The organism is uncultured Allofournierella sp. (genome assembly GCA_944382705.1).
Taxonomy (GTDB): domain Bacteria; phylum Bacillota; class Clostridia; order Oscillospirales; family Ruminococcaceae; genus Allofournierella.
Window position 1 is genome coordinate 1 of the sequence record CALWNE010000017.1, and the last position, 46,555, is coordinate 46,555.

Here is a 46,555-nt window from a genome sequence, read left to right on the forward strand (position 1 = left end):
ATCAGGTTGGCGGCGCAGGCATCCAGGCCCACATAGTCCTTTGCAATGTGTTTTTCGTGGAGCACGGTGGACACCAGGTGACCGTAGGGAGCCAGCATAAACCGGCCCAGCTCGGTGAAGATGGCCACATCTCCCATGCCTTCCGGTACCAGAATTTCCTCAAACTGGCGGCGCACGCCTTCGCCAATGGCCATGATGTCGCTGCTCTGCTCCTCTGGCCGGTAATCCACACCGATACCGCCGGACAGGTTAATAAACGCAATGTGGGCGCCGGTGGCCTTGTGCAGCCGAACCGCCAGCTTAAACAAGATTCCTGCCAGAGTGGGATAGTAGTCGTTGCTGGTGGTGTTGCTGGCCAGGAAGGCGTGGATGCCAAAGTGCTTGGTGCCCTTTTGCATCAAACGGCGGTAGGCCTGCTCCATCTGCTCCTCGGTCATGCCATATTTGGACTCGCCGGGCTGGTCCATAATGTCGTTGCCCAGGCAGAAGGTTCCGCCGGGGTTGTAGCGGCAGCAGACGGTTTCGGGAATGGCGGCCACCCGCTCCAGAAAGTCCACATGGGTGTAGTCGTCCAGGTTGATGTAGGCCCCCAGCTCACAGGCTTTTTGCATATCCTGCACAGGGGTCACATTGGAGGAAAACATCAAGTCCTTGCCGGTAAAGCCACAAGCCTGACTGAGCACCAGCTCGGTGTAGGTGGAGCAATCGGCTCCACAGCCTTCCTCCTGCAAAATCTTGAGCAGAGCCGGAGTGGGCGTAGCCTTAACGGCAAAATATTCTTTAAAGCCCTTGTTCCAGGCAAATGCCTGATTCAAGCGGCGGGCATTTGCCCGGATACCTGCTTCGTCGTAGAGATGAAAGGGGGTGGGAATGTCCGCAATGATTTCCTGGGCCTGCTCCAGCGTGATGAACGGTTTCTTCTGCATTAGGATTCCTCTCTTTTTTCCTGTTTGTTCAGAGTTGTTTTGGTTTATCAAAGCATAGCACAAAAGCAGTGTTTTTTCAACGAAAAACCTGTATATTTTAAAAATCAGCGCAAACTTTTTATACAGCACAAAGCTAAGAGCTGTTTGTTTTGTGTGCGCCTTGTTTTACTTTATAATATACAAACTGAAATAAGGGCTCCTGCCCTATGGAACGCAGCCTTTGCTGCTTGCATTTGCAGCAGTTTAATTATGAATTTTTATGCACAGTGCCAAAAAACGCAGCGACCCAATGCCGCTGCGTTTTTGTGATTACCCCAGATGCTCCCGGATGGTGTTTACCATCTTATCGTATTCTTCCTGGGTCAGGTAGGTCTGGCCGGGATTCATGGCAAATACGCCGCCCCATTCAAACTCATTTTCGTATTTAGGTACCAGGTGCATATGCAGATGACAGCCGGTATCGCCGTAAGCGCCGTAGTTCACCTTGTTGGGTGCAAAGGCCTTGTGCAGAGCCTTGGCAGCCTTGGCCACATCTGCAAAAAAGAGATTACGCTCCTCATCGGTCAGGTTGACCAGTTCGCTTACATGGTCTTTATAAGCCACGATGCAGCGGCCGGGATGGCTCTGCTCCTTGAACAAAATCAGCTGGCTCACCTGCAAATCACACACGGGAATGCCAAACTGGTCCAGCAGTTCATCGCCGCAGCAGTAAGCACAATGATTATCTTTCATAAAAAGTTCCTCCTTTGATGGCAAAGCCCACCCGCAGGCTGGCGAGCCTTGGCTTTTGCCCTGCTTGGTTTATTATACCATGGAGCGACCAAAAGCAACAACCCTCTGTGCAAAACAAAGGCCAGGCCCATTTGGGCTCTGGCCTTTGTTTTTATTGAATGGGAGAGGACTCCAGCAGATAGCCCCTTCGCTGTAGCTCCTGGCAAACCTCCTGGAGAATTTCCGGGCTTTCTGCGCTGATGCGGTGGCGGTGGTAGCCTTCGGTCACATTTTTAAGGGGGCTGCACTGCCCTGCCTGAATGCTTTCCAGCAAGGCCTGGGCTTTGCGGCGGGAATCAACCCCCAGGGGGGCGCAAAGCTCGCCATAAACCTGGTGCATTACACTCACATCCTCCACACAGGCGCCTGCATCCACAATGGCTTGCAGCTCATCCAAAATTTGCTGATCGGTATGAAACACGCAAACCGTACACTCATAGCGGGGTTTGCGGTCCAGCTTGTAGCCACGGCTGGTGGCGGTAATCGCCGCACCGGCTGCCCGCAACAGGGCAATATCCTGCACAATGGCCTGACGGCTTACCCCATATTCCTGCGCCAGCGCAGTGGCGGTGCAGGGTGCCTGGCTGCGGGAGATGGTTTGCAATATAGCCTGACGGCGCTGTGTGCCTGTCATAGACCTGGCCCTCCTTTTTTGCACTGAGTACTCTTTTGTTTTATTATAGCATATCTTCAAAAAATCTCCCAGCGCTTTAAAGGCATCTGCTCCCCTCTGTTTTAGAGCAGTTCCAGATGCTTGAGGGAAAAATCCAGGATTGGTGCAGAGTGGGTAAGCGCTCCGCAAGAAATATAATCCACCCCCAAATCCCGCAGCTGAGCCACCTTTTGGGGCGTAACATTGCCGGAACACTCGGTTTTGGCCCGGCCTGCAATCTGCTTTACTGCAAGGGCCATCTGCTGGGGTGTCATGTTATCCAGCATAATAATGTCGGCTCCAGCTTCCACAGCCTCCAGCGCCATCTCCACGGTTTCCACTTCCACCTCTATTTTGCGCACAAAGGGTGCGTAGGCTTTGGCACGGGCCACTGCCTGGGCCACTCCACCGGCTGCATCAATGTGGTTGTCCTTCAGCAGCACCCCGTCCGAAAGATTGTACCGATGGTTGCTGCCGCCCCCCACCTTTACGGCATATTTTTCAAACAACCGCAGGTTGGGGGTGGTTTTGCGGGTATCCAGCAGCTGAATGCCGCTGCCTTCCAGCAGGTCTGCCATGCGGCGGGTGTAGGTGGCAATGCCGCTCATCCGCTGCAAAAAGTTCAGGGCCACACGCTCTGCGCTCAGCAAGGCCCTTGCGCTGCCCTCCACCACAGCCACCAGCTGGCCGGGCTTTACCGGTTGGCCCTCCTGCACCTGCAACTCCACCTGCACAGAGGGGTCCAGCAGGGCAAATGCCCGGGCAAATACCGGCAGTCCTGCCACAATTCCTTCCTCCTTGCAAAGCAGCTGTACCCGCGCCTTTTGGTGGGCAGCTACCACTGCGTTGGTGGTTACATCCTCCGCAGGAATGTCCTCCTGCAATGCAGCACGAATCCATGGTTCTGCCTGAAGCAGCAATGCACCAGCGTCCATCGTTTTTTCCTTCCTTTCCTGTTTTACCGGGCCTTCTGCCCGCTCATGTGGTGGGCTGCCGCCTGGGCAAACACCAAACTTTCCAGCAGCGAATTACTGGCCAGCCGGTTTGCGCCGTGCACTCCGTTGCAGCTGGTTTCACCCACTGCATACAGCCCTGGCAGCGAGGCGGCACTGTTTTGGTCCACCCAAATGCCCCCCATAAAATAATGCTGAGCCGGCACCACCGGCACCCACTGCCGGGTAATGTCAATGCCTTCCTCCAGGCAGCGGGCATAAATGTTGGGGAAACGGCGGCGGATGGTGTCCGCTCCAATGGGCTCCAGCGAGAGCCACATATGCTCCTTTTCCTCCCGCTCCATCTCCTGCCAGATGGCCTGGGTCACCTGGTCCCGGGCCAGCAGCTCATTTACAAAGCGTTTGCCCTGGTGATTGTACAGCAGTGCGCCTTCGCCCCGTACCGACTCGGAAATCAAAAACCGGCGGCCAGGGCGGGTGCTGTACAGGGTGGTGGGATGGAACTGCACATAATCCAGATGCTCCACCCGCACCCCATGCTTTTGGGCCAGCCGGATGGCATCCCCCGTAAGGTGGGGGAAGTTGGTGGAATGGGTGTACAGCCCGCCAATGCCGCCGGTGGCTACAACGGTATATCCGGCCCGGATGGTATAAGCCCCTTGAGGCCCCTCCACCTGCAAGCCTGCACAGCGGCCCCCTTCCACCACAAAATCCGTCATGGTGGTGTGCTCCAGCAGGGTAAGCCCTGGCCGCTTTTTTGCCTGAGCCAGCAGCTTGGAGGTAATTTCCTTGCCGGTAATGTCCTGATAATACAAAATCCGGGGTTTGGAGTGGGCTCCCTCTCGGGTAAACAAAAATTCCCCATCCTGCCGGGCAAACTCCACCCCGTAGTCCACCAAACGCTGGATAATTTGGGGCGAAGTGCGAATCATCTGCTCCACCGAAGCAGGGCGATTTTCCCACCGGCCTGCCTTCATGGTGTCCTGGTAATAGTCCTCATAGTCCTGCTCGTCCCGCAGCATACAGATGCCGCCCTGGGCCAAAAAGGAATCGCTGCTTTCTGCGTCGGATTTGGTCAGCAGCACCACCGGCCAGTCCGGCGGAAGGCTGAGTGCGGTAAACAGCCCCGCTACGCCTGTGCCCGCAATCACCACCTGGGTGCAGATTTCCTGTTGCATAAGTTGCCCTCCTCTGCGGCGTTACTTGCCAGCCAATTCCAGCATCCGCTCCAGGCTCTCCTTGGCACCCGGGCCAATGGACTGGGGCAGCTCTACCTGATGCTGCGCCTGGGGCTGCTCCAATACTGCCAGAACATCCTCCAGGCGAATGCTTTTCATGTCCGGGCAAAGAGGCAGAGACTGGGGGAAGTAAAACCGTTTACCGGGGTTTTCCTGTTCCAGCTGCCAGAGCACCCCTGCTTCGGTGCAGATGATGTATTCCTGGGCCTCTGCCTCCCGGGCGGCCTTCAAAATGCCGGTAGTGCTGCCCGTATAGTGGGCCAGTTCCAGCACCTGGGGCGTGCATTCCGGATGTGCCAGCACCATGGCCTGGGGATGCTCCCGGCGCAGCTGCTCCACCGCCTGGGGTGTAATGGCCTGGTGCACCGGGCAGCAGCCGTCCACAAACACAAACTCTTTTTCCGGCAGCTGGGCGGCCACATAGCGACCCAGGTTTTGGTCCGGAATAAAGCAGATGGTGCGCTGGGGCAGCTTGCGCACTATTTCCACCGCATTGGCGGAGGTTACGCACACATCAGCGCACTCCTTGAGGGCTGCGGTGGAATTGATGTAGCACACCACCGCCAGATCTGGGTATTGCTGGCGCAGCTGCTGCACCTGCCGGGGGGTTGCCATGTGGGCCATGGGGCAATCCGCCTTGGGCTGGGGCATCAGAACGGTGGCCTGGGGGTTGAGCAGTTTTGCACTCTCCCCCATAAAGGCTACGCCGCAAAATACCAGATACTTTGCACCGGACTGGGCCGCCATCTGGCTCAGGTAGTAGGAATCACCCACATAGTCCGCCACAGCCTGAACTGCGCCGTCCACATAGTAGTGGGCCAGAATCAGAGCCTGTTTTTCCGCCTTGAGGGCGGCAATTTTTTCTTGGATGGTCATACGCATGCTGCCTTTCCTGTAAAGTAATGCCATGATTATAGCACTTTGCCTTTCATGTGACAAGACAGGTGCAATAATTTATGTCGTATTTTTGTTGCACCCACTGGGCAAAGCCCTGGGCAGATGCTGCCGCCGGGTGCAGATTTTGAATCAATATTCCCGCTTACCAAAAACAAGGAATATTCACAGTATTTCTTCCACTTGCCCGCCATATATAATACAATATCACCACCAAACAGGTTGTTCCATGGCTTTTATGATGTTGTGATGGTAATTTTTTATCCTGTTTTTCAGTGGTATTTCTTTAAAAAAACACCAAAGGGGCTTGCCGCCTGCTTATGCAGACTGCAAGCCCCTTTGGATTGCCTAAATAGAATTTGGCCCAAAGTTTTGCCTGGGTTTTAGCTTTGGTTTAGAAAAAACGAGGTATGGTTCCCTAATTTGGGGGGCATTGGGTTTGCACCGTTAACCACCAATGGAATGCAGCGGGTCGGCAAGGGTGGCTGCCATTACTGCCTTAATGGTATGCAGCCGGTTTTCGGCTTGATCGAACACAATGGATCGGCTGCCTTCAAACACCTCATTTGTAACCTCCAGGCCCTCCAGTCCATAGGTCTGGCCTACCTTGCGGCCAATTTTGGTCTCCCAATCATGAAAGGCGGGCAGGCAGTGCATAAACACAGCCTGTGGGCCTGCCAGCTCCATAACCTGCTGGTTTACCTGGTAGGGCAGCAGCTGCTGGATGCGCTGCGCCCAAACCTCCTCCGGCTCTCCCATGGATACCCAGATATCGGTATATACCACATCGGCACCGGGCACGGTCCGGGTTACATCCTCTTCCAGCGTGATGCTGCCGCCACTGGCCCTGGCCAGCTGTTGACACTCCTCTACCAGAAGTTTGTCTGGCCAGAATTCCCTTGGTGCACAGGCCACAAAATGCAAGCCCGTCTTGGCACAGCCCACCATGAGGGAACGGCCCATGTTAAAACGGGCATCCCCCATATACACAAGCCGCACCCCGTTTAAGCGGCCCAAATGCTCCCGTATGGTTAAAAAATCCGCCAGAATCTGGGTGGGATGAAACTCATCGGTCAGGCCATTCCACACCGGAACGCCCGCATACTGGGCCAGCTGCTCCACCGTTTGCTGCTGGTACCCACGGTACTGGATGCCGTCAAACATCCGGCCCAATACCCGGGCGGTATCCGCAATGCTTTCCTTCTGGCCCATCTGGGAGCTGGCGGGGTCCAGATAAGTGACCCCCATCCCCAGGTCATGGCCCGCCACCTCAAAGGCACAGCGGGTGCGGGTGCTGGTTTTTTCAAACAACAGCACAATGTTTTTGCCCTCACACCACCGGTGAGAAAGGCCCGCTTTTTTAAGCTCTTTAAGCCGGGCAGAAAGATGCAGCAGTGTTTCCAGCTGGCTGGGTGTAAAATCCAACAGCTTTAAAAAGCTTTTGCCCTTTAATTCTTCCATGATTGCGTCTCCTTTGTTGCTTGGTTTTAGGGGGTAGCGGCACAAACTTCCTTGAGCACCTGTACAGCCTGTTCCAGCAGCGGTTGCGGAATGTTGAGGGGTGGAAGCAGGCGTACCTTGTTCTTGGCCGAAAGCACCAAAACACCCTGCTGCCTGCATTCTTCAATCACTTGAGCTGCCGGCCGCTGGGTTTCTACCCCCAGCATCAGGCCAAGCCCCTGCACCCCACAGATGCCCGGTGCCTGGCTTAACTGCTCCTTCACCCACTGGCCCTTGGCACGCACCTGCGCCAGTAGCTGTTCATCCAATTCTGCCAGAACGGCCAGCGCCCCGGCGCAGCATACCGGATTGCCTCCAAAGGTAGAGCCATGGTCGCCAGGCCCAAAGACCTGGGCGGTTTTTTGTGCAAACAGCACCGCTCCCAGGGGCAGCCCTCTCGCCAACCCCTTGACGGTGGACACCAAATCCGGCTGGATGCCGTACTGCTGGTAGGCATACAGCGTACCGCAGCGGCCGTTGCCGGTTTGCACCTCGTCGATGATTACCAGTGCCCCATGCTGGTGCGCCATCCGGCACACCTGCTGCACATGGTCTGGGGCCAGCACCTGCACGCCGCCCTCTCCCTGCACCAGCTCCATCATTACGGCAGCACAGGGGTATTGTTCCAGCAGCTGCTCCATCTGCTGCAAATCCCCCACCTTGGCGTGGAGAAAGCCCTCAGTCAGGGGCTGAAACTGGCTATGGAATACCTCCTGGCCGGTGGCGGCCAGGGTGGTGATGGTGCGGCCGTGAAAGCTGCCTTCCAGCGTGATAATCCAGCTGTGTTCCGGGCCAAGCGTCTGGGCTGCATATTTGCGGGCTGCTTTGATGGCGCACTCGTTTGCCTCGGCGCCCGAATTGCAAAAAAACACCTTTTGCATACCGGTGCGCTGGCAGAGGGTACGGGCCAGGTCCACACAGGGCTGGGTGTAATAAAGGTTGGAGGTATGGGCCAGCTGGGCTGCCTGGCGGGTTACCGCCTGGCACCAGCCAGCATGGCCGCTGCCCAGGGTGTTCACCGCAATGCCGCTGCCCAGGTCGATGTACTGCTTGCCCTGGTCGTCCCACAAAAGGGCACCTTCGCCCCGCACCAGCTGCACCGGAAAGCGGCGGTAGGTACCTGCGATCCATTGCTGATTCTGCTGCATAATTTCGTTCATTGGGCTTCTCCTTTCCGGGTAAACATCGTGCCAATGCCTTCGTCGGTGAGCGTTTCCATCAAAATGGAATGGGGAATGCGTCCATCCAGAATAAACACCCGCTTCACTCCCCACTCAATGGCCTGCACGCAGCATTCCACCTTGGGAATCATGCCGCCGCTGATAATCCCTTCCTTTACCAGCGCCGGAGCATCCTCCACATGGATGAGATCAATCAGGCTGCTCGGATCCTGCCGGTTGCGCAGCACCCCTGCGATATCGGTCATGCAGATGAGACTTTCCGCTTGAAGCTCCCCTGCAATGCGGGCAGCGGCCGTATCGGCATTGATGTTGTAAACCTGCCCATCCTCGTCGCAGCCCATGGTGGAAATAACCGGAATATAGCCTTTTTCCAGCACATCCAAAATAGGCTGCACCTCCACATGGTGAATCTGCCCCACATAGCCCAGGTCTGGGTTTTTGCTGCTGGCCCAAATCATGCCCCCGTCCATGCCGCACAGGCCTATGGCCCGGCCGCCTCTGGTTTGCAGCAGTGCCACCAGGCTTTTGTTCACCTTACCTGCCAGTACCATCTGTGCAATCTGAGCCGTTTCGGCATCGGTCACACGCAGCCCTTTACAAACTGGGTTTCTTTGCCCACCTTTTGCAGCATCTCGCTGATTTCCGGCCCGCCGCCGTGCACCAGTACCACCTTAATACCAATCAGCCACAGCAGCACAATATCCCGCATGACGGAATCCTTTAGGGCCGAATCAACCATGGCATTTCCGCCGTATTTTACAACCAATATCTTGCCGGAATACTGGCGGATATAGGGCAGAGCGTGCACCAGAATGCGGGCTCTGTCTGCATTGGAAATCTGCATGGGGGATTCCTCCTTTTTTATATGGGTATAGCGCTCAGGTGCGATAATCGCCGTTGATGCGCACATATTCATAGGTCAAGTCACAGCCCCAGGCAGTGGCATCGGCGGTGCCGTCCTTTAAATCCACCAAAATTTCCACCTCTGGCTGGCTAAGTACTTCTTTCGCCTGCTCCTCACTGAATTCCACCCCGGCGCCATTCTGGCAAACCAGCACCTGGCCCGCCTGAGAGCGGAACGCCACATCCAGCCGGTTCACATCCACCTGGGCCCCACTGTAACCAATGGCGCAGAGCACCCGGCCCCAGTTGGCATCCGCCGCAAACATGGCCGCCTTCAGCAGCGAGGAACAAACAACGCTTTTTGCCACCGTCCGGGCAGTCTGCACATCCGGAGCATGGACTGCGGTGCATTCCAGCAGCCGGGTAGCGCCCTCACCGTCCGCCGCAATGGCGCGGCAAAGGCACACTGTCACCGTGTTGAGTGCCTCCATAAAGGCCGCAAAATCCTGCCCCTCCTGGGTAATGGGGGTATTGCCTGCCTGTCCGTTGGCCAGAATCAGCACCATGTCGTTGGTGGAGGTATCCCCGTCCACACTAATCATGTTGAAGGTTTGGTCCGCATCGCCCCGCAGAGCCTTTTGCAGCATAGCCGGCTCAATGGTACAATCGGTGGTTAAAAACACCAGCATGGTGGCCATGTTGGGATGAATCATGCCGGAACCTTTAGCAATGCCGCCCAACCGGCAAACCTTACCGCCTGCCACAAACTCCACCGCAATCTCCTTGGGTGTGGTGTCGGTGGTCATAATGGCCTGGGCAGCATCGGCACTGTTTTTACCCAGTGCCGATGCCAGCTTGGGCAGACCCTGCCGAATGGGCTCCAGCTCAAGAGGTTTGCCAATCACCCCGGTGGAGGCCACCGCCACATCTTCCGGCTGCAGGCCCAGCTGGGCCGCCGTCATGCTACACATGGCCTTGGCCACTTCCACCCCATTTGCATTGCAGGTATTGGCATTGCCGCTGTTGCAGATAACTGCTTGCGCTGTGCCGCTTTTCAGGTGTTCCTGGGTGACAAAAATGGGAGCACCCTTTACCAGATTACGGGTGTAAACCGCTGCGGCGCTGGCCGGAGTGGTGCTGTAAATGAGGGCTAAATCCTTTTTGCTTTGGTTTTTGCGAATGCCGCAATGCACACCGCCTGCCAAAAAACCCTTTGCGGCACACAGGCCGCCTTCTACCTTTGTTACCATGCTTTCTCCTCCTGCTGGCCCAATACCAGCCCTGTGGTGTGCTGAGTGCCCAGCACCAGATTGATGCATTCCAGTGCTGCGCCGCAAGCCCCCTTGCCCAAATTGTCGTACCGGGCCACCAGCAGGATGCGGTCCTGGCAGCCATGCACCGTTAGTTCCATATCATCCCGGCCGCTGAGGGCAGCGGCACTGCAAAAGCCCTGTTCCTGCGCCTGGGGCAGGTAGCGCACCACCGGCCCCTGATACAACTGCCGATAAACCGCCGCAATCTCCTGCAAGCCTGCACCCTTAGCCAGCTGGCTCCGGTGCAGCTGCACCGTTACCTCCATTCTGCTGTAAAAATTCCCCACAATTGGGCTAAAAACCGGCGGCTGTTCCAGCTGGCAGACGGTTTGCATTTCTGGCAGGTGCTTGTGGGTTTGCCCCAAGGCATACTGGCGGGGTGCCGCCAGCAGAGCATCCTGTCTGCCCTGTTCATACTGGGCAATCATAGCCTTACCCCCACCGCTGTAACCTGTAATGGAATGACAGTGCAGTATAGCATCCGCAGGCAGAAGGCCAGCTGCCCGCAACGGCTGTACCAATGCAATAAAGCCGCTGGCGTGGCAGCCTGGCACCGCAATGCGCTGGGCGTTCTGCACCTTTTGCCAGTGCTGACCGCTCAATTCCGGCAGACCATACACCCAGCTAGGAGCGGTGCGGTGAGCTGTGGAGGCATCCAGAATAACCGCCTTGCATCCCTTGGCCAGCTCCACTGCCTCCTTTGCAGCCTCATCTGGCAGGCAAAGGACAATTACATCCGCCTGTTCTATAGCCTGTTTGCGGGCTTTGGGGTCCTTACGGTGGGCTTCCTCCAATGGAATGAGGGTTACATCCTTGCGTTGCTGCAAGCGTTGTTGCAGGTTCAGGCCGGTTGTACCGGCACTGCCGTCAATAAAAATCTGTTTCACAGCGGCTGACCGCTCCTTTCGGGGTATGTTCAACGGGCAAGCAGGAATTTTGCCCCTGCTGGCTGGATATCCTTATGCCTTGTTAGTTCTGCTTTTTGCCATTTACCCGTGCATTGACCCGGGCCTGTACCTGGATGGGCAAACCAAACAGGTCGATAAAGCCCTTGGCCTGGGCCTGGTCGTACACATCGTCTTTTTCAAAGGTGGCAATTTCAGGGTCATACAGAGAGTACTCGCTCCATACCCCTGCATTGATGATATTGCCCTTGTAGAGCTTGAGCTTTACGGTACCGGTGCAGTTCTCCATCAGCACATCCACAAAGGCGGAAAGAGCCTGCCGCAGCGGAGTATACCACTGGCCGTTGTATACCAAATCGGCAAAAGTGATGGCCAATTCCTGTTTTTTGTGGGCTGCATATTTATCCAGGCAAAGGCTTTCCAGCACCTTAAGGGCCTTGTACAAAATGGCTCCGCCGGGGGTTTCGTACACGCCACGGCACTTGATGCCCACCAGCCGGTTTTCCACCAGATCCAGCAGGCCGATGCCGTTGGCTCCGCCCAGCTGATTCAGCTGCAAAATAATCTCCTTTGCACTCATGGCCTGACCATTGAGGACTGTGGGAATCCCCTTTACAAAATCCAGGGTCAGGTAGGTGGGTTCATCCGGCGCAAGCATGGGAGAAACGCCCATTTCCAAAAAGCCGGGTTTTTCGTAGGTGGGTTCGTTGCCCGGATCCTCCAAGTCCAGACCCTCATGGCTTAAATGCCAGAGGTTTTTATCCTTGGAGTAGTTGGTTTCCTTGGTGATTTTGAGGGGAATCCCATGGGCCTCGGCATATTCGATTTCCTCCTCACGGGACTGGATGCTCCACTCTCTCCAGGGTGCAATAATGGGCATATCCGGGGCAAATGCTTTGATGGTAAGCTCAAAGCGCACCTGGTCGTTGCCTTTGTCGGTGCAGCCATGGCAGATGGCGTCGGCCCCTTCTGCCTTAGCAATCTCCACCAGCCGTTTTGCAATCAGGGGCCGGGCAAAACTGGTACCCAGCATATAATCTTCGTACAAAGCACCTGTCTTGACTGTGGGCAGAATAAAATCATTCACAAATTCCTCGGTTAAATCTTCGATGTACAGCTTGGAAGCGCCGCTTTTGAGGGCCTTTTCCTCCAAGCCTTCCAGCTCATCCGCCTGTCCCACATCGGCCGAAACCGCAATGACTTCACAGCCGTTGTAGTTTTCTTTCAGCCAGGGAATGATGATGGAGGTATCCAACCCGCCGGAATATGCCAAAACCACTTTTTTGATGTTTGTATGCTGCATGAGTTCCTTCTCCTTTTCGTCGGCCTTTCTGCCGTGTTTTGTGTTGGTGTTATCATAACAGCATTCGCATAAATTTTTAATATTTAAAAATAAATATTCATTCATTCCCCTTCATTTTCATCGTTTTACTGGTTTTTTGCGGATAAAAATTCATTTTAATTCGTCACTTTTACATATAATTTCATTGCATACCCCTGCGGATTGCCGTCCCCCAGCAACAGCCGGCGAATCTTTGAATGCATTTTAATGCAAAACAAAAAGAGCACATCCCCAGCCCTTTGGCAAAGGAATGTGCTCTTTTTTGCTAACAAATGCCCAGCGTATGGGCAGCTTTTTTAATGGACCAATGTTTGAAAGGCTGAGGCCAATCAGGCCAGAGCAGCCTTCAGGGCTTCCACCCGGTCGGTGCGCTCCCAGGCTGCGTTCAGGTCCTCACGGCCCATGTGGCCGTAAGCGGCCAGGCCACGGTAGACCGGGCGGCGCAGCTCCAGATCCCGGATGATGGCAGCGGGACGCAGGTCAAACACCTTGCGCACAGCAGCTTCCAGCTGTTCCTGCTCCACGGTACCGGTACCAAAGGTATCCACCAGAATGCTTACAGGTTCGGCCACACCGATGGCGTAGGCCAGCTGTACCTCACAGCGCTGGGCAAAACCAGCGGCCACAATGTTTTTGGCTACCCAGCGGGCTGCATAGGCTGCACTGCGGTCCACCTTGCTGGGGTCCTTGCCGCTGAATGCGCCGCCGCCATGGCGGGCGTAGCCGCCGTAGGTATCCACAATGATTTTGTGGCCGGTCAGACCGCAGTCACCCATGGGGCCGCCCACCACAAAACGGCCGGTGGGGTTAATGTAAAAACGGGTGTTTTCGTCCACCAGATGGCTGGGCAGAGAGGGACGGATTACATACTCCAGAATATCCTGGCGCAGCTGCTCCATCTCCACCTCGGGGCTGTGCTGGCTGGAAATAACCACAGCATCCACCCGCACAGGCTGGCCGTCCTGGTATTCCACCGTTACCTGGCTCTTGCCGTCCGGCCGCAGATAGCCCAGGGTGCCGTCCTTGCGTACCTGGGTCAGGCGGCGGGCCAGCTGGTGAGCCAGGCTAATGGGCAGGGGCATCAGTTCGGGGGTTTCGGTGCAGGCATAGCCAAACATCATGCCCTGGTCGCCGGCGCCGCCCACCTCATCGTTGGTGCCCAGCGCAATGTCCGGGCTTTGCTCGTGGATGTTGGTCAGCACGGCGCAGGTTTCGGCATCAAATCCGTACTTGGCGCGGGTGTAGCCGATGTCTGCAATCACCTGGCGGCCAATGGACTGCACATCCACGCTGCTGGTGGTGGTAATCTCACCCATGATATGCACCAGTCCGGTGGAGCAGGTGGTCTCGCAGGCTACACGGGCCTGAGGGTCCTGTTCCAGGATTGCATCCAGCACAGCATCACTGATTTGGTCACAGATTTTGTCGGGATGGCCCTCGGTTACGGACTCGGAAGTAAAATACAGCTTTTCCATTTAAATCGTTCTCTCCTTAGCAAATGCATTTGATGATTGGCCTTTGCAGACCGCTGCGAAACTGTGACAGCAACTTGCCGGAAACAACAAAAAACGCCCAAGGGCCGAAAGCCCCTGAGCGGTATACGCTTATCTTTCGGTTCCCCGCAGGATTTAGCACCTTGCACACTGTGCAGGTTGCCGGACTTCATCGGGCCTGTTCCCTCCGTCGCTCTTGATAAGTTGCTATTCAATTTACGATGCCGAGTATACCACGGCGTTGGGGCTTTGTCAAGCCTTTTCTGCAATGGCAGAAGCCTTGGCAGTCTCCTGCTGGCGGCCATGGAGAATGGGGCTGAGGGGCTTGTAGACCACAAAGGTGAGCACACTCACCAACAAACCCTTTATCAGGGTGAAGGGCATATTGAAAATCAGCAGACATTCCAGCAGGCCATTCACGCTGGGACGCAGTGCCTGGTATGCCTGAATGATGGGCTCCATACCGCCAAACAGCTGGCTGTAAATGGGGTAGGTGATGAAATAGTTGATGGGAACGCTTGCCACTGCCATAACCACGGAACCCAGCAGAGCAGCCAGCACAGCAGTGCGGCGATTTTTACGGAATTTGTACAGCAGACCGGCACCTCCGCAGAAGGCGGCACCCAGCAGGAAGTTGCACACCTCGCCAATACCACCAGTGCTGGTACCATTAAACAGAATGTTCAGCAGGTTTTTTACCAGGCAAACGGCAACACCGTACACAGGGCCCATGCTGAAGGATGCCAGCAGGGCGGGCAGCTCGGAAACATCCATCTTTACAAAGCTGGGAATGAGCATGGGCAGGCTGAAGTCCAGCAGCATGAGCACGGTTGCAATGGCAGACAGCATTGCGGTTACTACCAAATTTCGGATACGCATTGTGGATTTTGTCATGATTGGTTCCTCCTTGGGGCAATACATTTCCCCATCTTTTAAATTTGAAAGACGGCCCCAAGTACCACATCAGCAAGGAACAAAAAACGCCCTTTTACAGGAAATTACCTGCAAAAGGGCGCACTGCAACGAATTGAATACGGTTCCTCGCTGCCGTTTCTTTCATCCGGACTATACCGTCGGCTCTGGAATTTCACCAGATCGGCACAGGCACACGGCCTTGTGTTCGCGGGCTTTACCGCCGGTGGGGACTTTCACCCCGCCCTGAAACTGCTTTCTTGCCTTGTATTATAGCACCTGATTTTTGCAATTGCAAGCCTTGATTGTAAAATTTACCCAATATTTTTTCAGATTTGGGACTAGCATCTGGCACCATCCTGTGCCCTATACATTATATGGAACCAAATCTCCAAAGAGAACCCAGCGGACCAGGCCGCTGCTTGCCCCTTGATAGGCACGCAGCCAAGCAATCCGCAGCACCCCCCATTGCATTTACCGAAAGGAGCGTGGTATACTTGAAACGAATTTTTACGGCCGCTTTTTTGCCAAAGAAGCTTGCTCAATGGGTGCCCGCATGGGCCAGCGGCGAATTTTTTACAACAGGACGGACTTTTTCTATGCTTGCTCAAATTCAGGATTATCTTGTAAACACCCCCGGTGCTTGGCTGCAGCTTACATTTTGCATTGTATGCTTTCTGCTTTGCTACCTGCTCAGCCGTTTGATGCGCTATAAACTGATGCCCACACTGGTAGCCACCCTAAAGCGGCGCAAATCAAAGGGTCTTTATGTGCTGGCCAAAGGCTTTGCAAAACCCGCTCCCGTTATGGTATGGAGCGTTGGTTTTTTTGTGGCCTGCATGATGCTGCCCTTGCCGGATGCTGTGTTGCTCCCCTTCATGAACCTTCTGCACAAACTGCTGAACCTGAACCTCATCTGCCTGTGTGCCTGGGGATTGATTGGCAGCAGCGATGTGGGGCCCCTGCTGTTCCACGATGTGCGCGGCCGGCTGGATTTGGACATGGACAACACCGCTGCCACCTTTTTGAACAAAATCCTGAAGGGTGTTATCCTGGTGTTTGCAGGCCTGATGATTTTACAGGAACTGGGCGTTAAGGTGGATAGCTTGATTGCCAGCCTGGGCCTTGCAGGTTTAACCATCTCCCTGGCCGCCAAGGACTATGCCACCAACTTTTTTGGCGGCTTGATTGTGATTTTTGAAAAACCCTTCTCCATTGGAGACTGGATTTCCTGCAGCGAGGGCGAAGGCGAAGTGGAGGATATCTCCTTCCGTTCCATCCGCATCCGCCAGCTGAACGACACCATGCTGGTGATTCCCAACAGCACCCTGGTAAATGGCGCCCTGGTGAATTACAGCAAAATCAACCACCGCCTGGCCAAGTACAGCATTGGCATCAGCTACCAGGCCAGCCGCACCCAACTGGAACATCTGCTGGCAGACATCCGCAGCACCTTGGCGGCCCGGCCGGATGTAATTGCGGATAGCATTCGGGTGCAGTTCACCGGCTTTGGCCCTTCCAGCATGGATTTGCTGGTTCAGTTTTATGTTACCACCAGCGTTTATGCAGAATTTTTAAAAATTCAGGAAGCATTCAATCTGGATTTGATTGAACTGGTGCACAAAAACGGATGCGGCTTTGCCTTCCCCTCCACCAGTATTTACATCGAAAAGAAGTAACCGCCATTCTTTTGCTTGTTGCTTTTCACTCCAGAGCGGCTTACCTCGGCTCAGCTATTGCCATAATTTTTGCTTTGACCCGCACACTAAAAAACCATAAAGAGGTGTTATATGCGTAAAAGAATCGAAGCGGTACAAAAAAGAGATTTCATCTTCGCCCTGCTGTTCTTGGCTGGAACTGGAATGATTTTTTATAAGTGTGCCTTTGGCTACTCTTTTTGGGACGAACCATTCTATCTCACGATTCCTCAGCGTTTGTTCCAAGGAGACAGCTTATTCACGCAGGAGTGGCATCTGTCGCAGCTGGCCAGTGTTCTGATTTATCCTTTTTTTGCATTATATCGACTATTCTTTACAGAATCCGAAGGTATTTTGCTGCATTTTCGTTACTTATATACCGGACTGCAAGCTTTGACTGCACTGTTTATCTATGTTAGGTTGCGAAAGCATGGCTTGTTCGCTGCTGGTGCCAGCCTGATGTATCTGCTTTTCGCTCCATTTGGGATTATGGCTTTATCGTATAACTCCATTGGTGTTTTATGTACCACTGTTTCAGGAGTCCTTTTGGCCACCAATCTCAACAAGCAGCCTGCGACCTTTTTTCTAATCGGGCTTTTTTACGCAGGCGCAGTGCTGTGCTGTCCCTATCTGGCCGCAGGCTACGCAATCTATGCTGTCGTATGTATCATCCGCAAAGACGGCAAAGCGCTTTTGTGGGTAACCCTCGGCTGTAGCTTTCTTGCGATTATCTTTATTGGATTTTTGCTTTCCCGCGCCACTCTGCCGGACATTCTTCGGGCGCTACCCGCTATTTTAAACGACCCGGAGCATCCGCACACTGGCTTTTTGAAAAACCTGGAAAGTTATGCCACTGCCATTTACAGGCACAGCCGTTTTGCATCCCCCATCATCAAAGCAGGTGCTGTTCTCAGCGGACTTATTTTAGTGGACCGTCATTCTCCTGCACGGCGTATGGCATATGGCATCGCCGCAATCGTACTGTCCATCTTATTCACTCTTCCGTTTGTATTCTCCGCAGTGTATCTGAATTTTTTGTTGGCCTGTCCTTTTTTTCTGGGCTGGTTTGCTTTTCTTTTGGCTCCTCGGGAAAATTTGAATTGGTTTTTATCCACTTGGCTGTTAAGCCTTCTGTATGGCTTATGTGTTAACTGGAGCTCTAATCAACAGTTTTATGTAATTTCCATGGCCTGCATGGCTGGCTCCATTGGTTCGTGGATTATGGTATCAAACTGGTTAAATCTCTATTCAGGCGCCTCTGCCGGTCGATGGCTAAAATCCTGCACTCTGGTAATCATGGCATTATTTATTGTTGCGCAGGCACACATTCGGTTTACCACCCTTTTTTGGGAGTACGGAGATATGTCTCAAATGTCCTATGAAATTACCGTAGGGCCTGCCAAAGGACTTAGGACTTCTGCAGCAAACAAAGAATTCTACGAGACTTTATACCAAGACACGCAAAGCGTGCGTGATTGGGCAGATGGGCCAGTACTGTACTATACGCGAAATACTTTTTTGTATCTGGCGGATTCCAAAGACAACGCATCTTTTTCTGCCTGGACTTCTGGCATCAACGAAAGCAGTGCCAAAAAGCTGCTGGAATATTATCGATTAAATCCCAGTAAAATACCTGCTATTATCTACTGCCTTAAAGCTGATTCCTTCGCCGCAGAGCATGTCAGCCAGTTTGCTAAAACCTATCATTACAACCTGCAAGAAACCGCTTTAGGATATGTGCTTGTGTCCTCCAATCTTACATAAGGCGGTGCTCCCCATTGGCGATTGCGCAGATGCAATTTGACCATATAAGTTCTGAGTACCACTCCTTTTTCACAACTTCACCAGCAAGCCACAAGAAAATGGCTGGAGCCAGACTATATTACAAAGGTCGCCGGGCGAATTATCGCCCGGCGACCTTTTCAACTATCAACTGTTCCCACACACGAGCACCCAAACCGCCGCTTCATTCAACCATGTTTACAAACAAAAAATACCGCAAGGCGTTTGCCTTGCGGTATCTGGTGGAGATAAGCGGGATCGAACCGCTGACCTCTTGAATGCCATTCAAGCGCTCTCCCAGCTGAGCTATACCCCCATATTCAGTTGCCTTCTCGTTGACTGCTTGCTTATTATAGCAAGCTTTTTTGCATCTGTCAACAGATTTTTTCAAAAAAACTGCAATTTTTTCCTGGCGGCCTTTCTGGCTTATTTTTTGCACAGGTGCACAAGCCCTGCCACCCACTGTGCCAGCCCACCAGCAATGTAGCTTTTTGAGAGCATTTTCCAAGGTGCCTCTCCCCTGCACAGGCGGGCCCGCCGGGGCTGCAAAACAAAACCAACCCCGGCAGATTGATTGAAGCCAGCAACCCCAGCGTGCCCTCAAAATAAAACAACAACAAAATAGCCGCCCGGCACAAGGACCGGGCGGCTGCTTGCTTTTAGCAAAACGGCGCTGCCACTTTATGAAAGGCGCTGTTTAAAATCCTCGTATCCAAAGGATTTTACCAGATTTCGCTCTCCACTGGCATTCTGCCAGACGATGGAAGGCAGCGGCATTCCATTGAAGGTATTGGTTTTTACCATAGTATATAGGGCCATATCCTCAAATACCAGTTCCTGCCCAGGTTCCAGGGGCTGTTCAAAGGAATACTCCCCGATAATATCCCCTGCCAGACAGGTAGGCCCCCCCAGCCGGTAGGTAAAGGGCTTCTCCCCCGGCTGGCCTGCACCCTGCAAAGGGGGCCGGTAGGGCATTTCCAGCACATCCGGCATATGGCAGGCAGCAGAAGTATCCAGAATAGCCAGATTCATCCCGTTGTGGAGGGTTTCCAGTACGGTGGTTACTAAAAATCCCCCATTCAGCACCACTGCTTCGCCCGGTTCCAGATACACTTCCACCCCGTAGGTTTGCTTCAGCCGCACAATCAGGTTTACCAGCCGCTGCCGGTCATAATCTGGCCGGGTGATGTGGTGGCCGCCCCCCAGGTTGAGCCACTTCATCCCCTTGAGCAGCGGGCCGAACTTTTCCTCAAAGGCCAGCACCGTGCGCTCTAAATCGTCGCTGTTCTGCTCGCAGAGGGTATGAAAATGCAATCCGTCCAGCAAGGGCAGCTGACTGGCGTCCCAGTTGGCCCAGGTGGTACCCAGCCGGGACCCTGGGGCGCAGGGGTCATAGATGGCATGGCCCTCCTGGGTGGAGCATTCCGGGTTAATGCGCAGCCCCACCTGCTTGCCCGCCGCTTTGGCCCGAGGCCCAAACAAGGCCAACTGCCGGGGCGAGTTGAACACAATATGGTCGGCATATTGCAGCAGCTCCTCAAACTCCTGGGGCTTATAGGCAGGGCTGAACACATGGGTTTCGCCCCCAAATTCTTCCCATCCCAGCCTAGCTTCGTACAGGCCGCTGGCTGTGCTGCCCGCCAGATAACGGCGCAGCAGCGGATAGGCATAAAACATGGAGAACGCCTTTTGCGCCAGCAGAATTTTACAGCCTGCCTGCTGGGCCACCTGCTGCAACAGTTCCAGATTGTGCAGCAGGCGGGCTTCATCCACCAAAAAGTACGGCGTTTGAATGGATTGTTTCATCAGTCCACCAGCTCCGGGTCATCCTTAACCTGCCAGGGCAGACCCCACTGGTTCAGGGCCTCCATGTAGGGGTCTGGATCAAACTCCTCCACGGTATAAACGCCGGGCTTGTTCCACTGGCCGGTCAGCAGCATCATGGCGCCAATCATAGCAGGCACACCGGTGGTGTAGGAGATTGCCTGGGAGCCCACCTCCCGGTAACATTCCTGGTGGTCACATACATTATAAATATAAGCTGTTTTGGGCTGTCCGTCCTTGGTGCCGGTAAAAATGCAGCCAATGTTGGTTTTGCCATTGGTGCGGGGGCCCAGAGTAGCAGGGTCCGGCAGAAGGGCCTTCAAAAACTGGATGGGCACAATGGAGTGGCCCTCAAACTCCATGGGCTTGGTGGAGAGCATTCCCACATTTTCCAGACACTTCATGTGGGTCAGGTAGCTTTGACCAAAGGTCATGAAAAAGCGAATCCGCTTAACGCCGGGAATATTTTTTGCCAGAGATTCAATTTCTTCGTGGTGCAAAAGATACATATCCTTTTGGCCCACCTGGTCGAAGTTGTATTCCCGCTTGATGCTCATGGGCTCAATTTCCACCCAATGGCCATTCTCCCAGTAGGAGCCGGGGGCGGAAACCTCCCGCAGGTTTACCTCCGGGTTGAAGTTGGTGGCAAAGGGATAGCCATGGTCGCCACCGTTGCAATCCAGAATATCGATGGTATCAATGGTATCGAACAGGTGCTTTTGTGCCCATGCACAGTAAGCCTGGGTCACACCGGGGTCAAAGCCGGAACCAAGCAGAGCGGTAAGGCCCGCCTGACGGAATTTTTCCTGGTAGGCCCACTGCCAGGAATAGTCGAAATAGGCGGAAAAACCCTGTTCTTTGCAGCGCTTTTCGTACACCGCACGCCATTGTGGGTCCTCCAGGTCTTCCGGCTCGTAGTTGGCGGTATCCATGTAATTCACCCCACAGGCCAGGCAGGCATCCATAATGGTCAAATCCTGGTAAGGCAGAGCAATGTTCATGACCAGGTCCGGCTTATAGTCCTGAATCAGGGCAATCAGCTGGTTCACATCGTCTGCATCCACCTGGGCGGTGGTGATTTTGGTGCTGGTTTTGCCCTCCAGCTGGGCCTTGAGGGCATCGCATTTGGACTTGGTACGGCTGGCGATGCACAGCTCCTGGAACACCTGGCTGTTTTGGCAGCATTTATGAATGGCCACTGCGGCCACACCGCCGCAACCAATGACTAAAACCTTGCTCATAACTGAAATTCTCCTTTATCATTCATTTTCCCCAATGGGGTTTACAGCATTGTTGGGCTGGAGTGCCAGCAGCATCTCCCGCACGATTTTTACCGCCACAATGGTGGATACACCGCTCTGATCGTAATGGGGACTTAACTCATTTACATCGCAGCCCACCACCCGGGCCTTGCTGCACACCAGTGTAACCGCCTGGCGCAGCTGTTCAAAGGTTACTCCTCCTGGCTCGGGGGTGCCGGTACCGGGGAACACCGAGGGGTCCAGCACATCCAAATCCACCGTGAAGTACACCGGCTGGCCCTTTAGCTGTTCCAGCGTTTGTTCCAGGCCCTCAAAGTCAAACCGGCGGGTGTTCACATGGGTGCGGCCCCAGCAAAACTCCTCCCTGTCGCCGGAGCGGATGCCAAACTGGTGGATGCGGCCATCCCCCACCAGCTCCCAGCACCGGCGCAGTACACAAGCGTGGGACAAGGGCGCACCCAGATAGTCCTGGCGCAGGTCTGCATGGGCATCAAAATGGATGATATGCACCTGTGGATACTGCTGAACCACCGCCCGGAAGGCCCCCAGCGTAACCAGGTGCTCACCCCCCAGCATAAAGGGCCGCTTGCCGGCCTCCAAAATATGCTTGGTTCGCTGCTGGATGCGGTCCAGTGCTTTGTTCACATCCCCAAAACAGAGTTCCAAATCCCCCAGATCCACCACATGGGCATCCAGCAAATCCCGGTCCTGATAGGGGCTGTAACTTTCCACGCCGTAGGATTCCCGGCGGATGGCGCCGCTGCCGAACCGGGTACCCGGCCGGTAGGAAGTGGTGGAATCGAAGGGGGCTCCAAACAGCATGGTGCTTGCCACACGGGGGCTTTTATCGCACCCCATAAACACCTCAATATTTTTATTCAACATCTTTCAATAGCTCCTCCACATAGGCGGGCAGATAAAATGCGCCTTTGTGCAATGTAGTGGTATAGTAGCGGCAGCCAAGGCCCCGCATATTCCAGGCAGTTTCCCGCAAATCCTTGAGGGGATGGTACCGCTTGGAAGCAAACCCAAACAGCCAATGCCCGGAGGGGTAGGTGGGGATGTGGGCCTGGTAAACCCGGCTGATGGGGAAGGACTCCACAATGCGTTTGTGAGCCCGCTGGCAGGCCATGGCGTCCTGGGCATAAAAGGGGCTTTCATGCTGGTTCACCATAATACCGTCCGGCTTGAGCGCTTTATAACAGCTGCCGTAAAACTCCCGTGTAAACAGTCCCTCTCCAGGGCCGAAGGGGTCGGTGGAGTCCACAATAATCAGGTCATATTCCTCCTGGCAGGACCGCACAAACCGCACTCCATCCTGGTAGTGGATGTTCACCCGTGGGTCTGCCAGCCGGCAGGCGGTTTGGGGCAGGTATTCCCGGCACACCTCCACCACCAGTGGGTCAATTTCCACCAAATCGATGGATTCTATCTCGGGGTAACGGGTCAGTTCCCGTATTACTCCCCCATCCCCGGCACCAATCACCAGCACCCTCTTTACACTGGGGTGTACTGCCATGGGCACATGGGTAATCATTTCATGGTAGATGAACTCATCCTTTTCGGTGAGCATCATGTAGCCATCCAAAGTAAGAAAGCGGCCAAACTCCGGCGATTCAAACACATCAATGCGCTGAAATTCACTGCGGCCGCTGTACAGCTGCCTGTCCACCTTGATGGAAAGCTTGACATGGGGCGTTTGCGCCTCCGAAAACCAGAAATCCATGGTTGCCTCCTTTTACTTCAACACATTCAGCCGCCGGATGTCTGCATCCTGGGGGCCGGTCATGGAGCAGCCCTTGGCTTTTGCGTACTGAATGTACTCCAAAATTTGGGGCGTGATGCGTTCCCCCGGTGCCAAAATGGGAATGCCCGGCGGATAGCACATTACAAACTCGCTGCAAATGCGGCCTGCCGTCTGCTCAATGGGCAGCGATTCGGTGGGGGCGTAAAAAGCCTCCTGGGGGGTAGCAGCCACCTGGGGGTCTATGTACTCCTGCTGCATCAAATCCCCTTTGCTGCCCTTGAATCGTCGGCTTACCTCGGCCAGTGAACTCACCAGCCGCTCCACCTCACGGGGGCGGTCCCCAATGGATAGATAAGCCAGAATATTGCCCAAGTCTCCAAATTCAATCTGAATGTCATATTCATCCCGCAGCAGGTCGTATACCTCAATGCCGGCCAGGCCAACATCCAGCGTATTGACAGAGAGCTTGGTGGGGTCAAAATCAAAAATACTGTCTCCGTTGCACAACTCCCGGCTAAAAGCATAGTAACCGCCGATGGCGTTGATTTCCCGCCGGGCGTACTCTGCCAACTGGGTGACCCGGTCAAACTCCTCCCGCCCCCGCAGGGCCAGGTTCCGACGGGAGATGTCCAGGCTGGCCAGCAGCAGGTAGGAGCCGCTGGTGGTTTGGGTCAGGTTGATAATCTGCCGGATGTGACCCTCCTCCATGGCCGGGCCTGACAACAGCAGAGAGCTTTGGGTCAGGCTGCCGCCGGATTTATGCATGGACACCGCCGCCATGTCTGCCCCTGCCGCCATGGCGGAAACAGGGAGGTTTTGCCCAAAGTACAGGTGGGTACCGTGGGCTTCGTCTGCCAGGCAGAGCATTCCATGCCGGTGGGCCAGCTCCACAATGCTCCGCAAATCGGAACAGATGCCGTAATAGGTAGGGTTGTTAACCAGGATAGCCTTTGCATCGGGATTATTGCGGATAGCCTGCTCCACCTGGGACAGCTTCATGCCCAAGGGAATACCGAGCCGGTTGTCACACTCCGGGTTCACGTACACCGGAATGGCGCCGCACAGCACCAGTGCACCCATCACACTGCGGTGCACATTGCGGGGCAGAATGATTTTTTCACCTCGCTTTACCACCGACAAAATCATACTTTGCACCGCACTGGTGGTGCCGCCCACCATCAAAAAGGCGTGGGCGGCTCCAAAGGCTTGAGCAGCCAGCTGTTCTGCCTGCCGAATAACCGATACCGGATGACAAAGGTTATCCAGCGGTTTCATGGAGTTTACATCCATGCTCACACATTTCTGGCCCAGCAATTCTGCCAGTTCCGGGTTGCCTCGTCCCCTTTTGTGGCCGGGCACATCAAAGGGCACCACTCGTTTTTGGTGGAATTGCTCCAGTGCCTCGTAAATAGGGGCCCGCTGCTGATTCAATTCTTCCATGACCTTCTCCTTTCGGGCCTGTGACTCAGTAGATATTGCGCCCGCTGAAAATTTCAATCATCTCTCGGCGCAGGTTGTTCATGATTTCCAGCCTGGTTTTAGGGGGTAACTCATAAACATCGGTTTTAAACAGATAGTTCTGCAAGTCAATTTCTTTCAGCATCATCTTGGTATGAAAAAGATTTGCGTCGTACACATTGATGTCCACTGCATCGTACCGGCGCAGTAAATCCTCTTGGATGTAATCCTGAATGCTGTTGACCTTATGATCCATAAACAGCTTGCGGCCATTCAGGTCTCGTGTAAATCCACGCACCCGGTAATCCATGGTGATAATGTCGGAATCAAAGGATTGAATCAGGTAATCCAGGGTGGAAAGAGGGGTAATTTCACCGCAGGTTGCCACATCAATGTCCACTCGGAAGGTGGCCAGGCAGGTTTCGGGGTGGTATTCCGGGTAGGTATGTACCGTTACATGGCTCTTGTCTAGATGGGCCAGCTGGGTTTCCCCCACAGGCATCATGCTGCCCTCCGCAATCAGGATTGTAACCGAAGCCCCCTGTGGGTCGTAGTCCTGCCGGGCAATGTTCAGCACCTTGGCCCCTATCATGTCCGTGAGAGTGGTCAGGATGTTGGTAAGCCGCTCGGAATTGTATTGTTCGTCGATGTAATCGATGTAGTCTTTTTGTTCTCTGGGGGTTTTTGCATAACATACATCGTAGATGTTGAAACTCAGCGCCTTGGTCAGATTGTTGAATCCATACAATTTCAGTTTTTCGTCCACGAAAAAGCTCCTCCCCTGGGCCCCTTTGGCCAAATTCAAACAAAAAAACAGGCTATGTGCAGCAGCTGCATACACATAGCCTGTAAATTATCCGGATAATTTTATGAAACACTGTACCGTTCCAGACGCAGCTCCCCATAGGAACCACTCAAAAGGTGCAATCTGTTGCCCTGGGGCCTGTGCCATCTGGCGTGAAGGCGGTACCCAAGGTGTGGCGATTGATGCTTCACATAGAGTCTATATAGCAAATACTTACTTTTACTACTCTTATTGACCGTTTTACAAGTTGATGTACGCAAAAAATTTTGTACTGGTTGTAAAGTAACCAACTTATAAAATTGAGCTTTTAACTCAATCAATAATGGCGGCAATGCCGCCATTCGGCAGTTGACCCGGCTGTCCGTATGGCCTTAACCCTCGCTTGGGTGGTCAGAAGAAATATTTGCATGGATACTCTAGTGCAAACCTCATATCGCATGACGGCTTTAGTATACCACCCATGGGGCAAAGTGTCAATCATCTTTTTTGTTGCAATGATGGTTTTTTATCCCTTTAGTGCATCAAACATCCTTCTTTTTTATCCAGGCCGGCTATTCATCCTGCATGGCCCTGAAATCATTTCAAAATAATTTTTGTTTCTCGCACCACTTACCTTATAGGGTGCGGTTACCGGTGGTCTCTTGAACTGAAGCAACAACACAAAAAAGAGCCCAGAGTGTCTTTTTTGCAAAAGCACTCCGGGCTCTTTTTACCATGCATCAAAATTCCATGGGTATCGCCAAAATTCCGTTTCGGCAACTGCCAAAACTATGGGTTTTATTGCTTGTTTTACCCTTAACTTTTAAACACAAACCGCCGCTGAATAAGGTAGCTGACAAAAAACAATCCGGTATCCACAATCGCTTTTATGGCAACCTCCTGCACAAAGGGCAGCAGATGCGCCAGTACGGTAACCAAAGCAGCACTGCACATCATCTGCACAAGCACCAACCCAAAATACTTGAGGGCCGAACCTGCCATGCCCTCGCTGCTTTGAAATACCAGCTTGTAGTTAATGAAATAGTTATAACCAGCAGAGCAGATGCGGGCAATCACCGTTGCTATGGCTATGTAAAACATGGGTTTCAAGGGTTTTACAAGCATGCAGAACAGCGCAAACAGCAGCAAATCCAGCGCACAGGCCGAAACCGAGGAAAGCACATACTTAAAAAAGCGCTCTCCAATAATGCGGTAAATCCGCAGCGAATCTTTGATAGGATTAAAGTGTGTTTGGTGATTTTCCTTGGAGTCGTAGATGGTTTGGATGGGCACCTGCACAATGGGGTAATGTTCTGCCGCATACAGCAGCATCTTCATCTCAAATTCAAAGCGATCGCCCTGAAGCTCCAAATAAGCCTGCATATGCTGCTTGGAAATGCCCCGCAAGCCGGTTTGCGTGTCCAGTACATGCACGCCGGTTGTGTACTGAAACACCTTTTCGGTGAGCTTGTTTCCCCACACACTTTTCCAGGGGATATCGTCGCCGTCAAACCTGCGCACACCAAGCACCAGCGCATCCAGATGGTTCGCCAGGCTGTCCATGACCTTTTGGATGCAGTCCGGCGTGTGCTGGCCATCGGAATCGGCTGTTACAACGCCTTCCAGCCGCCCACATTCCTGCAACACAAATTCAAAAGCGGTTTTGAGCGCTCGGCCCTTGCCTTGGTTGTGAGAATGCACCAGAATTTTGCCCCCCAATGGCTCAATCATGGACTTTGCCTGATTGAAGATACTCTGGTAGGCCCTGCCGCTTCCATCATCCACCAGATACACAGGCCCCATCTGGCGCTCGCGTAAATCCTTTAACAGTTGCAGCAATCTATCATCTGGCTCATAGGCCGGAATTACAATGCCAATCTGGTTTATCATGCAATATTCTCCCTTATAATCACCGGATTTCCGTATTGGTCCGGAAAATTCTCCTTAATCCACTCATCCACAACCTGGCTGTCGTTTTGGTAGATCAAAATATATTTGCTGGAAATCTTGTTTAAATCCTCCACCGTCGGATTCACCAGTTCTTTTACCTCGCTGCTGAGCACATAGCGGCACATATACCGCAGGAAGGATTTATCTTCCGGATGTAAAACGAAGTAGGATTCTCCCACAGGCAGCTGGTATTCATTTTGAATGGTTTCCAGCCAAATGCGTTTTTGCATACTGTCTGGAACTTTCATCTCAAACCACGGCTGTATCTGAGCAACAAACACATAGCCCAGCAGGCTGGCTGTGGCAAGGGCGGTGCTGAATGCCACGCTCTTTTTAGCGGTAAGCTCTGAAAGCAGCTTTACCAGCATGACCAAAGCCAGCATCAAAAACACACCCAAAATGGTTTTTGTATACCGCTCATGGCTGGCCAAAACCAACGCTTCCCCAATGGGCATGGAAAACAGGTACATGGCCAGGGTACACAGCTGGTAAACCGCATACACAGCCACCGCTCCCAGCAGCATTTGGAGGGCTTGTTTGCGCTGTTTTTTGTTGTAAACAACCCACAGCACTGCCACCACTGCCAGAACAGCAAACACCATCCACACCTGCACCCAGCTTACTGTAAAAATCAGCATATCCCGGCAGATGCTCTTTATCTGTTCTGGTGTTTTTCCTGCAAACACAGCACTGTAATTTTCCAGCGTCATGGCGTGCTTGGAAGTACTCGCCTCGGAAAACACATAGGCAGTGTGCTTTTTCCACAGCAGCGAGCTTAACAATGGCATCGCTGCAACCATTGCATTCCAGCCCGCCCTTTGCCAGCTGCGAGTGGTAACAAACATACCAACCAGAATCATCAGTACAAAGAAAACGCCCGAATTCTTAATTTGCATCAGCTGCACAAGATAAAACCCGCCCAAAAAGAATGCAGCCGGTTGTTCCATACTGCGGCAGTACACCACAAAATACAGCATGGCGGCCACCGCCACCATAGGCAGCAAGGTATCCACACTCAAATCCCGCAGACCAATGTTATACCCCAAAATCACATGGGTTGTAACCACAGTCAGCGCAAATGCAGCCCAGCGGTTACGCTTTGCAAAAAAGAATACCGGCACAATGCTGGCCAGAATGGTGTATGCCTGGGCAAACATCTGAATAGGCTCTGCTGTGCCTACCAGCTTTGCAAAAAAATAGATGTAAACAGAACTTCCCAGCGGATAATCTTTAAAGGCAATCAGTGTATCCTGAAAATTAGGAAACCGATTGGTTTCCAGCATACATTTTACCACCAATGCCCAATGGCTAAAATTATCATATGCTATAAAACGCTGACCTGGCAGTCTTAGCAAAACAAACAGTGCCATCGCCGCCAAAAACAAAAAGCCAATGTTGCAGTATTTTTTTAAAAAAACCAAGGATTTAGCCTGGTATGCGCTGACCGCAAAACCAAAAAATCCTGCCGCATACAGCAAATAAGTAACTTCCGGCAGCAGGTTCAGCAAACCGCCTGCAAACAGCGCACCAACCTGAACCGCAATGGTAAGACTGGGGAGAAACAAAACATCCACCTTGCTGTATTTTTGCAACAGTTCCCAAAATCCTATACTGGAGATTGCAAACAGCAAAAGGCTTGCCGCAATTACCATAATTACCTCCTTATTCTATTTTGGGCAATAGTGACCCATATTTTAATATACCGCTTTTTTCTACATTGTCAAACCTTTGCAGACAAATTCATGGCAAGTGATTTTTACCAATTTCCATATACCTTTAAAACACCCAGATTATCCCAAGTTCTAATTTTTTACTTTTTCAATGTAATGTGCTATAATACCCATGCTCGATGGATCACCCCGAGCCTTGATTGATTTTACAGCTGCAGCGCCTGTTCTGGTTTTTATTTGTGTTTGGCTGCAGCTGCTCAAAGGAGTTTGTTTATGCGTAATTTTATTGCCCAGCGGTTTCAGCAGTGCCAGGAAAACGCCATGGCGGCGGCTGCTGCCTCCAAATACAGCTACACCGATTTGATTGATTTAAGCATTGGCGACACGGATTTTCCCACCGATGCCCGTATTACCCGCCGAGCCATGGAGGACGCCCTCGCCGGGCACACCCACTACACCGCTCCCCAGGGTGACCCGGAATTGATTGAGGAAATTGTGGCTTTTTACCGCACCGAATACGGGGTGGAGTTTGACCCTCAGCAGGTGTTTATTTCTGCTTCCAGCTGCTTTGGCATGGAGCTTGTGCTCATGAGCATTCTGGACCCGGAAGATGAGGTGATTTTGTTTGCACCTTATTTTTCTCCTTATAAAAGCCAGGTGGAACTGGCAGGCGGCAAAGCCGTGGAAGTGCCCACCTACGAAGCCGACGGATGGGCCATCCGGGAAGACCTTCTGCGAGCTGCCATCACTCCCCGCACCAAAGCGTTAATCTTGAACAACCCCTGTAACCCCACCGGTGCAGCCTACGACCAGCAGGTATACCAGACCATTGCAGGCATTGCCCAAGAGTTTGACCTGGCTGTAATTGTGGATGAAATTTACACCGATTATATGTTCACCATCCCCTTCCGGCCTTTTTGCTCCATGCCCCAGATGGCACAGCGCACCATTACCCTGAACAGTTTTTCCAAAAACTACATCATGACTGGCTGGCGTGTGGGCAGCATTCTGGCGCATCCCTCCATCATTCAAACCATTCGTCAAATCAACGAAAGTTTGGTTTATTCGGCGCCCTCTATCTCCCAGCGGGCCGCCATTCATGCCTTGCGCCTTCGGGCCGAAATTGGCGATACCTACACTCGTGCTTACCGGGAGCGGGTGTTCTATGCAGCTCAGCGCATCAATGAGATGAAAACCCTCTCGGTTCTGCCGCCTCAGGGCACCTTTTATCTGTTTGTAAACATTCAGGGCACCGGCATGACCAGTGCAGAATTTTGCCAGGCCGCTTTGGAGCGGGCTCATGTTTCCATGGTGCCGGGCAGTGCTTTTGGTGCCGCTGGTGAGGGCTATGTGCGCATTGCCTGCACCACCAGTCAGGAGCAGCTGGCGCTGGCCTTTGACCGCTTAAAGCAAGCTGGTTTTTAAAACCAAGCCAGACCCTGCCCTGCCATTGCCAGGCTGCTTGCCCGGTCAAGATTTTGTTTTTTGCGGCATACCACGGCTTATGGCGCCAGCTTGCTTTTGCAAAGCTGTTTTATGAATGAAAACACAAAAAAGGACCGCTGGAATTTCCAGCGGTCCTTTTTGTTATGTAATGCAGACAGTGCCTGACCGATTACTTGAAGTAACGGTTCAGCAGGCCAGCCATGCCACGGCCGTGACGAGCTTCGTCCTTAGCCATCTCGTGAACGGTGTCATGGATAGCATCCAGGCCCAGCTCCTTAGCCTTCTTGGCCAGGTCCATCTTGCCGGAGCAAGCGCCGCACTCAGCGTCAACACGCATCTGCAGGTTGGTCTTGGTGCTGTCGGTCAGAACCTCGCCCAGCAGCTCAGCAAACTTAGCAGCGTGCTCAGCCTCCTCGAAAGCGTAACGCTTCCAAGCCTCAGCGATTTCGGGGTAGCCCTCACGGTCAGCCACACGGCTCATAGCCAGGTACATACCAACTTCGCTGCACTCGCCGTTGAAGTTCATGCGCAGGCCCTCGATGATCTCCTCGGGTACGCCTTCCTTAGCAATGCCAACTACATGCTCGGTCACATAGCTGTTCTCGGTCTTCTCAACAAACTTATCCTTGGGAGCCTTGCAAACGGGGCACAGCTCGGGAGCAGCGCCTTCAGCAATGTAACCACATACGGTGCAAACAAACTTAGACATCGTAAATTACCTCCATTAAAAACTCTTAATTTTATATTCCGAAATTTTCAGAGCGAAAATAGGAATCATTCTTGTTATGCTTGAAGTATAGCACTTTGGTGTGCTTTCGTCAACACCTAATTTCAAAATTTTTTGCCGAATTTACAGATTGTTGACATGAAGGCCTGCTTTTTGCAGCGCAGGCAGCAACGCAGTAAGGCCGGAGCTGGTGACGACCCCCATTACCAGGCCCATTACCAGCAGCACCGGCGCATAGGCCAGGGCCATAACATTGCTGAGCACCACACTGGCCGCCGCAAGCTGGCCCAGATTATGCCCCAAAGCCCCACACACCGACAAAATAAAATAAGTTATGTGCCTGCCCAACAGCCGGTGCAGCACCCACATTACCAAAAGAGCTGCAAAACCGCCGCATAGGGAAAGCCAGCCTGCCACCACTCCACGGGTAAGCAGCACAAAAAACGCCTTAAGCCCTGCCAGGGTAGCCGCCGGGCCAAACCCCATAAAAAACAGAGCATACATTACCACAATGTTGGACAGACCGATTTTTACAAACGGCGGCAGACCCAACAGGGGCGAAACCATCGACTCTACAAAGGACAGCACAATGGCCAATGCAAAAAGCAAACCGGACAAAGCAATTTTTTTGGTGGTAAACTTGGACCTCATGGCTATCTCCTTTGCACAAAGGCCGCACAAGGCCCCCTACTTTTACTTCCTTAAGTGTATTGTAGGCTTAAACCTTGCCCTTGTCAAGCATTCTATCCGGGGTGGGCAAACGCCCTTTTATGCGGCCCAAATTTTTCTGGTCAAACGGCTGCTGCATCCTGTTGCAAAAACTTCAGCCGCTGCATAGGCTGGTGTACTTACCTTATGTATGTATAAACAAAGTTTTGTGCTGCAATACTACTTAATAAAATGTGAGGTGAACTGCCATGACCTTGAGCCGTATCTGGATTGCTGTTTTGTGTTTTTTAAGCCTGGTTTGCCTTGGTATAAGCGTCTATCTGTTTATCAGGCCGCCTGTGGAAACCCAGCCCCACACAGCCTACCTGCTGCGAGACTACCAGGGCAAGCTTGCAGCCTACACGCCGGATTCCAGCGACCCGGTGGAGGTGTATCAGGTATACACCCATCTGCTGCCCGCCCAGGATGTGCTGAGCTTGCAGCAGGGCATTCCGGTGGAAAACCGGGAGCAGCTGGACCGCCTGCTGGAAGATTTCGGCCTGTAATGCGTTGCACGGTGACTGGGTTTATAGTATAATCATATTCGACAGTTTCGGCCCTGTGTGGGCCGTTGATGCAACCATGAACAGGCCGCAGTTTGGGCAGGGGCCCCGCGGCCTTTTTTAGGAGGTTTTTGCCGTGGATCCTTTTGCTTACCCCCTTGATACCGCTACCATTCTGCAAAAAAAACGCAGTTTGAAGCGCACCCTGCTGGAACAGCCAGGTTTGATTGAAAAAAAGGTGGCTCTGCTGAGCGGCAGCACCATTGGCGAAATCAAAAACATTCTGGAGCTGTTTTTGCTGCGCCAGGGCATCAAGCCGGTGTTCTATGAGGGCGGTTACGGTTTGTTTTTTGAAAATCTGGTGTTTGATGATGGCTCTCTGGAAGCCTTTGCTCCGGACCTCATCTACATTCACACCAGCGTGCGCAACCTGAAGCTTTGGCCTAACCCCGGCGACGGTCCGGAGCAGGTGCAGCAAAAGCTCAGTGCAGAATACAGCCGGTTTGAACAGGCCATCCGGGCCGCTTTGGGCTTTGGCTGCCCGGTTATCTGCAACAACTTCGATTTGCCGGTTTACCGGGTAATGGGCAACCGGGAGGGCAGCGCGCTGGAGGGCCGGGTGCATTTTGTGCGCCAGCTGAACCAGCAGCTGGCCAGTTTGGTGCAGGCCAGCTCCAATTTGTACCTGAACGACCTGGCTTACCTGCAAGCACTGCACGGCATGGACCGGTTCAGCAGCCAGACTGCCTGGTACGCTTATAAGTATGCTGTAAGCATCGACTGCATCCCCTATCTGTGCCAGAGCATTGCCAACATCACCAAAAGCCTGTTTGGCAAAAACAAAAAGGCCCTTGCCCTGGATTTGGACAACACTCTGTGGGGCGGCATTGTGGGCGATGACGGCCCCGAAGGCATTGTGCTGGGCAGCGAAAGCCCCGCCGGCATGGCATACAGCGAATTCCAAAGCTATTTAAAGGAGCTTTCCAGCCTGGGTGTACTGCTGAATGTATGCAGCAAAAACCAGGAGGAGGCAGCCCTCAGCGGCCTGGCACGGGCAGACAGCGTGCTCACCCGGGAGGACTTCATCTGCTTTAAAGCCAACTGGGAGCCCAAATCCCACAATGTGGCTGCCATGGCCAAGGAGCTGAACATCCTGCCCGAAAGCATCGTATTTGTGGACGACAACCCCGCCGAGCGGGAAATTGTGCGTCAGGAGCTGCCCGGTGTGGCGGTGCCGGAGATGACCTGCCCCGAGGAATATATTGCCGTACTGGACCGGAGCGGCTATTTTGAGGTAACAACCCTTTCGGCGGACGATGCCAAGCGCAGCGCCATGTACCGGCAAAATCTGGAGCGCAGCCAGCTGGAGCAGTCCTTTGGAGATTACAACGATTACCTCAAGAGCCTGGATATGCACTGCCAGATTGGCCGGTTTGATGCCCCCCACGCAGAGCGCATTACCCAGCTGATTAACAAAACCAACCAGTTTAACCTGACCACCCGCCGCTACACTGCCGCAGAAATTAGCGCACTGATGGAAAACCCCGATTACCTCACCCTCTATGGCCGCCTCACCGACCGCTTTGGCGACAACGGCCTGGTGACTGCCATCATCGGCCATCGGGAGGGCAAGGTGCTGGATTTGGAACTGTGGATTATGAGCTGCCGCACCTTCAAACGCCGGCTGGAGCACGCTATGTTTGACCAGCTGGTGGCCCAGGCCAAGGCCATGGGCATTGAAACCATCATTGGCCACTACTATCCCACCGCAAAAAATTTGCTCGTTCGGGATTTTTATGCTACAATCGGATTTGAACAGATTGCCCAGGACGATGAGGGCAACCTGACCTTTGCTTTTACCGGCCTGGCGGACTACCAGCCCCAGTGCGGTGTAATGGAAATCGAAACTGTATCGTAAGGAGTTTGAAAACATGGACAAGCAGAGCATTTTTGAAGCGGTTCAGCAGATTTTTCGGGATAACTTTGATGACGAAGAACTGGAAATCACCCGTGAGACCTGTGCCGATGACATTGAGGATTGGGACAGCCTGGAGCAAATTAACCTTCTGACCGCCATGGAAAAGAAGTTTGGCCTGAAATTCAAGCTGGACGATGTGCGTGGTTTGGAGAATGTGGGCGATTTGCTGGACCTGATTGAGCGTCTGACCGCCTAATCAACCATCGCACCATTGATTGTAACGGGCTGGGCCGCTGGCCCGGCCCGTTTTATTGTTGTGATACCAAGGGAGAAACACCATGAACCACTTTACATTAGAAGAAATCCAACCGGGCCTGACCCAGGAGTTCTGTGTAACTGTTACCAGCGAAATGATGGACCAGTTTTATGCCATCAGCGGCGACAACAGCCCCATTCACATGGATGCGGACTATGCAGCCCAGCGGGGCTATCCGGGCCGGGTGGTGTATGGAATGCTGGGAGCCAGCTTCTTTTCTGCTTTGGCAGGGGTCTATCTGCCCGGTGAGCACTGCCTGCTGCACAGCGTGGAATGCAAGTTCGCAAAACCTGTTTTTATTGGGGATACCCTCACCATTAGCGGAAAAGTGACCGAAGTCAACGAAACTTTCCGGGAAATTACCATCAAAGCAGTCATTACCAACCAGAACGGCGTAAAAGTGACCCGTGGTGTCATTAAGGCCGGTGTAGCAAAATGACCCAGGTCATTGCTTGCAGGAGGAATTTTTATGGCAAATGTATATCTTATTACCGGCGCATCCAGCGATGTGGGCTGTGCCCTGATTGAGCGGCTGTACCAGGAGGGCGACCTGTTTATTGCCCAGGGTGCCAGCGATTTGCAGGGTCTTGCCTCCTTGTGCCAGGCTCACCCCGGTGCCATTCGTACCTACAATGTGGATTTGACCAGCCAGGAGGCTCTGGAAGCCTTTATCCGGGATGTGCAGCAAAACTGCCCTGCTCCCACCCATTTTATTCATCTGCCCGCCTTGCGGGTGGTGAACACCAAGTTCAAAAAGTTCGATGAAGAACGCTTTGAGCTGGATCTTTCGGTGCAGCTGCGCAGTGCCGTTGCCCTGTGCAAAGCCTTTTTGCCCGGCATGGCTAAAGCCAAAAAGGGCCGGGTGCTGTTTATGCTCACCAGCTACCTGCTGGGTATGCCCCCCAAGAACACCGCCGCTTACATTATGGTCAAAAGCGCATTGGAGGGCCTGGCCAAGAGCCTTGCTGCGGACTACGCCTCCTTTGGTGTTACGGTCAACTGCGTTGCACCCAGCATGATGGAAACCAAATTTTTGGCCGATACCAGCGATTTGATTGTGCAGGCCAGCGCCGAGGCAAACCCAATGGGCCGGAACGCCCGCCCCAGCGATGTGGTGCCCGCCATGGCCTTTTTGCTCAGCGAGGAAGCCGGGTTTATTACCGGTGTAACCCTGCCTATTACGGGAGGAAGCGCTTTATGAGCAGCCCCTGCTTTCGGCTGGCACAGCCCCAGGAAGCCACTGCCATCGTGGAGTTTGTCAACACCCATTTTGACTGGAAGCTCCCCCTTGTAAACCGGCCGGAATATTTCCAGTATTACTACACCACTGCCCACACCCTGCAATTTGCTGTGGCAGAGCAGGACGGGGCCTATCTGGCAGTGGCCGGGTACATTAAGGCTTCTCAGGCGGAGCCCAGCGACATCTGGGTGTCGGTCTGGGTGGCCAAAAAAGGCTGCAACGGGGTGGGGCTGGAGCTAATGGATGCCCTGCCCCGGCTGACCGGTGCCCAGGTGGTGGCCTGCAACAACATTCGGCCCAAAACCATGGCCTTTTATCGGTTTCTGGGCTGGGAGGCCCAGCGACTGCCCCATTACTACCGGCTCAGCGGTCAGGCTTCCTACCAGCTGGCCCGTGTGCAGGACCCTACCCGGCTTCCGGTAAGCGGCTCCCTGACTTTGGAGCCGGTGAACACCCCGGAACAACTGGCTCAGCTGGGCCTGCCCCAAACGCCCCACACCCCCCGTAAGGATTTGTGGTATTTAACCCGCCGGTATTTTGCCTTCCCCCACCAAAGCTACCAGGTGTACAGTGCCTGCCAGGATGGAACCCTGCTGGCCTATGTGGTGCTGCGGCTGGCAGACAGCGGCTGTGGCAAGGCACTGCGCTTTGTGGATTTTATAGGCCCCGATGAGGTGCTGCCCCAGCTGGGCTGCGCTCTGGATGCGCTTTTGTTGGACAGCGGTGCGGAATACATAGACTGCTACTGTGCCGGCATCGCCCCTCATGTATTTGAGCAGGCCGGCTTTTGCCAGCGGCTGGAGGATTGCCCCAACATCCTGCCCAACTATCTAAATCCCCCTCTGTTTGAAAATACCGAATACTACTACTTTACCAACCAGCCCGACCAGTTTGTACTGTTTAAGGCTGACGGTGACCAGGACCGGCCCAACCTGCCTGCGGAGTAATCCTTGGGCGGATGTTGCAGCGTTCTTTACAACCAAACAGCCCCCCAACATGGCCAAGCATAGGCCGTATTGGGGGGCTGTTTTTGGTGTTTTGGGGGCGATTGGTCCGGCACCGTCTGCCAGATTTTACAGGCCCAGGCAGTTGGCCGCCCATTGGGCTGCCGCCTGCTCATCCTCCATATCCGGATGGGAAAGGGCTGCGTCAAAATTTTCAATCAGCATGGGCCAGCGGGGCTCCTTCGGCTCCTTCTCCATGCAAGCCTCATAGCGGCTGCGCACTGCCTGGGGCATTCTGCCCTGGCACATAAAGCCGCTGCCTGTTACCACGCCTTCCGGCGCATTCTGGGCCACACGGGCCAGAATCTGCTGAAAGTACTCCTGTTCCTTGCCAAAGCCGGCGGTGCCAAACAGATACACCTGCTTGCCCTGGGCCTGGGCCAGCAGCTGGGCTACCTTGGCATCGCAGCTGCCCTTATCCGTCCAAAAGCCCACAAACAGCACCGGGGCTTCAAGGGCTTTTTCGTCCACAGGGCCGTTGTAAAGGCACTCCTCAGCAGGCAGCCGCCGGGCAATGGCCTGGGCCAGCTGCTGGGTGTTGCCGGTGGGGCTGGAATATACGATGGAATACTTCATGGGAACTCTCTCCTTTTTTTAATTGGTGAGGCCCGGTCAGTCCTGTAAGGGCTGCTGGGTCGGGATAAATTGCTCAATATCCTGCACCGTTTTGTGCAGCAGCTGGCACAGCTGCTGCACTTCCTCCTGGGTAAGGGCAGCGGTGCGCAGCTTTTGCCAATCGTTAAACCAGGTGCGGCAGCTTTCAAACACCTGCTGCCCTTCGGGAGTCAGATTCAAAATAGCGGTGCGCCGGTCATAGGGTGCCTGTTTGCGTTCCACATAGCCCTGCTTGACCAGCTTTTCCACCGAGCGGGTGGTGTGTCCCCCATCGCTGTGCAGTGATTGCGCCAAAGTCCCCAGCGAGCAGCCCGGATTTTTGCCAATGAACAAAATAAAGTAAATCAGCCCGTGGGAAATTTCCAAGTCTTTCATCTTTTTGCTGCAATACTGCACAAAATCCATGCGCAGTGTGTTAATGTAATAGGCGAACGCCCGTTGCATAGTCTCCTGCTCCTCCGATGAATATAATTGACATGGTCAATTATATTCATTTTTTTCATCTTGTCAACAACTTTTTTCTGATACGCCAAACCCTGCACAGTTGCTGCACAACAGCTGGCATATTGGATGAATCGGTGCTATAATCGTACTGTTCTTAAAGTCATTGGGCAGGCGATTGCTGCAACGCAGCAAAACCGCTTGCCCGTATTGTTTCAAGCGAAAGGAGCGCTCTTTTATGCAGTACTTTTTAGTGGAAGGTCATGTAACCCATCCGGAAAAAATCAACCCTGCCTTGTTGGCCGAACACAAAGCTTACACCAGCCAGCTTATGGCAAAGGGCGATATGCTGTTTTCTTCTTTGCGCAGCAACAATGCTGGTTCGGTGAATGTGGTGCGGGCCAAAAGTCTGGAGGAGATTCAGGCCTTTTACCATCAGGAGCCTTTCTATCTGCAAGGGGTACTTACCTATACCATTTCTCCTTTGCAGGTGCATTACCACGCACCCCAGGCAGAAAGCTGGTTTGCAGAGTAACCCTGTAATTTTTACAGCCAAAAGGGCCATCCCCCAGCAAGGAGGATGGCCTTTTTTGTATAAATTTATCGGCTGGCCCGCACACCGGTTTGGGTCTGCTCAACGATGCTGTCCATGATTGCCCGGCTCATGGCGCCCGGCAGATACCCAAACACATTCCCCTCTGCGTCAATCATAAAGGTGGTGGGGTATGCCTGAATGCCGTAGGCTGCAAAAATCTCTCCGGTTTCGTCCATCAAGGTGGGATAGGTGTAGCCCTTTTGCTCCAACAGCTGGGCAATCTCCTGGGCGTTTTTCTGCTCCTGGTTGTAGGGATTCTGCTCGCTGTAAGGGGCCGCAATGCCCAGCACGATTACATCGCCGGTGTTTTCACCCCAGTCCTGGTACAGCTGCTGGATGTCCGGCATTTCGGACTGGCAGGGGCCGCACCAGGTAGCCCAAAAGTTCAAAAATACGGTTTTGCCTTGGTAGTCCGACAGGGTATGACTGTTTCCGTACTGGTCCACCAGCGTAAAGTCCGGCGCTGGGATTGCTTGTTCCTGGTTGCCTTCATCCTCACCGGAAGAACTGGCGGAACTGCTGCCCTCCCCGGTGCTGTCGGCCGGAGCCGAATCCGGCTGGGATGCCGCAACGCTGGAAGAACTGCCGGCCTCCTGCCCTATACCGGACAGATACCCGCTGAGGCCGTTCATCCACCCGGTAAACATCATAACACCCATTGCCATCAAAAGCACGCCGCCCGCCTTTGCAGTGTAGGCCAGCCAGCTGCGATGCTTTTTTAAAAAGGAAAGTACCTGGCTGGTAAACAGGCCCACCAGCAAAAAGGGCAGCACAAACCCCAGGGTATACACCCCAATCAGCCCAAAGCCCTGCCCACGGAAGGAGCTGGAACCAGCCATAAGCAGCACACTGGTGAGGGCCGGGCCCACGCAGGGCGTCCAGGCAAAGCTAAAGGTAAAGCCAAGGGCCAGTGCCGTAAGGGGGTTCATGCCAAAGCGTTCCAAGGCAAAGGGCAGCCGCCGCTCCTTCTGCAACAGGCGCAGCTTTAAAAAGCCGGTTTGGTACAGGCCCAGCAAAAACACCAGCACGCCACCTATCCGGGCAATGAGCTGCCGGTTGTTGCTGAACAGCTGGCCCAGGCTGCTGAACCCAAGCCCCAGGGCAAAAAAGGCAAAACTAATGCCCGCAATAAAAAACAGGGTGTTCCGCAGGGTGATGATCCGCCGCTGCCGGTCGGTAAGGCGTGTGTGTGCCGCACCTCCTGCCAGGTACCCCAGATACAGAGGCACCAGCGGCACCACGCAGGGCGAAAAAAAGCTGAGCAAACCTTGAATGAACACCGTGAATACCGATACACTAAGTCCTAAATCGAATCCCATACATTCCTCCCGATTGGCCGCTCCCCTGCAAGCTGTTTTGCCGCCGGGAGCTTATCATTTTACGGATTCAGTATACCAAAAGGCTCGCTGTGCTTGTGTAACCATGTCACGGTCAGCTGTCTTGCTGCAAAACAAAAAATCCCCCTTATGCAGGGGGATTTTTAATCCTTGGTGCTGGCTGATAAGGCATTTCTGCTTATTTGGCAGCCCTGCCGCCCTTGCGCTTGCCGGGCTTTTTGAGCACCGGCTTGGGGGGCTGCTTAGCCTGAGTATTCTCTGCCAGGGCAGCAGGCTGGGGCGAAGTTTCCAGCGCCTGGGGTTCCGGGCTGGTTTCCAGGGCTTTTGGCTCCTTGGCCGCCTTCAAAGCCTTTGGCTCCTGGGCTGCTTTCAGTGCTTTTTGATTTTGCTCTGGGGCGGGCTGTGCGTCCTGGTTATTCGCCGGCTGTTCTGCCGCAGGGTGGGATTTACGGGTCTTTTTTTCCTTGGCTTCTTCCACAAACCAAAGCTGGTTTTCGCCGTTTACATCCTGCCAGATTTGCAGCCGTGCACCGTTATCACGGCTCATGCCCACCACATCCAGGCATTTGCCGGATAGGCCGGATTTAATTTTTACCCGGCCATCGCCGGTATTTTCAAGCACCCACAGCTGGCTGGAGCCGTTGGAGCCTTCCCACTGGTGCAGCCAGGTGCCGTCCACCACACCTCCTGCAATCAGGTCCAGCATTTTTCCGGTAAACCGGTTGCAGATGCGGTACACGCCTTCGCCTGCACGCACAAAACGCCACTGCTGCCAGGGCTCACCGACATTTTTCCACAACTGAATGGCTGCTCCGTTTTCGGTGTTATAGTCTGCAACCTCAATCACCTTGCCGTCAGCATTGGAAATGGTGTAAAATTTATCCGGATCAATTACGGTCTGGGCTTTCTTTCTCATAGCGTCACTGCTCCTTCCTGTGGGTATCTACGGGGCAGCTGCCGCCGCAGAGCCAATTCCTGGGCTTTCCTAAATTATACCATTTTAATAAAAAAGGTCAAGTCAACAACAAAAATATATGACTTTTCTTCAATTTTTGCAGAGTTTCTCTTTCCTTATTCGCCTTTTTAAACCTATCATTTTTACAAAGGAGCGTGTATCCATGGAATATTCTCACATTGCCAAGGCCCGCTTTTGCAGCCGTCCCAACCGGTTTGTGGCCTGGGTGGAGCTGGAGGGGCAGCAGGTTGCGGTCCATGTTAAAAATACTGGCCGCTGCGCTGAACTTCTGGTGCCCGGCTGCACCGTCTATCTGGAGCAAAGCAGCAATCCCGCCCGCAAAACACCCTACGACCTGGTGGCGGTGGAAAAAGGCGCCCTGCTCATCAACATGGATTCCGCTGCACCCAATCAGGTTGTGAAGGAGTGGCTGCTGGAGGGTGGCCTTGGCCCCTTGCAGCAGCTGAGGCCGGAGTACCGGATGGGCGATTCCCGGTTTGATTTTTACGGCATCCAGCAGGATGGCCAGCCTTTTTTGATGGAGGTAAAGGGCTGCACTCTGGAGGAAGATGGTCTGGTGCGCTTTCCCGATGCGCCCACCCTGCGGGGTTTGAAGCATGTGCAGGAGCTTACCCAGCTGGCCATGGAGGGCTGGCGGTGCTATGTAATGATTGTAATTCAGATGAAAGGAGTGCACACCTTTACCCCCAACTGGGACACGCAGCCGGCCTTCGGCCACGCCCTGCAAGCTGCCCAGCAGGCCGGCGTTACCCTGCTGGCCTACGATTGCAAGGTAACACCCGGCCAGCTGCGGCTGGACCAACCGGTTCCCATCTGCCTGGATTTGCCCAAAAACCTGGACTGATTGCTAAAAGTTCAGGGCCTGCTTTGCACCCACTCACGCCCCAGCGCATACACTGGGCAAAAAGTGAGGTGTTATTGTATGAAAACTTCCAAAGCTCCTGTGGATTTCTTTTTGGGTGCCGTTGGCGCCCAGGGCTTTCATTGCTATTTTGAGGAACTGGCCCATGAGCCGGGCCGCCGGATGTATCTCATTAAGGGCGGGCCGGGCTGCGGAAAAAGCACGCTGATGAAAAAGCTGAGCGACCAGCTGGGCGGCGGCCAGCGCATCCACTGCGCATCCGATCCGGATAGTCTGGATGGGATTTTGCTGGAACAGCCCCTTGCAGCTGTTATCGATGCCACCGACCCCCACGCCATGGAACCAGACCAGCCGGGTGCCTGCCAAAAGGTGGTGGACCTGCACCACACCATGGACGACCGGCAGCTGATGGCAGCGCAAACAGAAATTGCAAGCCTGTTTACAGGGTATAAGGCACACCACAAGCACGCTGCCGATTTTATTGCTGCTGCTTGCCGTCTGCTGGATGCCAGCCAGCGTTTGGTGGAGCCGGGCGTCGATACAGCCAAGGTGCAGCGGTACGCAAGCCGTCTGGCCTTCCAGCGGCTGCCCCGCACCCAGGGCACTCCCAGCCAGCAGGTACGGCTGCTGAGTGCGGTAACCCCCCAGGGCATTGTGGTGTTTTACAACACCGTGGAGGCCCTTGCCCCCCATAAAGTGGTGCTCCACGACTGCCATGGTGCGGTTGCCCCGGCCATTTTGCAAACACTGCGGCAAATCGCTCTGGAACGGGGTTACTCCATCATCGCCTGCCCCTGCCCCCTGCATCCCCAGCGGCTGGAGCACCTGTTTATTCCCCAGCTGGGGCTGGCCTTTCTTACCAGCAACGCCTTTCATCCCATGGCATTTGAAGGCCAGAAGAACATCCATTGCAGCCGGTTTTTAAAGCCGGAGTTCCAGCTGCCCAAAAAACGGCTGCGGCTGTACCAGAACCTTGCCAGTCAGCTGCTGCACCAGGCCAGCTGCTGCCAGCAGGACGCAAAAGCCCTGCACGATCTGCTGGAGCAATACTACCAGGCCGCTGTGGACTTTGCCCAGGTGGATGAGGTAGCCGCTGCTTTAAGCCAGGATATTGCCCAGCTTGCCAGCCCTTCTGTTTAACCTTTGCACCTATCTGTGCACAAAAAGCCGCCGCCTGCATCCCTTGACTGGGTGCAGACGGCGGCTTTTGCTTGCTTAGTTTGCAGCGGTTGCGTTAGCCCTGAATCCGGCGGCGAATCAGGCTGTGCTGTGGCAGCGGTGTTTCGCTGGGGATGGCATAGGCCATGGTGGCATGGGGGGTGCTTTCAATGAGTTCCCCCTGGTCGTTTTTAATCCACTGGGGGGTCAAGGTAATGCGTTCACCCAGGGGGGTAAGTACCTCGATGGTATCCCCCAGCTGGAACTTACCACGCTGGGTGCAGTGGGCCACCCCTTCCTGCCAGCTGTCCACCACGCCAATAAACTCCCAATGGCGCACATAGCCGCCCTTTTTGGTTTCCTGCTTGGCATCCTGCCGGCCAAAGTAAAAGCCGGGAGAATAGGGCCGGTGGCTGGTGCGGTCCAGCTCCTCAAACACATCGTCCGGGCAGAGGAAATCCTCCGCCTGGGGGTCTGCCAAAAAGGCATCCAGCGCTTTGCGGTAGGCACTGGTAACGCTGGCTACATAATAGGCAGTTTTTGCACGGCCCTCAATTTTAAGGCTATCCACACCGGCCTTGCAAATCAGGTCGATGAAGGGGGCGGTGCACAAATCGTTTGCGTTCAGAATGTAGCTGCCTTCCTCGGTTTCGCCAATCTCCATAAACTGGCCGGGGCGGGATTCCTCCACCAGATGATACTTCCAGCGGCAGGGCTGGGCACACTGGCCACGGTTTGCATCCCGGCCGGTCATGTACTGGCTCAGCAGGCAGCGGCCGGAAAAACTCATGCACATGGCACCGTGCACAAAGGCTTCCAGCTCCAGCTCATCGGGTACCTTTTCCCGAATCTGGGCAATGGTGGCCAAATCCAGCTCTCGGGCCAGCACCACACGCTTTGCACCCATATCCCAGGCGGCACGGGCAGCCGCCCAGTTGGTAATGCCCGCCTGGGTGGAAAGGTGAATTTCCGCATCGGGCGCATACTGCTTAACCATGCTCAGCACACCCAAATCCGCCACAATAAAGGCATCCACGCCAGCGGCATGGGCATCCTGAATGGCCTGGGGCAGCCGTTCCAGCTCCTGGTTGGTGGGCAGGGTGTTCATGGTGAGGTATACTTTTTTGCCCCGTGCATGGGCAAAGGCGGTGCCTTCTGCCAGCTGCTGGGGGTCAAAGTTGCTGGAGGCGGTACGCATACCAAACTCGGTCATGCCGCAGTACACCGCATCGGCACCGTAGCGGATGGCATATTGCAGTCGTTCCAGATCCCCCGCCGGGGCCAGCAATTCAGGAATGGGTCGGTTCAATTCAGATCTCGTCCTTTCTCAATACACAGGCCGCCCCTTTAGCACAGGGGGCGGCCAAAACCGGGTATTACTTTACACTGAACGCATAGGCAACATTTGCGTTGTGTTCTTCCAGGGTTTTTGCGTAGTAGTATACACCGTTTTTATCGGTTACAAAGAAATAATATTTGTCTGCCAGGTAGGTCTCGTCCGGGTAGAGGGCTGCCTCGATGGCCTGGATGCCGGGGTTGGAGATGGGGCCCGCAGGCAGACCATTCAGCTCGTAGGTATTGTACGCCTTGTAGATGTTTTCGGGGATATTCTCCCACCCACCATAATAAGGGGCAATCCAGTTGTAGATGTAGTTGTTGTCGGCATCGCTTTGCACATAGCTGCTGGCGTTGCTCTCCAGACGGGGATAGGGCGAATCCTCCGCCAGCCGGTTGTGGAACACAGCCGATACCTTTGCATCCTCTGCGTTGCCTGCTTCTTCCTGCACAAAGCTGGCCAGGGTGATTACCTCCTCAAAGGTCATACCCAGTTCCTGGGCCCGCTGATGCATCTCCTGTGTTACCCTTGCATTGAACTGGGCGTAAAACTTGTTGACATAATTGTAAACGGTATCATCCACAAAAAAGTCATAAGTTTCGGGGAACAGATAGCCCTCGCACTTCATAAAGCGGTTGGGGTCATCGGGAATTTCATTCCAGAACCAGTACTGGCTGAAATCTCCCTCGTTTGCTACCTGCAAAAATTCCTCGGCCGTGCACAGGCCCGCTTCCTCCATCATCTGGGCAAACCTGAGGGCAGTAATGCCTTCGGGAAAGGTAATGCGCACGGTTTCCCGCTGGGCATACTGGCTGAGGGCCTCCACAATGGACTCATAGCCCTGGCCCTGTTCCAGCTCAAAGCTGCCGTATTGCAGCTGGCTGCCTGTGCCGGTAAGCTTGAGATAGTAGCGGAACACCTGGGGATACTGGATGACCCCTGCCTGTTTCAGCTTTGCCGCAATGGCAGAGGTGCCTTCCCCCTGCTCCACCGCAACGGTAACCTGCTGGCCGCCGCTGCGGCCCTGCACATCGCTCCACACCGAAAAGGCGCCCAGAGCCAGGACAATTCCAAGGGCCAGCACCACCAGCAGTGCAATCAGGCAGCCTGCTTTGCCCTTTTTGCGGCGGGGCGGCTGGTCCGGGTTTGTATAACGAATGCGTTCCTCGTTCATGACAAGAATCCTTTCTTATTATTCCAAATCCAGCATCAGGCGCATATAGCTTTCCTCCACGCCAAAGGGCTGCTGGAAAAATTCCACCATTCCATAGTCCTGGGCCGTGCCCTCACCCAAAAACAGATGCTGGGCCGCTCCCAGGGTAATCACTGCCCGCTGGGCACCGGTTTTATCCCGTGCGGCTTCCAGCAGCTTTTCGGCTGCCCGGTCACCCTCAGCAAACAGCTCCACAAATTCCAGGGTATTGTCGTCCTTTTTAAAATAGATGCCATACCCTTCCGGGCTGGAAACAATGGTGGCACCCATGCTGTACAAATCCGTAAGCACCAGAATATAACCCCTGTCGTTTAAAAACACGCTGTCCGGTGCATAGGTCTGGCGCAGGCTGCGCAGTGCCTTTGCCGTTACGGTGTCAAAATCCGCCTGGGCCCACAGGTTGCGGCGGATTTCCCGCTCCACCCGGCGCAGGCCAAATGCCTTTACAAAGCCCCGCTGGGCGTAAAAATCAAACAGGCTGGCCCCTGCGGGAATCAAACAGGCAAAGGTGTAGCCCCGCTGCACCAGCTCCTGCCGGGCAGCCTGCATCAGCTGGGACATAATCCCCTTGCCCCGGTAATCCGGGTGGGTGCATACACCGTAGTAATACACGCCCTTGCGCCCTTGCAGGGTAACCGGCACTGCGCACAGGCTTGCCACCAGCTGCTGGTCCTGCTGGGCCACAAACACATGGTCCAGCCCGGCAAACTCCTGCATAATCTGGGCAGCCTGCTGCTGAGTACCGCCAAACACCAGTGCAAACAGGGCGGTTAGTGCGTTTAAGTCGGATGGTTGTGCAACACGAAACATGGGTGGTTCTCTCCTTTTTATAAGGGGATGATGGGTTCAGCCAACAAAAGTGGCCCGGTATTTGGGCTCGATGATAACGGGATTATAGGAAAGCTTTGCCTTGCGCAGACCCTCGGAGTCCACATCGTCCTCCCGGTTAATCATTTCATAGCGGCCGCATACCTGGCGGGCCATTTCCCGGTTGATGATGTTGTAGGCGCCATTCACCTCGTACAGTGCTTTTTCCACATTGGTGTCAAAGATGCGCTCGTTG

At 54.0% G+C, this 46,555-nt stretch carries 43 protein-coding genes, 1 tRNA gene, 1 pseudogene and 2 riboswitches; of the genes and pseudogenes, 12 read left to right on the top strand and 33 right to left on the bottom strand.

Annotated features, from left to right (window positions below; genetic code table 11):
• From ACH2EM_RS02610 to ACH2EM_RS02675, 14 genes and pseudogenes are all read right to left on the bottom strand, one after another.
• Window positions 1-926, bottom strand: a 926-nt coding sequence (locus ACH2EM_RS02610; RefSeq protein WP_395150516.1) for a diaminopimelate decarboxylase, incomplete at its 3' end; no start/stop codon positions are given.
• Between the two features lie 309 nt (window positions 927-1,235).
• Complete coding sequence (locus tag ACH2EM_RS02615) at window positions 1,236-1,658, bottom strand: HIT family protein (protein ID WP_395150517.1); 423 nt, start codon at window positions 1,656-1,658, stop codon at window positions 1,236-1,238.
• Window positions 1,659-1,809: 151 nt separating this feature from the next.
• Window positions 1,810-2,331, bottom strand: coding sequence for a transcription repressor NadR (locus ACH2EM_RS02620; protein WP_395150518.1), 522 nt, complete (start codon window positions 2,329-2,331; stop codon window positions 1,810-1,812).
• Window positions 2,332-2,432: 101 nt separating this feature from the next.
• Entirely contained in the window at window positions 2,433-3,284 is an 852-nt protein-coding gene (gene nadC, locus ACH2EM_RS02625) for a carboxylating nicotinate-nucleotide diphosphorylase (protein ID WP_395150519.1), read from the bottom strand.
• A gap of 23 nt (window positions 3,285-3,307) precedes the next feature.
• On the bottom strand, window positions 3,308-4,480 hold the full coding sequence (locus ACH2EM_RS02630; RefSeq protein WP_395150520.1) for an L-aspartate oxidase: 1,173 nt from the start codon (window positions 4,478-4,480) through the stop codon (window positions 3,308-3,310).
• A 21-nt stretch (window positions 4,481-4,501) separates the two neighbouring features.
• Window positions 4,502-5,422 carry a quinolinate synthase NadA gene (gene nadA, locus ACH2EM_RS02635; RefSeq protein WP_395150521.1) on the bottom strand — a complete coding sequence of 307 codons (921 nt, stop codon included), beginning with the start codon at window positions 5,420-5,422 and terminating at the stop codon, window positions 4,502-4,504.
• Between the two features lie 459 nt (window positions 5,423-5,881).
• On the bottom strand, window positions 5,882-6,895 hold the full coding sequence (gene argF / locus ACH2EM_RS02640; protein ID WP_395150522.1) for an ornithine carbamoyltransferase: 1,014 nt from the start codon (window positions 6,893-6,895) through the stop codon (window positions 5,882-5,884).
• A gap of 26 nt (window positions 6,896-6,921) precedes the next feature.
• On the bottom strand, window positions 6,922-8,094 hold the full coding sequence (locus tag ACH2EM_RS02645) for an aspartate aminotransferase family protein (RefSeq protein WP_395150523.1): 1,173 nt from the start codon (window positions 8,092-8,094) through the stop codon (window positions 6,922-6,924).
• Window positions 8,091-8,959: pseudogene (argB, locus tag ACH2EM_RS02650) on the bottom strand (acetylglutamate kinase). The gene ACH2EM_RS02645 and the pseudogene argB overlap by 4 nt, the downstream one beginning before the upstream one ends.
• A 34-nt stretch (window positions 8,960-8,993) precedes the next feature.
• Window positions 8,994-10,208, bottom strand: coding sequence for a bifunctional glutamate N-acetyltransferase/amino-acid acetyltransferase ArgJ (gene argJ, locus ACH2EM_RS02655; protein WP_395150524.1), 1,215 nt, complete (start codon window positions 10,206-10,208; stop codon window positions 8,994-8,996).
• On the bottom strand, window positions 10,202-11,158 hold the full coding sequence (gene argC / locus ACH2EM_RS02660; protein WP_395150525.1) for an N-acetyl-gamma-glutamyl-phosphate reductase: 957 nt from the start codon (window positions 11,156-11,158) through the stop codon (window positions 10,202-10,204). The genes argJ and argC overlap by 7 nt, the downstream gene beginning before the upstream one ends.
• A gap of 82 nt (window positions 11,159-11,240) precedes the next feature.
• On the bottom strand, window positions 11,241-12,479 hold the full coding sequence (locus ACH2EM_RS02665; RefSeq protein ID WP_395150526.1) for an argininosuccinate synthase: 1,239 nt from the start codon (window positions 12,477-12,479) through the stop codon (window positions 11,241-11,243).
• Between the two features lie 368 nt (window positions 12,480-12,847).
• Window positions 12,848-13,993 (bottom strand): methionine adenosyltransferase, encoded by a 1,146-nt coding sequence (metK, locus tag ACH2EM_RS02670; protein ID WP_395150527.1) that lies wholly within the window; start codon window positions 13,991-13,993, stop codon window positions 12,848-12,850.
• 126 nt (window positions 13,994-14,119) lie between these two features.
• A riboswitch (SAM riboswitch) is annotated at window positions 14,120-14,217 on the bottom strand.
• A 46-nt stretch (window positions 14,218-14,263) separates the two neighbouring features.
• On the bottom strand, window positions 14,264-14,905 hold the full coding sequence (locus ACH2EM_RS02675) for an ECF transporter S component (protein ID WP_395150528.1): 642 nt from the start codon (window positions 14,903-14,905) through the stop codon (window positions 14,264-14,266).
• 150 nt (window positions 14,906-15,055) lie between these two features.
• Window positions 15,056-15,181, bottom strand: a riboswitch (FMN riboswitch).
• 341 nt (window positions 15,182-15,522) lie between these two features.
• Between ACH2EM_RS02675 and ACH2EM_RS02680 the strand changes: the two genes are divergently transcribed.
• Both ACH2EM_RS02680 and ACH2EM_RS02685 read left to right on the top strand, forming a co-directional pair.
• Window positions 15,523-16,602, top strand: coding sequence for a mechanosensitive ion channel family protein (locus ACH2EM_RS02680; protein WP_395150529.1), 1,080 nt, complete (start codon window positions 15,523-15,525; stop codon window positions 16,600-16,602).
• A 111-nt stretch (window positions 16,603-16,713) separates the two neighbouring features.
• The gene (locus tag ACH2EM_RS02685) at window positions 16,714-18,384 is read left to right on the top strand and encodes a hypothetical protein (RefSeq protein ID WP_395150530.1); all 1,671 of its coding nucleotides are present in this window, start codon (window positions 16,714-16,716) and stop codon (window positions 18,382-18,384) included.
• Between the two features lie 258 nt (window positions 18,385-18,642).
• Here ACH2EM_RS02685 and ACH2EM_RS02690 read toward each other — a convergent pair.
• The 9 genes from ACH2EM_RS02690 to ACH2EM_RS02730 form a co-directional block, all read right to left on the bottom strand.
• A tRNA-Ala gene (locus tag ACH2EM_RS02690) sits at window positions 18,643-18,718 on the bottom strand.
• 365 nt (window positions 18,719-19,083) lie between these two features.
• Entirely contained in the window at window positions 19,084-20,208 is a 1,125-nt protein-coding gene (gene nspC / locus ACH2EM_RS02695; protein WP_395150531.1) for a carboxynorspermidine decarboxylase, read from the bottom strand.
• The gene (locus ACH2EM_RS02700; protein ID WP_395150532.1) at window positions 20,208-21,467 is read right to left on the bottom strand and encodes a saccharopine dehydrogenase C-terminal domain-containing protein; all 1,260 of its coding nucleotides are present in this window, start codon (window positions 21,465-21,467) and stop codon (window positions 20,208-20,210) included. The genes nspC and ACH2EM_RS02700 overlap by 1 nt, the downstream gene beginning before the upstream one ends.
• 18 nt (window positions 21,468-21,485) lie before the next feature.
• Window positions 21,486-22,373 (bottom strand): agmatinase, encoded by an 888-nt coding sequence (speB, locus tag ACH2EM_RS02705; RefSeq protein WP_395150534.1) that lies wholly within the window; start codon window positions 22,371-22,373, stop codon window positions 21,486-21,488.
• Window positions 22,363-23,214, bottom strand: a complete 852-nt coding sequence (gene speE, locus ACH2EM_RS02710; RefSeq protein WP_395150535.1) for a polyamine aminopropyltransferase — start codon at window positions 23,212-23,214, stop codon at window positions 22,363-22,365. Before speE ends, speB begins: the two co-directional genes overlap by 11 nt.
• Before the next feature lie 12 nt (window positions 23,215-23,226).
• The gene (locus tag ACH2EM_RS02715) at window positions 23,227-24,675 is read right to left on the bottom strand and encodes an aminotransferase class I/II-fold pyridoxal phosphate-dependent enzyme (RefSeq protein WP_395150536.1); all 1,449 of its coding nucleotides are present in this window, start codon (window positions 24,673-24,675) and stop codon (window positions 23,227-23,229) included.
• A 25-nt stretch (window positions 24,676-24,700) separates the two neighbouring features.
• Window positions 24,701-25,459 (bottom strand): adenosylmethionine decarboxylase, encoded by a 759-nt coding sequence (speD, locus tag ACH2EM_RS02720; protein ID WP_395150537.1) that lies wholly within the window; start codon window positions 25,457-25,459, stop codon window positions 24,701-24,703.
• A gap of 834 nt (window positions 25,460-26,293) precedes the next feature.
• Window positions 26,294-27,367: a bifunctional glycosyltransferase family 2/GtrA family protein gene (locus tag ACH2EM_RS02725; protein ID WP_395150538.1), complete on the bottom strand. Its 1,074-nt coding sequence runs from the start codon at window positions 27,365-27,367 to the stop codon at window positions 26,294-26,296.
• Complete coding sequence (locus tag ACH2EM_RS02730; RefSeq protein WP_395150539.1) at window positions 27,364-29,079, bottom strand: hypothetical protein; 1,716 nt, start codon at window positions 29,077-29,079, stop codon at window positions 27,364-27,366. Before ACH2EM_RS02730 ends, ACH2EM_RS02725 begins: the two co-directional genes overlap by 4 nt.
• A 291-nt stretch (window positions 29,080-29,370) precedes the next feature.
• Between ACH2EM_RS02730 and ACH2EM_RS02735 the strand changes: the two genes are divergently transcribed.
• Complete coding sequence (locus ACH2EM_RS02735) at window positions 29,371-30,522, top strand: aminotransferase class I/II-fold pyridoxal phosphate-dependent enzyme (RefSeq protein WP_395150541.1); 1,152 nt, start codon at window positions 29,371-29,373, stop codon at window positions 30,520-30,522.
• 190 nt (window positions 30,523-30,712) lie between these two features.
• Here the strand turns inward: ACH2EM_RS02735 and ACH2EM_RS02740 are convergent, their stop codons facing one another.
• On the bottom strand, window positions 30,713-31,252 hold the full coding sequence (locus ACH2EM_RS02740) for an NADH peroxidase (protein WP_395150542.1): 540 nt from the start codon (window positions 31,250-31,252) through the stop codon (window positions 30,713-30,715).
• A gap of 141 nt (window positions 31,253-31,393) precedes the next feature.
• Window positions 31,394-31,921, bottom strand: coding sequence for a Gx transporter family protein (locus ACH2EM_RS02745; protein ID WP_395150543.1), 528 nt, complete (start codon window positions 31,919-31,921; stop codon window positions 31,394-31,396).
• A gap of 266 nt (window positions 31,922-32,187) precedes the next feature.
• Here ACH2EM_RS02745 and ACH2EM_RS02750 point away from each other — a divergent pair, with 266 nt between their 5' ends.
• The 6 genes from ACH2EM_RS02750 to ACH2EM_RS02775 all read left to right on the top strand — a co-directional run bounded on the left by ACH2EM_RS02750 (window position 32,188) and on the right by ACH2EM_RS02775 (window position 36,902).
• The gene (locus ACH2EM_RS02750; protein ID WP_395150544.1) at window positions 32,188-32,484 is read left to right on the top strand and encodes a hypothetical protein; all 297 of its coding nucleotides are present in this window, start codon (window positions 32,188-32,190) and stop codon (window positions 32,482-32,484) included.
• A gap of 133 nt (window positions 32,485-32,617) precedes the next feature.
• Window positions 32,618-34,399: an HAD-IIIC family phosphatase gene (locus ACH2EM_RS02755; protein WP_395150545.1), complete on the top strand. Its 1,782-nt coding sequence runs from the start codon at window positions 32,618-32,620 to the stop codon at window positions 34,397-34,399.
• Between the two features lie 13 nt (window positions 34,400-34,412).
• Window positions 34,413-34,655, top strand: coding sequence for an acyl carrier protein (locus tag ACH2EM_RS02760; RefSeq protein ID WP_395150546.1), 243 nt, complete (start codon window positions 34,413-34,415; stop codon window positions 34,653-34,655).
• A gap of 82 nt (window positions 34,656-34,737) precedes the next feature.
• The gene (locus tag ACH2EM_RS02765; protein WP_395150547.1) at window positions 34,738-35,154 is read left to right on the top strand and encodes a MaoC family dehydratase; all 417 of its coding nucleotides are present in this window, start codon (window positions 34,738-34,740) and stop codon (window positions 35,152-35,154) included.
• A gap of 30 nt (window positions 35,155-35,184) precedes the next feature.
• Window positions 35,185-35,916 carry an SDR family NAD(P)-dependent oxidoreductase gene (locus ACH2EM_RS02770; protein WP_395150548.1) on the top strand — a complete coding sequence of 244 codons (732 nt, stop codon included), beginning with the start codon at window positions 35,185-35,187 and terminating at the stop codon, window positions 35,914-35,916.
• Window positions 35,913-36,902, top strand: a complete 990-nt coding sequence (locus tag ACH2EM_RS02775; protein ID WP_395150549.1) for a hypothetical protein — start codon at window positions 35,913-35,915, stop codon at window positions 36,900-36,902. The genes ACH2EM_RS02770 and ACH2EM_RS02775 overlap by 4 nt, the downstream gene beginning before the upstream one ends.
• Before the next feature lie 126 nt (window positions 36,903-37,028).
• Here the strand turns inward: ACH2EM_RS02775 and bilS are convergent, their stop codons facing one another.
• Entirely contained in the window at window positions 37,029-37,535 is a 507-nt protein-coding gene (gene bilS / locus ACH2EM_RS02780; RefSeq protein ID WP_395150550.1) for a flavodoxin family protein BilS, read from the bottom strand.
• A gap of 36 nt (window positions 37,536-37,571) precedes the next feature.
• Entirely contained in the window at window positions 37,572-38,018 is a 447-nt protein-coding gene (gene bilQ, locus ACH2EM_RS02785; RefSeq protein ID WP_395150551.1) for a bilirubin utilization transcriptional regulator BilQ, read from the bottom strand.
• 235 nt (window positions 38,019-38,253) lie between these two features.
• Between bilQ and ACH2EM_RS02790 the strand changes: the two genes are divergently transcribed.
• On the top strand, window positions 38,254-38,550 hold the full coding sequence (locus tag ACH2EM_RS02790; protein WP_395150552.1) for a YciI family protein: 297 nt from the start codon (window positions 38,254-38,256) through the stop codon (window positions 38,548-38,550).
• Between the two features lie 65 nt (window positions 38,551-38,615).
• Here ACH2EM_RS02790 and ACH2EM_RS02795 read toward each other — a convergent pair whose 3' ends face one another.
• Entirely contained in the window at window positions 38,616-39,929 is a 1,314-nt protein-coding gene (locus ACH2EM_RS02795) for a cytochrome c biogenesis protein CcdA (RefSeq protein WP_395150553.1), read from the bottom strand.
• Between the two features lie 196 nt (window positions 39,930-40,125).
• On the bottom strand, window positions 40,126-40,863 hold the full coding sequence (locus ACH2EM_RS02800; RefSeq protein WP_395150554.1) for an RICIN domain-containing protein: 738 nt from the start codon (window positions 40,861-40,863) through the stop codon (window positions 40,126-40,128).
• 202 nt (window positions 40,864-41,065) lie between these two features.
• Here ACH2EM_RS02800 and sfsA point away from each other — a divergent pair, with 202 nt between their 5' ends.
• Both sfsA and ACH2EM_RS02810 read left to right on the top strand, forming a co-directional pair.
• Window positions 41,066-41,767, top strand: coding sequence for a DNA/RNA nuclease SfsA (sfsA, locus tag ACH2EM_RS02805; RefSeq protein ID WP_395150555.1), 702 nt, complete (start codon window positions 41,066-41,068; stop codon window positions 41,765-41,767).
• Window positions 41,768-41,845: 78 nt separating this feature from the next.
• Window positions 41,846-42,925 (top strand): hypothetical protein, encoded by a 1,080-nt coding sequence (locus ACH2EM_RS02810; protein WP_395150556.1) that lies wholly within the window; start codon window positions 41,846-41,848, stop codon window positions 42,923-42,925.
• Window positions 42,926-43,019: 94 nt separating this feature from the next.
• On the opposite strand, the gene ACH2EM_RS02815 is transcribed toward ACH2EM_RS02810, so the two are convergent.
• The 4 genes from ACH2EM_RS02815 to ACH2EM_RS02830 all read right to left on the bottom strand — a co-directional run.
• A complete protein-coding gene (locus tag ACH2EM_RS02815) occupies window positions 43,020-44,252 on the bottom strand; it encodes a U32 family peptidase (RefSeq protein ID WP_395150557.1) in 1,233 nt (410 codons plus the stop codon).
• A 67-nt stretch (window positions 44,253-44,319) separates the two neighbouring features.
• Window positions 44,320-45,453, bottom strand: coding sequence for an endolytic transglycosylase MltG (gene mltG / locus ACH2EM_RS02820; RefSeq protein ID WP_395150558.1), 1,134 nt, complete (start codon window positions 45,451-45,453; stop codon window positions 44,320-44,322).
• A gap of 18 nt (window positions 45,454-45,471) precedes the next feature.
• A complete protein-coding gene (locus tag ACH2EM_RS02825) occupies window positions 45,472-46,302 on the bottom strand; it encodes a GNAT family N-acetyltransferase (RefSeq protein WP_395150559.1) in 831 nt (276 codons plus the stop codon).
• 36 nt (window positions 46,303-46,338) lie between these two features.
• Window positions 46,339-46,555: phosphatidylglycerol lysyltransferase domain-containing protein (locus tag ACH2EM_RS02830; RefSeq protein WP_395150560.1), on the bottom strand; the 217-nt coding region annotated here is incomplete at its 5' end.

What these genes read in the sequence shown, in the direction of transcription:
- nadA (WP_395150521.1), bottom strand. Translation starts at nt 5,422, where the DNA reads ATGCGTATGACCATCCAAGAAAAAATTGCCGCCCTCAAGGCGGAAAAA.
- ACH2EM_RS02750 (WP_395150544.1), top strand. Translation starts at nt 32,188, where the DNA reads ATGACCTTGAGCCGTATCTGGATTGCTGTTTTGTGTTTTTTAAGCCTG.
- ACH2EM_RS02825 (WP_395150559.1), bottom strand. Translation starts at nt 46,302, where the DNA reads ATGTTTCGTGTTGCACAACCATCCGACTTAAACGCACTAACCGCCCTG.
- ACH2EM_RS02630 (WP_395150520.1), bottom strand. Translation starts at nt 4,480, where the DNA reads ATGCAACAGGAAATCTGCACCCAGGTGGTGATTGCGGGCACAGGCGTA.
- nadC (WP_395150519.1), bottom strand. Translation starts at nt 3,284, where the DNA reads ATGGACGCTGGTGCATTGCTGCTTCAGGCAGAACCATGGATTCGTGCT.
- ACH2EM_RS02615 (WP_395150517.1), bottom strand. Translation starts at nt 1,658, where the DNA reads ATGAAAGATAATCATTGTGCTTACTGCTGCGGCGATGAACTGCTGGAC.
- ACH2EM_RS02735 (WP_395150541.1), top strand. Translation starts at nt 29,371, where the DNA reads ATGCGTAATTTTATTGCCCAGCGGTTTCAGCAGTGCCAGGAAAACGCC.
- ACH2EM_RS02685 (WP_395150530.1), top strand. Translation starts at nt 16,714, where the DNA reads ATGCGTAAAAGAATCGAAGCGGTACAAAAAAGAGATTTCATCTTCGCC.
- sfsA (WP_395150555.1), top strand. Translation starts at nt 41,066, where the DNA reads ATGGAATATTCTCACATTGCCAAGGCCCGCTTTTGCAGCCGTCCCAAC.
- metK (WP_395150527.1), bottom strand. Translation starts at nt 13,993, where the DNA reads ATGGAAAAGCTGTATTTTACTTCCGAGTCCGTAACCGAGGGCCATCCC.
- bilQ (WP_395150551.1), bottom strand. Translation starts at nt 38,018, where the DNA reads ATGCAACGGGCGTTCGCCTATTACATTAACACACTGCGCATGGATTTT.
- nspC (WP_395150531.1), bottom strand. Translation starts at nt 20,208, where the DNA reads ATGAAACAATCCATTCAAACGCCGTACTTTTTGGTGGATGAAGCCCGC.
- ACH2EM_RS02645 (WP_395150523.1), bottom strand. Translation starts at nt 8,094, where the DNA reads ATGAACGAAATTATGCAGCAGAATCAGCAATGGATCGCAGGTACCTAC.
- ACH2EM_RS02715 (WP_395150536.1), bottom strand. Translation starts at nt 24,675, where the DNA reads ATGGAAGAATTGAATCAGCAGCGGGCCCCTATTTACGAGGCACTGGAG.
- ACH2EM_RS02675 (WP_395150528.1), bottom strand. Translation starts at nt 14,905, where the DNA reads ATGACAAAATCCACAATGCGTATCCGAAATTTGGTAGTAACCGCAATG.
- argJ (WP_395150524.1), bottom strand. Translation starts at nt 10,208, where the DNA reads ATGGTAACAAAGGTAGAAGGCGGCCTGTGTGCCGCAAAGGGTTTTTTG.
- speB (WP_395150534.1), bottom strand. Translation starts at nt 22,373, where the DNA reads ATGTTGAATAAAAATATTGAGGTGTTTATGGGGTGCGATAAAAGCCCC.
- ACH2EM_RS02725 (WP_395150538.1), bottom strand. Translation starts at nt 27,367, where the DNA reads ATGATAAACCAGATTGGCATTGTAATTCCGGCCTATGAGCCAGATGAT.
- ACH2EM_RS02700 (WP_395150532.1), bottom strand. Translation starts at nt 21,467, where the DNA reads ATGAGCAAGGTTTTAGTCATTGGTTGCGGCGGTGTGGCCGCAGTGGCC.
- ACH2EM_RS02800 (WP_395150554.1), bottom strand. Translation starts at nt 40,863, where the DNA reads ATGAGAAAGAAAGCCCAGACCGTAATTGATCCGGATAAATTTTACACC.
- ACH2EM_RS02770 (WP_395150548.1), top strand. Translation starts at nt 35,185, where the DNA reads ATGGCAAATGTATATCTTATTACCGGCGCATCCAGCGATGTGGGCTGT.
- ACH2EM_RS02740 (WP_395150542.1), bottom strand. Translation starts at nt 31,252, where the DNA reads ATGTCTAAGTTTGTTTGCACCGTATGTGGTTACATTGCTGAAGGCGCT.
- argF (WP_395150522.1), bottom strand. Translation starts at nt 6,895, where the DNA reads ATGGAAGAATTAAAGGGCAAAAGCTTTTTAAAGCTGTTGGATTTTACA.
- bilS (WP_395150550.1), bottom strand. Translation starts at nt 37,535, where the DNA reads ATGAAGTATTCCATCGTATATTCCAGCCCCACCGGCAACACCCAGCAG.
- ACH2EM_RS02760 (WP_395150546.1), top strand. Translation starts at nt 34,413, where the DNA reads ATGGACAAGCAGAGCATTTTTGAAGCGGTTCAGCAGATTTTTCGGGAT.
- speE (WP_395150535.1), bottom strand. Translation starts at nt 23,214, where the DNA reads ATGGATTTCTGGTTTTCGGAGGCGCAAACGCCCCATGTCAAGCTTTCC.
- ACH2EM_RS02620 (WP_395150518.1), bottom strand. Translation starts at nt 2,331, where the DNA reads ATGACAGGCACACAGCGCCGTCAGGCTATATTGCAAACCATCTCCCGC.
- ACH2EM_RS02665 (WP_395150526.1), bottom strand. Translation starts at nt 12,479, where the DNA reads ATGCAGCATACAAACATCAAAAAAGTGGTTTTGGCATATTCCGGCGGG.
- ACH2EM_RS02795 (WP_395150553.1), bottom strand. Translation starts at nt 39,929, where the DNA reads ATGGGATTCGATTTAGGACTTAGTGTATCGGTATTCACGGTGTTCATT.
- ACH2EM_RS02765 (WP_395150547.1), top strand. Translation starts at nt 34,738, where the DNA reads ATGAACCACTTTACATTAGAAGAAATCCAACCGGGCCTGACCCAGGAG.
- ACH2EM_RS02810 (WP_395150556.1), top strand. Translation starts at nt 41,846, where the DNA reads ATGAAAACTTCCAAAGCTCCTGTGGATTTCTTTTTGGGTGCCGTTGGC.
- ACH2EM_RS02790 (WP_395150552.1), top strand. Translation starts at nt 38,254, where the DNA reads ATGCAGTACTTTTTAGTGGAAGGTCATGTAACCCATCCGGAAAAAATC.
- ACH2EM_RS02745 (WP_395150543.1), bottom strand. Translation starts at nt 31,921, where the DNA reads ATGAGGTCCAAGTTTACCACCAAAAAAATTGCTTTGTCCGGTTTGCTT.
- ACH2EM_RS02775 (WP_395150549.1), top strand. Translation starts at nt 35,913, where the DNA reads ATGAGCAGCCCCTGCTTTCGGCTGGCACAGCCCCAGGAAGCCACTGCC.
- mltG (WP_395150558.1), bottom strand. Translation starts at nt 45,453, where the DNA reads ATGAACGAGGAACGCATTCGTTATACAAACCCGGACCAGCCGCCCCGC.
- ACH2EM_RS02680 (WP_395150529.1), top strand. Translation starts at nt 15,523, where the DNA reads ATGCTTGCTCAAATTCAGGATTATCTTGTAAACACCCCCGGTGCTTGG.
- ACH2EM_RS02730 (WP_395150539.1), bottom strand. Translation starts at nt 29,079, where the DNA reads ATGGTAATTGCGGCAAGCCTTTTGCTGTTTGCAATCTCCAGTATAGGA.